The organism is Bradyrhizobium sp. 139, assembly GCF_023074175.1.
Lineage (GTDB): Bacteria > Pseudomonadota > Alphaproteobacteria > Rhizobiales > Xanthobacteraceae > Bradyrhizobium.
The window spans coordinates 169,331-218,584 of the sequence record NZ_JADPKS010000069.1 but is presented as its reverse complement, the minus strand read 5'-3'; the positions used below and the strand labels follow the sequence as shown (position 1 = coordinate 218,584).

Sequence of the window (49,254 nt, the reverse complement as noted above, 5' to 3'; positions counted from 1 at the left end):
GCTTGCCTTCCAACCAAGCCGCGCGACGCGCGCCACAAATAGCGCCGTAGCTAGCGCGGCTTGGCTGGAAGGCTGCCCGGGGCCCGTTACCCCATCTACAAGTCCGCCTCGCGCGGGTGATAGCGGAATTCGCGGCTTCGGGCGATGCGCGATTGCGGCGCGCCCCTCATGCAAAAAGCTCCGCCCGAGGCGGAGCTTTCCGTAAGCAGAGTGAACCGCCGCAGAGTGAACCGCCGTCAGTGGCCGAAGAACAGCCACAGCAGAATGATCACCGGGATCGGCACACCCAGCAGCCACAACAACAATCCGCGTCCCATCGCGTCCTCCTCCAATCGCATCGTTGAGGAGTGAACGCAGGCGGCAAGGGCTAGTTCCGGCGGCGAGGGCCTACCAATGGCCGGTGTTGGGCATCGACGACCAGGGCTCCTGCGGCGCCTTCGGCTCGCCTTTCTGGAGCAACTCGATCGAGTGCAGGTCCGGTGAGCGGACGAAGGCCATGTTGCCGTCGCGCGGGGGACGGTTGATGGTGACGCCGGCCTTCATCAGCTTCTCGCAGGTGGCGTAGATGTCGTCGACCTCATAGGCGAGATGGCCGAAGAAGCGGTCCTCGCCGTAGGTCTCCTCGTCCCAATTCCAGGTGAGCTCGACCAGCGGCGCGCCGCGCGTTTGCGGCTGCTTCTTGAGCGCCTCGAGATCGTCCGCCGAGCACAGGAACACCAGCGTAAAACGCGCCTTGTCGTTCTCGATCCGCCGCACCTCCTTTAGCCCCAGCGCATCCTGGTAAAACTTCATCGCAACATCGAGATTACGCACGCGCAGCATGGTGTGGAGATATCGCATGGTTGTTGCTCCCTTGAACGGATGGAGGGTTTTTGGTTTTGGGACGGCGGAAGTAGGAGATAGCAGGAAAAGCGGACAAGGGGCAGGGGGCGGGTGCACGTGAGGACGAGACGGCCGGTGAAGCAAATCAGCCAAGCGCGGACCCGCAGAGCGAGCAGGGTAGCGACGGCGGATGAATTTAGTGCACTGTGGGGTTTTCGGACAGGCACACGGCCAAGCGAAGGAACAACGGCGAGCGGCTCTCGAAGCTTGTAAGGCCGCTGAAGTGGGGAAGGGGAAGTAAGACCGATGGCGCGGTGGCTTAGGCGGCCGCGCTCTTCATGGCTAGACGGGTACGGGTGCTGGCTGAAGTAAGTGAGGTAAGCCCTGGCAAGCCTGAGCTGATGCTCTCTAGGCGGTGCTTTTATGAGCGCGATACCCTCCTGAGCCAGCGCCTCAATGTCGGGGTCTGGGTCAGGAGGAATCATAAAGTTCTCCGGATGCAGAGACTTCATCCAGGAATCGAAAGCCATCATTTCAGGCGTGGAGGTGTCCGTCAGCCGGCGGTCCAGCACAATGCCGAAGCCAACCCCCATCTGTGTGTCGCCTTCCTCAACCTTGGCGTGGGCGGTCGGGTCCTTGTCAGCGTGCTTCAGGAAGTTCGCCGCTTCATTGAAGCGCTTCCACCCCGTAGTCTCAATGAAGGTCGTCAGATTGGTCGTAAACCCGTCGCTTCGGTGAGATGGGTAAATGTCAAACAGCACTCGGAATGCCGCACGGGATAACGTGTGAACCGGCAATAGGTCTTCACCGTCGATATAGAGGCGAATTGCGCAATCGAGCTGGCGCTGGGCTGCTTCAAGCTTGGCTATTGCCATACCGACTTATAGCAGAATACGGCGGCAGTGCCGCGCTGCACCCCGTAAGTGAGACACGGTAATTGCTATGACAGGTGATCCCCTAGGAAGCGTCCATTAGGTCACTGTCGGGCTCGGCATCAATCTTCCCGGCACTCGCATCGGTCTGCGACGGAAGAGGCGAACGGCTTCAAGCTGATCGCGCGCCGCCCGCACCTACGCCGCAATCCGTTGCTCGGCGGGCGCCGTCAGGAGCTTGAGCACTTCTGCATGCTCGAGGTCGGGAACGGCGATGGCGGTGTGGCTGTAGCTCGCGTGGGTCCGTGAGTTTGCGATCTTGTCCAGGATCTGGCTGCCCTTGATGACGTGCAGGCCCGTGCCCTGTTGCGAAGGGAAGATCGCGAGCACAACGTCATAAGCTGCGATGACGGCTCGCAGCGCTTCAGCCTTGTCTTCGGCGATATCGACAAAAACACGAACATCAGCCGCGAGTTCACGCAGCTCATTAAAATCCAGCACTGTGGGGTACTCCAACGCAACGATACTGACGGGAGCTTGGCGGCGTTAGGTTACTGAAGTCTCAACAGCGCATGCCCGAGCCACAGGTTTCACGGTGAGGTGACTCCGCGAGGCCGATAAATGAGCGGGCATTGCCGATCTGCTCGACCGCCCGCCGGTGCGCAAAGAACACCTGTGCGGGGAGGGACTATGCGCGCGTCACGCCATAGCGGGTCACTTGGCGTATCCCTGGGAGCGGAGCCACGCGATCTTGCGGTCTCCGTTGATCCAGTCGTCGGCATCTGCCTTGCTGGTGAAACCCTTGATTTCGCGCTGTTCGCTATCCGGGTAGTCTGCCAGGATTTTCCAGTCGTTATCTGCGATCCGGACGGTTTTGAAGGTCACTTTTACTTTTGCCATGCCCGCATTATGCAGGAGTTGGCCTGCAATGAGAACCCGCCTTGTGATGGTTATCACGTGGCTCGGGCACAGACCTCGAGCCCGGCCTGATCGGCATTGCGCCGCCGGTCCCGGAAAAACGAAAACCCCGCCTGGGGAAAGCGGGGCTCTCTGATGGGGTGAAGCTTGGGGACTTCAATGAGTTAGACGCGCCGGCGGGAGAATGGTTCAAAAGGAAAACGACGCGTGCTGCGACATCTTTCAAGGTTGGGTGGAACCCGCGCAGAACCGCTGCTTGTGTTTTGGGCCTCGATGGGTTCTAAGCCCCGTGACTTCATGACCGTCGGCCTGAATCAGCATCACATTTGTGTGGTTCAGCCGCGTCCTGAGCAGAATTTGCTCGCCCGCAAAAAGGAATTCAGACATGGCGAAGATGACGAAGACTCAATTGATCGATGCAATTGCCGAGGGCACGCAGTTGTCGAAGAACGACGTGAAGTCGGTCATCGAGCACATGGCGACGGTCGGGTACAAGGAGCTCAACGAGTCCGGCGAGTTCGTCATTCCCGGATTCGTCAAGATGTCGGTCGTGAACAAGCCTGCGACCGAAGCCCGCATGGGCGTCAATCCCTTCACCAAGGAGCCGATGCAGTTTGCGGCGAAGCCGGCCAGCAAGTCGGTGAAGGCCTCGCCGCTGAAGGTGGCCAAGGACTCCGTCTAGGCGGCTTGCGCTGTTGTTGCGGCGACTTGCTGTCGCGAAGCGCCGCAACGACCAGCGTGTAATGGTGCACGGCGAAAAGGAACTCTCCGGCGGTGTCAGGCTTTGCCTTTCGAAAGGGAGGCAGCAGATGGCCAATTTAAGCGAGGAAGAGATTCGAAACCGCGCCTATCAGCTCTGGATGGAAGCCGGCGAGCCCGCGGGGAAGATGGACGCTTTTTGGTATCAGGCCGAAAAGCTGCTTCTCGCCGAGCGAACCGAGCAAGGCGAGGTGCCGCCGGGGATGACGGACAATCTGCCTGTCTGACGACGGACGGCCGCGCTGCCGGCGCCTTAAAGAAAAACCCCGCGTTGGTTGCGGGGTTCTTCAAATCCGGATGGCCGCGTCACTCAGCCGCCGGCACCACTGAATTCGGTCCGACAAACGCGGGGAGAGAACGTTCGTTCCCAGCGCGCCAACCCGCTAGACCGACACGTCCACAATCGCCGGCGTATCGATCTGGCGCTCACGCCAAACGACAAGATCGCATTTGGGATTCAGCCACTGGTATTCGGAGCCGTGCGCCTTCAAATGCTGGAGCGCCGCATCGTGCGCACTGGTCTGGTCGGGCGCTTCGACCATGATCTCCACGGTCTCCTCGACCTGACGCACCACCTCGACGGCGAAGTATTTCTTGTAGTTTTTCCTGGTCACGGTCCCTCTCTCTGGAGACAGTAACGGGAAGGGCGCAAGCGCGTTCCCGTCAGCCGGCCGCCAAAAGAAAAACCCCGCGCTTTTGCGCGGGGCTCTCTTGGCTGGCGGTGGTGGGATTTCAGCGCCTGGCCGCCAGCCGTATCTGCGAACTTAAGGTTGAATATCCAAAAAGCAACAGCCGCGGTGACGGAGCATGTTCGTCAGGCGGCATTGCCGATTGACCGGCGCTGAAATTCGCAGCTTGCATCGGTCCGGGCTGTGCTCGAATGGCTCGAGGCGATAGGCGTGGGAAATCACGCGCGACGGGCTGGACATTTCGTTCTCATTTTGTTCTAGTTAGCCATCACGTTGGAGGTGACCGATGACCATCGAGAAACAGCGCGAAGTGATCAGGCTCTGGAATCAGCTGAGGAAGGTCGAGGGCCCGGCCGCGGAAGAGCTCCGCATCCAGATCCTCGAATGTTTTTCCGAGAAGGGCAGCGACAAGCGAGCAGCGTAAGAGGTGTCGGCGGTCGTCTCGAATTCTTGCCGCCGAAGAGTCTTGCCGTTGAAGAGTCTTGCCGTTGAAGAATCTTGCGGTTGAACAATCTTGCCGTGGAAGACGTGAGCGCGCGCCTTCATCGATCGTTAGGAATCGCTCCGCGCTGATTTTCTCGACTCCGATTCGTTCTTTGCGAACGAAATGGAGTCGGATGCAGAACAAGGCGTGCCTTCTGTGTCGATGCGGGACACGCCTTGTCGCAGCGAGTCGGCGTGATGCGTCGCGGAGTCACGGAGTGATGGGTCGTTCGTGTGATCGTGCGTTCGCTGCGGCCGATCCCACACCACGGGCGATCCACACCATTTGTTTAGAGTCGCTCCGCACTGATTCCGTCGATTCCGATTCGTTCTCTGAGAACGAAATGCAGGCGAAGCTGGAACAAAAGCGTACCAGCGGCTCCTCCGGAACCGGTCTTGCGCACCTGCTAACGAAAGTTTGCGCGAAAGCGGATAACCCTATTCGGTTAGGTTAAAAGCCCAATCGCGTTGCGCTTGCCGCTGCTTGGGATAGGTGTCTGGCAAAGACCGACAAGAAGCGCTTTGCCAAGACGCAACTTTGCCAACCCAACTTTCAACCCAGCTTCAAGACAGCTTTCGTGACACCTATTTCAGAACCCTCGTTTTATCAGGGCGACCGGCACACCTACCGGCGTGTCGCGATCGTCGGCACGCTGTTCTGTCTCGCTTTCGTGCTGATCAGCTTCTCGCTGCGGCCGCAGCTCGAGGACACGCGCATCGCGGTCAAAGCCGACAGGCTGGTGCGCACGGCAGGCCAGGCGCCGCGCGCCAATTAGCGCTCGTCGTTGCGGATGGGATCGTCGGCCGAATTGTCGCCGCAGGCGCCGCCGCGGGTCGCGAGCGCGACGAAGCCCGCATAGCCGGACAGGTTGAGCAAAACTTCGAGCCACGCGGGCATGTCGGGCCTCTTCTGCGTGAAGATGACCTCAACGTGTGCGCGAAACGATCGTTCCCCGCTCGCACAAACAAACTCGCTCAGACTGGGGAGGAGGGGTCGAGCCGCCGGCCGAGGGTCGCAACGGATTCGCTCGACGGCGAATCCTTGAGAAACTCGGCGATGGCCCGCGCCAGTTCGCCGTCGCTCATCGGCGTCGGCGGCGGGTGCAGCGTACCGACACCGAAATTGCGGACGATCTCGTCGTAATGTTGGTCGCGGGATTTGGGAACGAGCCTGCGGATACGGGCCAGCAAAGCGGATATCGGCAATGTTTCCTCCTCGGCATCCGCCCCATTGGCAGCCATTGATGTCTGCTGCCATTTGCTTTCCGTGAAACCAAAAACCCCGCCAGCATCGCGGAGGATACTGACGGGGCTTCGTGCTGTCGCCTCGACCGGATGGCGGAGGCTTCCGCACTTGAAAGTACAATCTTCGGAGCGCGCTTGCGTTCCCTGCTTGCTGACATTTTTTCTGCAACTCGGGTTCCGCGGCTGCGCGCAACCATCGCAATCAGTCCGCGTTGTCTCGGCGAGGTGCGAAGGAGGAAAACATGAAGAAGACACTGGCCGTTCTGGCCGCGGTCGCAGCCGTCGGCGCGACGGCGGTCGCAGCCCCTGCGCCGGCCGAGGCGCGCGGTCGCGGCATTGGCCCGGGTCTCGCATTCGGCTTGGCCGCCGGCGCGATCACCGCGGGCGCGGTCGCTGCGTCGCATCCGTACGGTTACGGCCCCGGCTACGGCTATTATGACAGCCCCGGTTACTATTACGGTCCCGGCCCGTACGCCTATTACGGTGGCGGCCCGTACTACCGCCGGCATTACTACTACCGTCACTGGTAACGGTCGAACAAGCAAAAAGCCCGGAGCGATGCTCCGGGCTTTCTTATGCGTGGCGATCGGAGACGTCTTACGGCCAGAGCGAGGGCCGCTCCGCCTTGCGCGCGTTGTCGAGCGTTGACACGAAATACTCTTCGCGCTCGCGCTGGAATTTTTCCTGCGTGGCACGGAATGCGGCGACACGGGCGGCGATCTCTTCGCGTTCGCGGATTTTGCGTTCGTCTTCGGTCATATCAATCCCCTTACACCTGAGTATATGTGCACACCTCAACTCAAGCAGCGCCGCCGCATCACGCCTTGAGTCGCATTCAACACCTGCATTGGCGCTTCTGATTGGGGCGTCAATGGGGAGGAGGCATTGCAGGATTGTGATAAGCGAGGGTCGGAAAAATTGCTGAGCGCGGCTTGCTACAAGTTCTCTTGAAGTTCTCTTGGCGGTGGATAAAAGCGTCAACAAACTTGTCGCTTGCGCATCTTGCAGCAAGCGCAAAGCCGAATCGGGAGGCCGCGATTGATTGCATCGGATCTTCGCAGCGGCGTTGAACGGCTCGGCGACATGATCGCCGAGGCGAAGAGGATCGTGCCGTTCACCGGGGCCGGCATCTCGACCGAATGCGGCATCCCCGACTTCCGCTCGCCGCGTGGAATTTGGACGCGCAACCGACCGATCCCGTTCGACGAATTCGTCGCCAGCCAGGAGGCTCGCGACGAATCCTGGCGCCGCCGCTTTGCGATGGAGGAGGTCTTTGCCGCGGCCAAGCCCGGCCGCGGGCATCGCGCGCTCGCCTCGCTCTACCGCGCCGGCAAGATTCCTGCCGTCATCACCCAGAACATCGACAATCTGCACCAGGCTTCGGGCTTCGCCGCCGGACACGTGATCGAACTTCACGGCAACACCACTTATGCGCGCTGCGTCGGATGCGGGCAGGCTTATCAGCTCGACTGGGTGAAGTGTCGCTTCGACGAGGATGGCGCCGCGCCCAACTGTACCGCGTGCGACGAGCCGGTGAAGACCGCGACGATCTCGTTCGGCCAAATGATGCCCGAGGACGAAATGCAGCGCGCGACCGCGCTGTCGCAAGCCTGCGACCTCTTCATCGCCATCGGTTCCTCGCTCGTGGTGTGGCCGGCGGCGGGCTTTCCGATGATGGCCAAGAACGCCGGTGCACGTCTGGTGATCATCAATCGCGAGCCGACCGATCAGGACGATATTGCCGACCTCGTCATCCGCCATGACATCGGCGAGACTCTCGGGCCCTTTGTCGCAAATTGAGGCATCAGTTTGATTCGCGGCCATGCAAGCTGTTCATAGGTTCCGGCGAATCTCTTTTTTATCTATGCGTCGCAACCGGGAGTGTTATCTTTTGAGTCGAAAGATTCGCGTCGCGTCATTTGAGAAGATTCTCTAAAGACGCGTGATTCGACGCCGCCAATCAGGCGGGTTGCATAGCATGTGTGGGGTCCGGGGTTATGGGGTCGTCGGACGGATTTGAGTCCAAGAAGATCGGAGTTCCCGCGGTGGGCGAACACGGCGGCGGCGGTCGCGACAGCGCGCTCAGCCCGTTCGCCGAACCTGGTGAGGGCAGCGCGAACCTCGTCGAGGTTCACGGCGTCATCAAATGGTTCGACGCCTCAAAGGGCTACGGCTTCATCGTTCCCGACAATGGCTGGCCCGACGTGCTCCTGCACGTCACCGTGCTTAGGCGCGACGGCTTCCAGACGGCCTATGAGGGCGCCCGCATCGTCGTCGAGTGCATCCAGCGCGCCAAGGGCTACCAGGCCTTCCGCGTGGTCTCGATGGACGAGTCGACCGCGATCCATCCGGCGCAGATGCTGCCGCCGCGCACCCACGTCACGGTCACCGCGACCAGCGGGCTGGAGCGGGCCCAGGTCAAATGGTTCAACCGCCTGCGCGGCTTCGGCTTCCTGACCTGCGGCGAGGGCACGCCCGACATCTTCGTGCACATGGAGACGCTGCGCCGCTTCGGCATGACCGAGCTGCGGCCCGGCCAATATGTCCTGGTCCGCTTCGGACCCGGCTCCAAGGGCATGATGGCGGCCGAGATCCATCCCGAGACGGGATCGCCCGGATTGCAGTCGCACTAGCGGCCGCCGATCGCAATTCCCGCAATCGTGACAAGAGGCGCGCAGGCCGGCCGGCGCGGCTCTGGCTTTTGTCACAGTCGCCGCGTAAGGACTGGTCCAGTCCCACGCCCTGAGTACCGTCCCATGAAGTTCGATCGAAAGGCTGTCTGGTCCATGGCGAGGGGCTGGCTGGCCGCCATCCTCGTCGTCGGTTGTGCCGCCGCGAGCGCGCCCGCCGGTGCCGCCAGCTTCCAGCCGCTCGAGATCGTCACCAGAAGCGGCGTGCAGGTGTTCTCGGTGGAAATGGCGACGACCGAGGAGGAGAAGCAGAGCGGGCTGATGTACCGCAAGGAACTTGCTGACGGAAAAGGCATGCTGTTCGACTTCAAACCCGAGCAGGAAGTGTCGATGTGGATGAAGAACACCTACGTCTCGCTCGACATGATCTTCATCCGCGCCGACGGCCGCATCCTGCGCATCGCCGAAAACACCGAGCCGCGGTCGACCAAAATCATCTCGTCCCAGGGGCCCGCGCGGGCCGTCCTGGAGGTGGTGGCGGGAACGGCGCAGAAATACGGCATCCGCCCCGGCGACCGCGTCGGCCATCCGCTGTTCGGCACCAAATAGGGCCATCGGGCGTGGCGTTGCCAGCTTTGCCGACGCCCGGAGGGAGCTTGCTGGCGCTTTGGGAAGCGTGTATCGACGGGGCTCGCCGGACATTCGGGGTATAGCGCAGCCTGGTAGCGCGGCAGTTTTGGGTACTGCAGGTCGTTGGTTCGAATCCAGCTGCCCCGACCATATTCCTAAAATCAATGTCTTGTACGAATGCAACCAACTAAAAATGGTGCAACTCGTAACAGTTGGTCGGCGCAGCTATTGGATGCCGAAACAAAATTGCACAGCACACAGCACAGAGAGACTTCCTCGCTCCGCCTGACCAGCGGGCCAACCTCTGTTGTGTACCTTTTGTCCTTCGCGACCCGCTTCAAATCTCTTCTCGGCATCGAGACCAAAGCCGCGACCAGCCTAGCTGACGGCAGCGGCTTCTATTTCGATTTGTTCGCCGCGAGCCCGACGCTGGCCGGCGTGACTGTCACGCCTCATACCGCCATGACGTGCGCTCCACTCGCGTGCGCGGTGCGATCGATCTCCGAGGCGGCCGGCTCGCTGCCCCTTCACATTTACAAAAAGCTCCCTGACGGCGGCAAAGAGAAGGCCCCCGATCATCCGCTCTACGCCCTTTTGCACGACGCGCCGAACGGCTGGACCCCGGCCGCGCTATCCCGCAACTAGCTCACGGCCGACGCACTGTTGCAGCCCTGGGGCGCCTTCGCGCAAATCGTTCGCGTTGACGGCGGCAAGGCGGCCGAACTGATGCGGCTCGATCCCAAGACCGCACCCGTTTCCGTAGACGACCGCGACCTCGAACCGACCTACAAGGTGAATGGTCGGGAGTTCGCCGGCATAGACCTGATCCATCTCCCGACGCCGGCTTACGACCAGCGCGGCGAGAGCCGTCGGCGCCAAGCCGAACGTGTGGTCGAGATGCAGGCCTTCAGCTCTGCTTGCCTTGCATGCAGGCTATCACGAACGACCGCATGTTATTGCCACCCTTGGCGTTCTCCATCCCGGAGCCGAACCCGCGTTCCTTGGCGAGCTGCCTGCACTTTTCGAGCTTCGCTTGGTTCGGTGCCGCTTTCGGCGCAGTGCTTTGCTGTGCTTCCGCAGCCGTGATCCCAAGCACTAGAGCGGCAGCGATCGATAATCTAAACATCACAGCCTCCAATGAACGTAAGAAATAAGCACAAATAAATCACCACCGGCGGCGAATGTCGAATCGTTCGAGCCCGCTTATTCTCTGCGCACGCCACTTCCGCGCGATTGTTCAAGGCATTGCGCCGGCCGGTCCGGCGCAGAATTCGCAAAATTGCGTCGAACCTTTGGCTGTCGCCACAGACATATGGGTGTTGGGGGATTTCAGCGCCCAATGCCTAAACGGACGCCGCCAAGCGATGATATTCCGCTTGCGCGGCGTTGCGCTTTTTCGGGATCAGTTCGTCGCGTACCAGCCGAGCGGAAACGGCAGGAACGGCCAGACCAGGTTATTGTCGTTGGCGGCCTTCGGCAGCTCCTGCGCCGGCGTCTTCGCGAGCAGCGCCGGCGGCGTCGATCGGAACGCCAGGCGCAGACATGCACATTGCAAATTCATTGTGGTTGCCTCAGCAAGCCTATGCTTTTCAAAATTCCAATTCTTTTAAAATTCGTGCCAGCTCAAAAATCACCGCGCGTCCTCAAAACGACGTGCTCATTCTCAAATCGCGCATCCAGTGTAGGAAACTCGGCGCCGGCTTTCAACCGCTCTTGCCGCACGCTCACAAGAAGTAAGGTTGATCGGTTAGGTTAAGGGCGAGCGGTTGTTGCGGCCGCTTTGGCGGCTGTTATCAGATCGGTCCGGCTCGCGATGGGCTGCCTGCAATCGGTGCTCACGCAGGATCACAGTTCGTCGCGGCGCTCATATCCGGTGAGTTCTGCGTCATGTCTTTCGATCTCAACGCCCGAACCGTCCATTCGCAATCAAGCTGGACCGAGATCTGGCACCTCTGGACCGTGATCGTGCCGCGCCGCTCGATCAACGGGCAGTTCGTCTATGGCAGGGTCTGGCGCCGCCACGACGGCCGCGACTGGATCTACAAGAAGTTCACCGAGTACGACAGCGAAGCGGCCTGAGCCGGCTCCTCTGCCGCCGGGATCAGGCGGCCTTTGCAGGCGAGGAGGCCGCGGGCTTGGCCGGCGGCGGCTTCAGCGGCTTGTCCTGCTTCTTCGACCACGAGATGTAATAGGCCACCGTCGTCATGATCGCGATGCCGGCGACGCTGACGAAGATCTGCGCCAGCAGCGAGCCGGAGCTCATCGACAGCTCGAAATGGCCGACGAAGGACAGGAACACGCCGACGCAGAACACGGCGAGCGATTGCTGGCCGCACACGATCACCGGATCGAATATCTTCCACTCCAGCCCCGGCCAGTCCTTGGGCACGAAGCGGATCACCATGATCACGATCACGACGAAATGGATGAAGCGATAGGGCGCAAGGTTGGTCTTGTCGTTTGGATTGAAGGCCGAGAACAGCCACTCCGGGAACAGCGCGGCGAGTCCCGGGAAGCGGCCGGCCATGGTCATGATCAGCGCGAACAGGAGATAGGCGAGGCACAGGTAGAGCGTGATACGCGAATTGATCAGCGTCATCGAGCGCCGCGCGCCGCCCATGGCGCACCAGGCGCCGAACACGAACAGCACCTGCCAGCAATACGGGTTGAAGTACCACTGTCCGGCCGGATAGGCGTTCAGGTTCAAGCCGAAGTGGCGCGCGGTCAGCCACAGCACGATGGACAACGCCATCGTCAGGTCGGGCTTGCGCAGCATGAACCAGAGCACCGGCGGAAACAGCCCCATTAACACGATGTAGAGCGGCAGCACGTCGAGATTGAGCGGCTTGAAGCGCAGGAACAGGCCCTGCCGCAGCGTCTCGGTGGCGTTGTCGACGAGGCCGGCGACGTTGAACTCGTTGATCATCTCGGAATCGCCGAAGCGCAGCGCGAGATAGCTGATCGAGGCGATGTAGATCACGAACAGGATGATGTGGGCGACGTAGAGCTGCCAGACCCGCTTGGTCAGCCTTGTGGCGCCGACGAGGAAGCCGCGCTCCAGCATCATCCGCGCATAGACGAAGGAAGCGGTGTAGCCAGAGATGAACACGAACAGGTCAGCGGCGTCGGAAAAGCCGTAATTGCGCGTCGTGATCCAGTTCACCACGTTGTCGGGGATATGGTCGAGGAAGATCGCCCAGTTTGCGATGCCGCGAAACAGGTCGAGCCTGAGGTCACGGCCCTTTTCGGGGAGCGTGGCGTTGATGTTCAGGAAGGCCATGCGACGGGAGCTTTCGGAGGGCACAGATGCGCTGATGTCGGCGAGGCAGTGCCGCCGGGCGGGATCCCGGCGCGGAAGGCGGGTATGCAATTGTCACGGTGCAGCATAATGACTATACCCGTCGGCAGGTGCCCGGGGGCGCGGAATCACCGATCAGTTCCCGAACGGTGTCTCTATACTATGCCCGCGGTTTCCACCAACTGCCACCGTGACGCATCGAAATCGAACGAAAAGACCAAGAGGCCCGGACCAGCCATGACCGCACGCATTTTCAAGCCCGCCAAGAACGCGATGCAATCCGGCCGGTCCAAGACGAAGGAATGGCAGCTCGATTACGAGCCGGAGCAGCCGCGCGCCGTCGAGCCGCTGATGGGCTGGACCTCGTCCGGTGACATGAAGCAGCAGATCACGCTGCACTTCCACAGCAAGGAAGAGGCGGTCGCCTATTGCGAGCGCAAGGGCATCGCCTACCAGGTGATCGAGCCCAACGAGTCGGTACGCCGGCCGGCCGCCTATGCCGACAATTTCTCGTTCCGCCGCGGCGAGCCCTGGACGCATTGAGGCTCGATCAGGTTTACGTTCGCCACGCCCGGGCTTGTCCCGGGCCTCCACGTTGTTGGGACCACGTGAAAGAACGTGGATGGCGGGGACAAGCCTGGACAAGCCCGGCTATGACGCAGGACTCGCCCACCGTTGAAGTCCTTGGCAGCGATTCCGCGGCGTGCTTCGCTGGCGCGAGGCAAGACGGATCAGGGCGGGGTGGGGTATGGCCGGGCGTGACCAGCTCGACGGCGTCGACTTAAAGATTTTATCGGAGCTGCAACGGGACGGACGGGTTCGCAACAACGAGCTGGCGCTGCGCGTCGGCGTCTCAGCGCCCAATTGCCTGAGGCGGCTGAAATCACTGTTCAGCCGCGGCGTGATCCGGGCGGTCCGCGCGGTGATCGACGAGCGGCTGCTCGGCTATGAGGTGGTGTCGTTCGTCTCGATCCAGCTCGGCAGCCAGGCGCAGCCGGTGCTGGAGGCCTTCGAGAGTTCGATCGCCGCGATCCCGCCCATCCAGCAGTGCTGGCGGATTTCGGGCGACACCGACTATTTCCTGAAATGCGTGGCGCCGAGCGTTGAGAGCATGCGCCAGCAGCTCCTGCACTTTGCCGCGATGCCAAACGTGAAGAACGTCCGCAGCTTCCCCGTGCTCGGCGTCGCGAAGGACGTGCCGCTGCCGTTGCAGGAGCTTGTAGCCGCGTCGGCGGGATAGAGCAGGGCAATCGCAGACGAAAAAGAACGTAGCAGACGGTTTTGTCGCGGCCATCCTTCGAGACGCCCGCTTTGGGCGGGCTCCTTCGGACGAGGGCTCGGTTCGCGGCGAAATTCTAGACCTCCTGGTGAGGAGCACTGCCTTAGGGCGTCTCGAACCATGAAGGCCAGCATGCTCACAGCCGCTCCGAAGCATTATCTGCGATAGCCGAGCGGCGTTGCCCGACGGCGATTTCAGAAAAGGCGAATCGTGGATCCACTTTTTTACTTAGTAACTCACCTAACTGTGACATGTGATTTGGGAAGTCCTGCAATGCGCTAAGCCGTGATTGCCGGTTCCGAGGCCCGGCCTACATGCGAGGTGTGAACCTCTGCCTGCGTGGCAGGCCGAGGACTCCTTTTGTGGGACCCTGAAGCAGGAAAAGACAACATGACAACGATTTCGAAGACGTTCGTCGCATCCGCTGCGACGCTGTTTGCATCTGCGTTTCTCATGATGACCGCACCGGCTGCGAACGCAGACGACTTCTGCATCACCAATGGCGCCCAGGCAGCTCATGGCTGCGGCTATCCGACCATGGAGGCCTGCCGTGCCGCATCCGGCGGCATCGGCGGCTCGTGCTCGCAGAGCAGCGGTGCGAAGACCTCGAATGATGCGCTCGCCTATCAGCCGAAGCAGACGAGGTCGCGCACCAAGCTTCGCTCGGGCGGGCAGACCAACTCGAACTAACACCTGAAATCGAGATCGGTTTCGAGATATTGCGGCCCCCGGGGGTGAGCTCGGGGGCCGCAACAGCATGACGGCCCGTGGTTCTGCGCGCCGATGCGTGGCGAACGAAGGCCTCGTGGCGCATCCTTCGAGACGTCTGCTTTAAGGCCCGCGCCTCAGCGATACCGGCCGCGAAACTCGCGCGGGGAAGCGCCGGTCCAGGTGCGGAAGGCGCGGGAGAAGCTCTTTTCGTTGCGGAAGCCGGCGATCTCCGCGATCCGCTTGATCGGCGCATGGCCGCGCATCAGCTCCTGCTTGGCGAGCTCGAACTTTGCCTCTTCCTTGAGATCGCGCAGCGAGGTCGCTTCCTCGCGCAGGCGGCGATGCATGGTGCGGGTGGAAAGCGCGAGCTCGCTTGCGATGTCCTCCGCGCCGAGGATACGTCCGCGCGCTTCGCGAAGCACGCGGCGGACGCGCTCGACCAGCAGCCGGTCGCGCCGATAAGGCAGCACCGTCAGCCGCAACGCGCCCTTGAGCATGTTGTCGAGGTCGGCCGGATTGCGGGTGAGCGGCAGCGAGAGATAGTGCTTGTCGAAGACGATGCCGGCCCGACCGGCACCGAAGCTGACGGTTTTGCAGAAGATGGTCGGATAGACCGAGACATGGTGGGGCTCGGGAAAGGGAAATTCCGCCGCGCGGAGCGAGATCGCGGAATCGATCGCCCAGCATGAGAAGCCGAGCACATAGCGGAGCAGGGTGACCAGGCAGAACTCGCGAACCGCGCCAAGGTCGCGCTGCTCGCGAAGGGAGATGACCGCGGTCTCGCCGCTGACGGCCAGTTCGAACAGCACGTCCTCGGTCAGCAGGCGGTGATGCCGGCACCAACGCTTGACCGCGACCTCGAGATTGGGCGCAGTGATCGAGGCGCGGCACAGCATGCCGTAGGTGCCGAAGGGCAGCCGGCGCGAGAACCAGCCGAGTGCCTCGTCGTCGAGCTCGCGCATGGCATGGCCCGCCAGCGCCTCGAATTGGCCGGCCGTCACCCGCCCATCCGGAGAATTGACAAGGTCTGGCGCTACCTGACCCCGGCTCAGCGCCTCGGTCGGATCGCGGCCGTAGCGTTCGTAAGCGGCAACGACGCCGCGGACGAAGGCGGCAGGGGTCACGGCGCGGCGCGGGGTCGCGGCGGCGGCTTGAAAAGGCATGGGAAAATCCTCGCCAAGTTTGGCGGAAAATGCAACCTTTTCGACCGCAGAAGGGCCCTGATGCCGTTAGGTTCGGTCCCCAAAATACGGAGGAATCGCCTTGAACATCCCGAGCATCGATTTCGATCTGGGCGAAGACATCAGCATGCTGCGCGACACGCTGCGCGCCTTTGTGGAGGCGGAGATCAGCCCGCGCGCCGCCGAGATCGAGAAGGCCAATCTGTTCCCGGCCGATCTCTGGAAGCGCTTTGGCGACCTCGGCCTGCTCGGCATGACCGCGCCGGAGCAATATGGCGGCTCCAACATGGGCTATCTCGCCCATGTTGTCGCCATGGAGGAGATCTCGCGCGGCTCGGCGGCCGTGGGGCTGTCCTATGGCGCCCATTCCAATCTCTGCGTCAACCAGATCCGCCGCAACGGCAACGACGCGCAACGCGCGCGCTATCTGCCAAAACTGATCTCCGGCGCCTATGTCGGCGCGCTGGCGATGTCCGAGCCCAGCGCCGGCTCCGACGTCGTCTCGATGAAGCTGCGCGCCGACAAGCGCGGCGACCACTATGTCCTCAACGGCTCGAAGATGTGGATCACCAATGGCGGCGATGCCGACGTGCTGGTCGTCTATGCCAAGACCGATCCGGCGGCGGGACCGCGCGGCATGACCGCATTCCTCATCGAGAAAGGCTTCAAGGGGTTTACCCACGGCCAGCATCTCGACAAGCTCGGCATGCGCGGCTCCAACACCTATCCCTTGTTCTTCGATGAGTGCGAAGTGCCGGAGGAGAATGTGCTCGGCGGCGTCGGTGAGGGCGTCAAGGTGCTGATGTCCGGCCTTGACTATGAGCGCGCAGTGCTCTCGGGTGGCCCGCTCGGGATCATGGCGGCCTGCATGGACGCCGTCGTGCCCTACATGCATGAGCGCAAACAGTTCGGCCAGCCGATCGGCGATTTCCAGCTCATGCAGGGCAAGCTCGCCGACATGTATTCGACCTGGCAGGCCACGCGCGCCTATGTCTATGCCGTCGGGCGGGCCTGCGACCGCACCGATCATGCGCGCACGCTGCGCAAGGATTCGGCCGCCGCGATCCTTTATTCCGCGGAGAAGGCGACGTGGATGGCCGGCGAGGCAATCCAGGCACTCGGCGGCGTTGGCTACACCAGCGAGTTTCCGGTCGGACGTCTCTGGCGCGACGCAAAGCTCTACGAGATCGGCGCGGGTACTTCGGAAGTGCGCCGCATGCTGATTGGCCGCGAGCTGATGGCGGAGACGGCGTAAGCCCCCACAATTGGAATTGCCGCGAAATGGGTCCAACCTGTCCGCGGCCCCTCAGCAATCACCAGAAACGCGGGACCACATGCCGCTCCATTCCAGCATCGATACGTCTTCATCGGACTTTGCGGGCAATTCCGAAGCCATGCGCGGGCTTGTCGCTGATCTGCGCGAAAAGCTGAGCCAGGTCGCCGGCGGCGGCGGCGAGGTCTCGCGCAACCGCCACACCATGCGCGGCAAGATGCTGGCACGCCAGCGCGTCGATCTGCTGGTTGATCCCGGAACCTCGTTCCTGGAGCTGTCGCCGCTTGCAGCTTACGGCCTGTATGGCGGTGACGTGCATTCGGCGAGCGTCGTCACCGGTGTCGGGCGCATCTCGGGCCGCGAATGCGTGGTCGTCGCCAATGATGCCACCATCAAGGGGGGTACCTATTACCCCATGACGGTGAAGAAGCATCTGCGCGCGCAGGACGTGGCGCGGCAGAACAACCTTCCTTGCATCTACATGGTCGATTCCGGCGGCGCCTTCCTGCCGCTCCAGGATGAGATCTTTCCGGACGAGCGCCATTTCGGCCGCATCTTCTACAACCAGGCCCAGATGTCGGCGGCCAGCATTCCGCAGATCGCGATCGTGATGGGCTCCTGCACCGCCGGCGGCGCCTATGTCCCGGCGATGTCGGACGAGAGCATCATCGTGCGCAATCAAGGCACCATCTTTCTCGGCGGCCCGCCGCTGGTGAAGGCCGCGACCGGCGAAGTCGTGAGCGCGGAGGAACTCGGCGGCGCCGACGTGCATTCGCGGCAGTCCGGCGTGACCGACCACTACGCCCAGAACGACGCCCACGCGATCGGCATTGCCCGGCGCATCGTCGGCACGCTGAAGCCACAGGCGCGGCCGAACCTCAACATGCATGCGCCGCGTGATCCGCTGTTTGCGGCGGAGGAGATCTACGGCGTGGTGCCGGTCGACGGCAGAAAGCCGTTCGACGTGCGCGACATCATCGCCCGCGTCGTCGACGGCTCCGAGTTCGATGAATTCAAGAAACTCTACGGCACGACGCTGGTGTGCGGCTTCGCCCACATCTGGGGCTATCCGGTCGGCATCATCGCCAACAACGGCATCCTGTTCAGCGAGAGCTCGCTCAAGGGCGCGCATTTCATCGAGCTGTGCTGCCAGCGCGGCATTCCCCTGGTGTTCCTGCAGAACATCACGGGCTTCATGGTCGGCAAGAAATACGAGGCGGGCGGCATCGCACGTGACGGCGCCAAGCTGGTGACGGCGGTCGCGACCGCCTCGGTGCCGAAATTCACGGTGGTGATCGGCGGCTCCTATGGCGCCGGCAATTACGGCATGTGCGGCCGCGCCTACTCACCGCGCTTCCTCTGGATGTGGCCGAACGCGCGTATCTCGGTGATGGGCGGCGAGCAGGCCTCGATGGTGCTGAGCCAGGTCCGGCGCGACAATGTCGAGGCCAAGGGCGATAGCTGGTCGAAGGAAGACGAAGAGACATTCCGCAGCCCGATCCGCGCGCAATATGAGAGCCAGGGGCATCCCTATTATGCGACCGCGCGTCTTTGGGACGACGGCGTGATCGACCCGGCCGACACCCGGCTCGTGCTCGGGCTTGGCCTTTCGGCGGCGTCCAATTCGCCGATCGAGCCGACGAAATTCGGCCTGTTCAGGATGTGATGCGATGGACCGCTCAAAACTCTACCGGCGTTTTCGCACCCTCCTGATAGCCAACCGCGGCGAGATCGCCTGCCGCGTGATCCGCACCGCCCGCGCCATGGGCCTGCGCACGGTCGCGGTCTATTCCGAGGCCGACCTCGACGCGATGCATGTCGCGCTCGCGGATGAAGCCGTGCTGCTCGGGCCCGCACGAGCGCGCGACAGCTATCTCAATGTCGAGCGGCTGCTCGAAGCCGCGCGAAAGACCGGCGCGGAAGCGGTGCATCCCGGCTACGGCTTCCTGTCGGAGAATGCCGAGTTTGCGCAGGCCTGCCTCGATGCGGGTCTGGTCTTCGTCGGCCCGACCGCCGGGATGATGACGGCGATGGGCTCGAAATCCGGCTCCAAGGCGCTGATGGAGAAGGCCGGCGTGCCGCTGGTGCCCGGCTATCACGGCGAGGCCCAGGACGAGGCGACGCTGGCGAGAGCGGCCGACAAGGTCGGCTTTCCCGTGCTGGTGAAGGCTTCTGCCGGCGGCGGTGGCCGCGGCATGCGCGTCGTCCGATCTGCGGACGAACTTGGGCCCGCGATCGTCAGCGCCAAGCGGGAGGCAAAAGCCGCGTTCGGCGACGATCGCATGCTGATCGAAAAATATGTCGACAATCCCCGCCATATCGAGGTGCAGGTGATCGGCGACAGCCATGGCAATCTCTTGTCGCTGTTCGAGCGCGAATGCACGCTGCAGCGCCGCCACCAGAAGGTGATCGAGGAAGCGCCGTCGCCGACGCTCAACGCCGCGCAGCGCGAGACGGTCTGTGCCGCCGCCCGCAAGGCGGCCGGTGCCGTGAATTATGTCGGTGCCGGCACGATCGAGTTCGTATCCGACGGCAAGGACGTGTTCTTCATTGAGATGAACACCCGTCTGCAAGTCGAGCATCCCGTGACCGAGCTGATCACCGGCATCGACCTCGTCGAGTGGCAGCTGCGCGTCGCTTTCGGCGAGGCGCTGCCGCTCAAGCAGGACGAGATCCGGCTCAACGGCCACGCCATCGAGGCGCGGGTCTACGCCGAAAACCCGACCAAGAATTTCATGCCATCGGTCGGAAAGATCTCGACCTGGCGATTGCCGACGGAAAGCGGAGGCCTGCGGATCGATTCCGGTTATCGCGAAGGCGATAGCGTCTCGCCCTATTACGATGCGATGCTCGCCAAGATGATCGCATGGGCGCCGACGCGGGATGTCGCGATCGAGCGGCTGAACCGTGGCCTGGAAGACTCCGACGTCCGCGGGATCGTCACCAATATCCCGTTCCTGTCGGCGCTGATGACGCATCCGAAGGTACGGGCGAACGCGATCGACACCGGCTTCATCGAGCGCGAGCTGGCGGCCCTGACGCCGGCCGCATCAGCGCCCGGCGAGCTCGAGCTGTGCGCCGCGGTGGCCGCGATCGTCAATGATGAGCGACAGGCTGCGCAAACGGACGTGAAGTCGCCCTGGCAGACCTTTGGCTGGATGCCGGTCGGCCGCCGCCAGCGTGGTTTTGCCTTCCGCGTTGGACACGGCTCCGAGCAGACGATCACGCTGAACTACGGCAGCGGGCCGTCGACGCTGGTCATCGGCGAGCGCGAGCTGGCTTTCGCGATTGCTCCGCGTGACGGCGGCTTCGATCTGACGCTCGACGGCGTCAAATCGGCCGTTGTGGCTGTGATCGACGGTCATGAGCTGTATTTGCGCACGCGCAACGGGCGCTTCGACCTGCACTGGGTCGATCCGTTCGGCGGCGAGACCGAGGAGCAGCTCGGCGCGGACAAGATCGCAGCACCGCTGCCGGGCACGGTTGTCGCCGTGCTGGCCGAGGAGGGCGCCAAGCTCGAAAAGGGCGCGCCGATCCTCACTCTAGAAGTGATGAAGATGGAGCAGACGCTGCGCGCGCCCTATGCCGGCGTGCTGAAATCCATCAAATGCAAGGTCGGCGACATCGTCCAGGAAGGCGTCGAGCTGGCCGTGGTCGAACTGTCAGGCGAGTGAGAGCGGCATGAGCGAGCAGGTTCGCATCATCGAAATGGGGCCGCGCGACGGCCTCCAGAACGAGAAGACGCCCGTCAGTGTCGAGGCCCGCATTGCCTTCATTGAGGCGCTGGTTGCGGCCGGTCTGACCACGGTCGAGGTCGGCGCCTTCGTCTCGCCCAAGGCGATCCCGCAGATGGCAAGCTCCGATGCCGTGCTGCGCGGCGTAAGCCATGTGAAGGGCGCCGAATTTCACGTGCTGGTGCCGAACGAGAAGGGCTATGATGCCGCGCGCGCTGCCGGTGCGAATGTGGTGTCCGTGTTCGCCGCGGCCTCCGAAGGCTTTTCGCGGGCCAACATCAACTGCACGGTCGCCGAATCCATCGAGCGGTTCAAGCCGGTGCTGGCGCGTGCCAAGGCAGATGGCGTAAGGGTGCGCGGCTATATCTCCTGCGTGCTGGGCTGCCCCTTCGACGGCGAGATCAAGCCGAAGGCGGTGGCGGATCTCGCCAGCACGCTGTGGGATCTTGGCTGCTACGAGATCTCGCTCGGCGACACCATCGGGGTCGGCACACCGACCAAGGCGAAGGAGATGCTGCGCGCTGTCAGCGCCAACATCCCGACCGCCAAGCTCGCGATGCATTTCCACGACACCTATGGACAGGCGCTTGCCAATCTCTATGCCGGCCTGGAGGAGGGCGTCCGCGTCGTCGATGCCGCCGCCGGCGGCCTCGGCGGCTGCCCCTACGCGCCGGGCGCGACGGGCAATGTCGCGACCGAGGATGTCGTCTACATGCTCGAAGGCATGGGCGTCGGGACTGGCGTCGACATGGACAAGCTGCTCGCGGCTACGAACGAGATGAGCGTCGTGCTGGGCAAGCCGCCCGCGAGCCGCGTGGCGTCCGCGCTCAACGCCAAGAAGAAGCGCGCCGTTTCCTAGCTCCTCGTCATTGCGAGCGAAGCGAAGCAATCCAGAATCCTTCCGCGGAAAGAGTCTGGATTGCTTCGCTGCGCTCGCAACGACGGTGGAGAGAGCATCACCTGCTCCCGTCCGGCCCCATCACCAGGTCCGGCAACGCAGTCGAGATCCCCGGCACGAAGCAGAGCAGCAGCACTGCGGCCATCATCAAGAGCACGAAGGGCAGGGTGCCCCAGATCACCTCGCGCAAGGGGATATCAGGCGCGACGTTGCGGATGACGAAGATGTTGAGGCCAACCGGTGGATGGATCAGCCCCATCTCCATCACGATGGTCATGACCACGCCGAACCAGATGATGTCGAAATTGGCGGCGCGGAGCGGCGGCAGGATGATCGGGGCGGTCATCAGAATGATCGAGACCGGCGGCAGGAAGAAGCCGAGCACGACCACCATGACGAGGATCGCGAACAACAAGCCCCAGCGCGGCAGATGCATCGCGACGACGGATTCGGCTGCGGATTGCGAGATGTGCAGATAGCTCATCACGTAGGAATAGAGCAGCGACATGCCGATGATCATCATCAGCATGGTCGATTCCCGGATCGTCGATTTCATGATGGGCGCGAGATCGCTCGGGCGCCACACGCTGTAGATCGCCGCGATCAGCGCCAGTGCCAGAAGGCCGCCGAGGCCGGCGGTCTCCGACGGCGTGGCGTAGCCGCCATAGAGCGCGATCATGACGCCGGTCAGCAGCAGCACGAACGGGATCACGCGCGGCAGCACGCTGAAGCGTTCGGCGAGCGTGTATTCGTCGCGGGCGAGGATCGCAGCCTCAGGCCCGCCGTTCTTGTAGATCGCCTCGGCCGCGGCATATTCCTGACGGAACCGGATCACGGCATAGGCGCCGAACAGCGAGACCAGCAACAGACCGGGGCCGATGCCGGCGAGGAAGAGCCGGCCGAGCGATTTTTCGGCGGCAACCGCAAACAGGATCATGGTGATCGAGGGCGGCAGCAGAATGCCGAGCGTGCCGCCGGCGCCGATGATGCCGGCGGCAAAACCGCCGGAATAGCCGCGCTTGCGCATCTCGGGGATGCCGGCCGATCCGATCGCCGAGCAGGTCGCGGGCGAGGAGCCCGCCATCGCCGCGAACAGCGCGCAGGCGAACACGTTGGCGACGCCGAGGCCGCCGGGCACGCGATGCAGCCAAGCATGCAGCGCCGAATAGAGATCCTGGCCGGCGCGCGATTTGCCGATCGCCGCGCCCTTGAGGATGAAGAGCGGGATCGACAGCAGCGTGATCGAGGCCATCTCCTCGTAGACGTTCTGCGTCACCGTATCCAGCGAAGCGGCGGGCATGTAGATGCCCATGAACACGACCGCGACCGCGCCAAGCGCGAACGCGATCGGCATGCCTGAAAACATGATGATCAGCGTCGCGATTCCGTAGGCGAGCCCGATACCGAAAACGCTCATGGCCGCTTGGCTCCTGCGAAAGGCAGCACAAGCTGCACGATGATCTGGACGCAGAGCAGGCTCATCCCGAACGCCATCAGCGAATAGGGAATGGCAAGCGGCGGCGACCACATCGAGTTGGAGACCTGGCCGTCGACATAGGCTTCATGGGCCAGCGTCCAGGATTTCCAGGTGAAGAAAGCGCAGAACAAAAGCGTCGCGGCATCGACCAGCCAGAGCCTGATCCGGTTCGCGAGCGGCGACAGCAGGCCGACAAAGGCCTCGATGCCGATATGGCCACGGTTCTGCTGCACATAGGCCGCCGTCATGAAGGTGGCGCCGACCAAGAGGAATACGGCGGCCTCGTCCTGCCAGTAATTGGCGGCCTTGAACAGCGCGCGGCTGAGCACGCTGTAGCTCAGGATCGCGCAGGCCGCGATCAGCGCGATCGCTGCGAACACGACGATGATGTTATTGAGGACGGCGAGACCGCGATCGATCGCCGCCGCAAGGCCGGTCCTTGCGGCAGCGTTTGACTGGCCGTCACGATCCGGAAGCGGACCGTGGCTCATGCGGCGACGTCGGAGGCGAGCTTGAGCAGGTTCGCCGAGGTCGCGGTCTTGGCGCCGTAGTCCTTCCACGCGGTGTCGCGGGCGATGTCGCGCCATTTGCCGACGGTGGCCGCATCGAGCGCCGAGACCTTGGCGCCGGCCTTCTCATAGACCTTGGTGACCTCGACGTCGTCATCCTGCGCGCCCTTGCGGCCGAAGGCTTCGAGCTCGGTGCCGACCGCGAGCAGGACGTCCTGCTGGTTCTTCGGCAGCTTGTCGAAGATCGCTTTCGACATCATCAGCGGCTCGAGCATGAACCAGTAGGAGGCGCCTGCGCCCGAGGTCAGCGACTTCGCGACCTCTTCGAGCCGGAACGAGATCAGGCTGGTCGAGGAGGTGATGCCGGCATCACACGCGCCGGTCTGCATCGCCGCATAGATTTCGTTCGAGGGCACCGACAGCACCGAGGCGCCCGCGGTCTGGAGCACCATGTCCATCTCGCGCGAGCCGCCGCGCACCTTCAGGCCCTTGGCATCTTCAGGCGCGACGATCGGCTTGGAACGGCTGGCGACGCCGCCGGCCTGCCACACCCAGGTGAGCAGGATGATGCCCTTGTCGGCGAGAAAGTCCGTCAGCGCCTTGCCGACCGGCTCCTTCTTCCAGCGCATACCCTGGTCGTAGGTGGTCACGAGGCCCGGCATCAAGCCGATATTGGTCTCCGGCAATTCGCCGCCGGCGTAAGGCATCGGATAGAGGCTGATGTCGAGCGCGCCTTTGCGCATCGCGGAGAACTGCGCGTTGGTCTTGATCAGCGAGGAGTTCGGATAGATTTCCGCGGCGATGTCGCCATTGCTGCGCTTGGCGACTTCGGCGGCGAACATGCGGCAGAGCCGATCGCGGAAATCGCCCTTGTCGATGGTGCCGCCCGGGAATTGATGCGAGATCTTCAGCGTGGTCGCGGCATGCGCGGTGCCGGTGCCGAAGCGGAGAATGGCGGGTGCCGCGACGGCGGTCGCGAGCAGGTGGCGGCGCGTGAGCATGGTTTGATCCCCTTGGACAGTTCTTGTTGGGTGTTGATTTGGCGGGTCATGAGACCGGCGCTAGGCCCATCCTAGCCGGTCTTCCGCCCGATGTTCTCTCATCTGATAGTTCGAGATCGAATGCCGGGGCAAGTGCTGGCCTTGCTGCGCTGCACACTTTCGATCCAGGCGAGACTACGCCAAACGAAGGAGGCAGCCAGCGCGCAGAAATTTATCTGCGACCGCGTAACAACGCCGCGTGGCGATCCGTCGAGATTGAATAGCGGCGTCCATCGCTGCCAAACAGATATCGAAGGGAATACAAATCATGACCATTCGCACCCGCATCGTGCTCGGCGTCTCGGCTGCCGCTCTGTCGCTTGGCCTCACGCTTTCGCCGGCCGCCTTTGCCCAGGACAAGATGGGCAAGGATGACGGCATGATGAAGAAGGACACGATGTCCAAGGACGGCATGAAGAAGGATACCATGTCCAAGGACGACAGCATGAAGAAGGATACGATGTCGAAGGAGAAGGACGGGATGAAGAAGGACAACGGGATGATGAAGAAGAACTGATCTTCTGCCGTCCTCGCAGCGTTTGCGAGAGGCAGATGCGCGCGCCAAAAGTCCGGGGGCGGTCACGTGGACCGCCCCGGAGTAATGTTTCAGTCCAAATTCAATTGACCGTGACTTGCGAACGTTACTTGCGCTTGGCCTTGCGGGCGGCGTAGCGGGCGTCTCGCTTGGCCTTTTGCTCGGCCTCGGCTTCAGCCGCTTTCGCGACGGCTTCTTCGGCTTCGCGGGCGATCCGCGCGGCCTCGAGCGCCGCAGCCTCTTCTTCAAGACGCTTCTGGTCGGCCTTTTCCGCCTCGCGCGCAGCCTTTGCCTCGGCTCGCTTGGCGGCGAGGGCCTCGCGTTCCGCACGCTTGGCCACAACCGCGGGATCATCCGGCCCGGGCTGGGATTTGAATTTGTTTAAAAGGTTTTTACGTGCTTCCTGCGCCGCCTTTTGTCGGTCGGAGAAGCCTGGTTCCCTAAATCCACTCATCGAACGAACCTTGTCATCCTCGCTTTCGGTCCTACATCACTGGCTGTTGGTACGTCGGCTGGGCATAGCGGGCGCCACGCGACGCAGAAGCGTGTACATCGGCGCGCGTCGCGAAGCCACCTATAATCGCAGCCGATCAGGTAGACGAAAAATCGCCACCCCCGACGATCTCTCGTAGCCCGGAAAAACTGCCGAATTGTGATGTCCCTCATAAGGGAGCACGCGGAGCGGCGCCTAGCGTCCGCCCGATACGAGACGGAGCACGGGCATGACGATCTCAAGACTGAGCCTGAAGGCGCTGGCAATCGCCGTCGCGGCGGTAGCCGTGACCGGCGCCGCGCTGCTGCTCGCCCGTCCGCAGCCGATCGAAAGTGCCGTCCTCGGCGCGGATTGGGAATGCACCCAGACTGCGTTCGTGCTCACGACCTGCGCACCGCGGGCAACCCCCGCGGTCGAAACCTCGCGCAAGGATGCGATCCGGCCGACCCGAGGCTGAATGTGACGGATTGGACGGGATGTGACGCGACGTCGCATCGGTGATAAAGCCGGCTCACCCCTGTGGTCAGCCAGCCATGTCCGAGCCCGAGCAGAAATCCGAGTCCAACCCCGAATCGGGCGAAAAGCCCAAATCTCCTGCAAAGCCTCAATCCGGTGACAACCGTCGTGGCGCGATTGCCGGATTGATCATCGCGATCGTGATCCTCTGCGTCGGCTGGTGGCTCGCCCGCGATCTCACCTCGGCCAGCAAGATGCAGGATTGCCTGATGTCGGGACGGACCAACTGCAACGTGATCGAGCCGCCGCGCTAGAACGGCTCCGGCCGCGACCCGTCGGGCCGAAAATTGCCGTGATCTTAATCGTTTGTAACGGGACTTAGCCGACCAAAGCAGGTCAGTTATGTCACCGGCATCAGTCAGGCGCGAGGCGAATCGTCTATCGCGCAGGCATCACGGCAATCGAGAGAGCAGGGGGTCAAGCACGCATGAGTGCGTCCAGCCGCATGAAGATCATCATTCCCTTGGTTTCGGCCATGTCATTGCTCGCGCTCTCGGCGCAGGCGCAGGACTCTGGGCCGCCAAGGCACGACGGCCATCCGCCGGCAGGGACAGGCGCCGGCGCGCCGCCCCAGAACAATCAGAACATGCGCAAGGGGCCCCCGCCGCAGCAGGCCGCCCGGCCCGCGCCGCAGCCCGGCGGCCAGCCTCACGCCGGCGGCCCGGGTCATGCCGGTCCTGGCCCGCACGGGGCCGGCGGTCCGCCGCCTGGACGCAATTACGCCAGGGGTCCCGCACCGGCGCGCGACTGGGGCGGGCACGCCTATCGCGGCAATGTTGCCTGGGATGGCGGGCGCTGGCGCCATGAGGTCCACAACGGCCGCTCCGGCTGGTGGTGGGACGTTGGCGGCGTCTGGTACTATTATCCGCAGCGGATGGACGGTCCGCCGGTCTACGTCTCCGAGGATTATATCGACGACATGCCGCTGGCCTATGCCCCGGCGCCGCCTCCCGTCGCCTACGAACCGCCGCCGCCTCCGCCGCCGGCTGATCCCGGCGCAAGCGCGCTTGGCGGCGCCATCGTCGGCGGCGTGCTGGGCGGACTGATCTCGGGCAACGCCTCGGGCGCGGCCGCAGGCGCGGTGATCGGCGGCGCCACCGGCGCAATCGCCGGCGCTACGGCTGCCTCGCGCCCCGGCTACTATCTGGCCCAGGGCAACTGCTACTACCGCTATCCGAGCGGCCAGTATGTGCAGGCCGATCCTCGCGCGTGTTACTGAGGCTCCAGGTTAGATCCCAAACAAAGAGGCGGACGCAGGCCCGCCTCTTTTTGTTTGGGCAAAGCATTGTTTGTTGAAGATCTGGTGGTCGCTTCGCGCGTCATACCAGCCAGTTGAAGAACGCGATCGCGGCCCAGACCAGGCCTGCGATCCAGGCCAGCATCACGATGCCGATGGTGGCAAGAAACGTGGTGCCGACCAGGTCGGACCTTGCGCGCTGCGTCGGGACGTGAGCCTCGGCTGCTGCTTCTTGTGTCATGACAGGCCACCCATGCCTCTCGCGGCCGTGCGAGCGGTTGAGGCTCTGTTTAGCCGAGATGCCGGGCGCAGGCTGTGACGCAGTTCACAGATGCGTCTGAGTGGGTCCGGTCGACGAGAAGAACCACACCGCAATCATACGGGCGGAATTGCCATCCGCCTGTCCAATTCGGTCGGCTAGGATCGGCCCATGTGTCCCAGGTACGACCCACAGCACGAAGCCGAGGCCGCGATGAGGCGGGCCGCGGCGTCCTCCGACGGCGACGACCGGCAGAGACTGATCCAACTGGCTCTGGCCTGGCATCAACTCGCCCGCGACCGCCACGACGAGCAGACGGACTAATCGCATCCATTCGGGGCCGCGCAACCAGAGCGGCACTCTCATGGCGGGGCTCGCGTTGCCGGCTCTGCGCGACAAGGCGTTGTCTTGCTGCGCTGCGTTGACGGCCATCGCGTGCTCGCTCGGAAAAACAACATAGCGTTGAAAGCGCATGAGAAAACCCCGTGCTCGGGGGACAAGCACGGGGTTCTTCAAGCCGACCGGGGCTGGCAAGTCGGCACCACTCAGTTCGCAGGTTCAACACGCTGGTCGCGCGTTTGTTCCAATCCAGAAGCGCCAAACCCTTCGTGGCTCCAAATTGCGGCGCAGGGCACGCGCGCTATGACGGCTTCTTCCGTTTTTTCTTGAGGATTTTTGCCTGGGCCCGAAACGCAGAGGCCAGCGCCTTCATCTGGCCCGCGACAAACTCGTCGGCGGCCTCCTGGGCAGCCTTCTCCGCCACACGCGCCTGTTGCTTGAGTGACTTTACTGGCTTCATGGGCCCTCACATCGGTCTCAGCTATCTGCTCCTGCGGTCCTGTTTGGCTGGAGCCTTCTTGTCCTTCATCTCGGATTGGCCGGCGCGGCCCACGTTCATGCCGGTGGTATCCATCGAGCCCTTTGCCGTGGCCCCGTTCGTGTTCTCTGGTCTCTCCATGCCCGTTTGTGGGGCAGGACCTGTATTTTGGGCGAGAGCGGAGCCGCACATGACGGCGAATGCGGCGAGTGCGATGATCTGCTTCATGGCCGTCTCCCTTTTGCCAGACTACCTGTGCGCCGAAGAGTTGTTCCGCCCCGCATGAATTTTGACCAAATCGCGCATCTATTCTGGCCGGGTTCGCAACCAGGAACTTCCGATCTTTGCCGACGTTGGGCGGCTGCTGTCGAACACAGCGATCGATGCTTACCGGTTTCGGCTCATGCTCGTGAAACCAAACGCACGATCAATCCCGATCGCCGAAACGAGGCGTTAAGAAACGCTCGGTGTCGCTTTTCGCGATTACGATTCGTGCTTTTGGAACGAAGCGGAGTCGGACCATGAACAAACAAGAAGCCCCCGAAGGGGCCTGGTTGGTGGGGGAGCCGATCCTGGGAGCCAATGCACTCGCCAAGCGTTGAACGGCAGTCGCAATTGCCAAGATCCGCATGGAGACTATTCAGGCCTATCTGGAACGAAAGCACAGGGAAATCGGGCTGCTGAATGATTGCCTGAGAAGCCCGTTGCATTTGGCTCGTCCGCAATCGGTCGATGAGGTCGTCAAATCCAAATTCCGGATCGCCGCGGCGTTGCGCGCGGAACATGCGCTGCATGATTGGAAAGCGACGGAGACGGCCTGGTCGCATGCGGCGTGTCCCACCAGCGGTCCGTTCGCGTTCAGCTACGACTATCAGCGCGCTGATCTAAGGGTGCGCGGTCCTTCGTTCTATGAACATGAAACCGGCAGCACGAGCGAGACGATCTATACCGCCGCCGGCATGGCCGCGGTCTCGGCGCTGCTGCTCGCCTCTGCCCGGATCATCGACAATGCCGACATCCTGGTGCTGCCGGGCTCCTACGGCGAGACGCTGGAGCTGATCGAGCGCTTTTCCCCTCATTTGCGCCCTGTCACCTCCAGGCTGCCGCTGGGCGAAGCGTTAGCTCCGGCAACCTCGGCGCAGATTCTTCTGCTGGATTCGTGCACCTCTGCAGGGACGTTCGAAGCGGCTTTGCGCTGCAACGGTTCGGCGCTCGACCTGTTGATCTTCGACACGACATGTTTCGCCGGCAGATCGGGCCGCATCCGACGGGTTCTGCGCTGGGCAAAGCGATGCGGAATTCCCGTCGTCATGGTGCGAAGCCATAACAAGCTGGATTCGCTCGGCGCGGAATACGGCCGGCTCGGCTCTGCGGTTTTCGTTCGCTGGAGCGGGCAGGGCACTGAGGCAAGCTGTTCGATGGTCGAACGCCTGGCGGCAGAAACCCGTAACGCGGTGCGGCTCCTGGGCGGCGCGGCGCTGCCGGCGCACTTCCCGCCCTATGTCGGTTCTGCCGCTTATTGGGCATTAACAAAAAGGCGTGTTGCAGCCATCCTGCGCAACGGGCGCCTCGCAGCCCGGCTTTTCGCGCGCGAACTCCCCGCACTCTCGGACGAGCTCCACTTCACCCACGGCCTCTATGTCACGCTTCGCGGCAGGCATGCCTTCGACGAAGCGACCGCGCGGCAGGCCGCCGAAAACATGAGCAGCGACCTGAGCCGCGACGGCTTTCCCATTCGGCACGCCGGCAGCTTCGGCTTCGACTTCGCCGCGACCGAGTGGTTTTACAACGCGACCACGGATCAGTACAGCGTCCGGGTTGCGGTTCCTGATCTGCCGACTGAACTGTGGAATGATCTTGCCGCGGCCATTGCCCGGTGGTGGGCGAGGCGTCAGCGGGAGCATGAACGGTGCGCGCGGGTGCAAAGCCATTGATGGCGAGATCGCGCACATGAGAAGATTGCCCAACGGAAATTGAGCCCGTCCAACCGGCAGGGATACTGAGCTTGCTATGTGCAAGCTCGATATCTCGCCGGATGGGTGGAGTTCTTGCACAGTGGCGTCGGGAGCCTTGGAACGACGCCCGAGGCCTAGTCAGCCTCCGGGCGTGTTGCTCGCATGCACTAGCCAGGGTTGCGGATGATTCCGTACATCTACGGTATTGATCGGCTATTCATCCATCTCTGGAGTAAATGCTATGAAAACCAAAATTGTTGCTGGGGCAATTTTCCTGGCCTCGACGAGCCTGAGCTTCGCCGCCGACATGGCCACGAAGGCCCCCATTCTGGCGCCCGTTCCGGTCTGGAGTTGGACCGGTTTCTATCTCGGCGGTCATGTGGGAGCGGGCTGGGGTACCACGGAATCCACTTTGACCGGCCTCACTGGCGCCGGCGGCGGTATCATCCCCGGCGGCTTCCCGATCGACCAGAACAGCCGGAGCGGGTTTCTGGGGGGCGGGCAGGCCGGCTACAACTGGCAGACCGGCTGGGCTGTTCTGGGCGTCCAGGGCGACATCGCCGGAATGGACGTAAAGGGCACGACCCCATGCGTATTCATCGCCAGCTGCACCGGGAAGAGCGATTGGCTTGCAACGGTTACGGGTCGCCTTGGCGGCGTGGTGGCGGACCGCACTCTCGTCTATGTGAAGGGGGGCGCCGCGTGGCTGCATACGGACCATACGTTCAGCGCAGCTGCCGGACTCGGACCGGCCGCATTTTCGGTCAGCTCGAACAGCACGTCGTTCGGTTGGCTGATCGGCCTCGGTGCTGAATACGCGTTCGACCACAACTGGAGCGCGTTCATCGAGTACGATTACATGGACTTCGACAAGAAGAGCATCGCGTTTGATTTCTCCCCGCTGGCGGGCGTACCTGCTGTTGCGAATGTCGACATCAAGAACAAGCTGTCGATCGCGAAGGTCGGTCTGAACTACAAGTTCGGCGGCCCGGCGGTCGCGAGGTACTAAGAAGCCAAACCCAGGTCAGAAAGCCCCGCTCTTGCGGGGCTTTCTTCTTTGGAGCGTCCGCTCCATCCTGCGCCCGGAACGGACCACGAAGGCACCTGTTCGGCACGCTGCAGCCGACACCGCTCCAGTCTAGTTTAGCTGCTCGCCCCGGTTCGCCGTGACTGGCGATCCCGGCAGGAATCGAACCTGCAACCCTCAGAGTAGAAATCTGATGCTCTATCCAGTTGAGCTACGGGACCGTTTGGTGCCGGCCTCGGCTGCCGCGCGCCGGTCTTCTATCACGCCAAATATGAAAAATCCGCACGTCCGCCAAGCCTGAACCGAACCGTTTTGCCCCCGGAAGCGACAAAGCGGAGCGGCGGAGTATGTTTGGCAGGCTCTCGCGGCGCGGCGGCCGGCCGTGTCGCTCCCGGGACATGCTCTGACGGTACAGCTTTTCCTGCCGCATTCTCCTGCGGCGGTCCTCGGGCAGCTCAGGGCTTGCCTTGCCATAGCGAATGCGACGAATTGCACCTCTGGTTCCATCGCCTTGAGTCCGTCACTTTCCGCGCACTTCATCGCCCCCGCGGGCGTTCGTCCGCGATTTCCGGGAGTCCATCATGATCGGTCTAGTTCGCGCCGTCACACTCTGCGCCATGCTGGCGTTTGGCCTTGCGACGGCGCAGGCCGCCGACAAGGCGTTCAAGCGCGACGACCTTGCCGATTCCGCGATCAAGCTGGAGGCCCAGATCAAGAGCGAGGCGGGGCCGGTCGCCAAGACCAGCGCGAGCTTGCGCACCGACGCCGACGCCGCCTTTCGGCGCAATGATTTTCGCACCGGACTGTCGGTGCTCGGCCAGATCGCGGCCACCTCGCCGGAGGATACCGGCAACTGGCTGCGGCTCGCCAAAGCCATCTTCCAGATCTCGCCGAAGAGCTCGAGCGAGCAGACGTTCCTTTTGGAGCGTGCCTCGACCGCCGCCTACATCGCCTACCAGCGCGCCGGTAATCCCGGCGAGGAGGCAGATGCGCTCGCCGTGCTCGGCAAGTCGCTGGGCGAACGCAAGCTGTGGCGGCCGGCGCTGGATGCGCTGCGGCTGTCGCTCGACATGCGCGAAGTCGCCGACGTCCGCGGCCAATACGAGAAAATGCGCGACGAGCACGGCTTTCGGCTACTCGACTACACGGTGGACTCGGATTCCGCGAGCCCGCGCGCCTGCTTCCAGTTCTCGGAAGAACTGGCCAAGCGCACCGATTTCGCGCCGTTCCTGGCACTCGCGGGCCAGGACAAGCCGGCGCTGTCGGTCGAAGGCAAGCAGCTCTGCGTTGACGGGCTGAAGCATGGGGAGCGTTACAACATCAATTTGCGCGCCGGCCTGCCGTCCACCGTGAAGGAGGGCCTGCCGAAATCGGCCGAGTTCAATGTCTATGTGCGCGACCGGAAACCGTTCGTGCGCTTCACCAGCCGTGCCTATGTGCTGCCCAAGACCGGCCAGCGCGGCATTCCCGTGGTCAGCGTCAACACGCCCGCGGTCAACGTCAACGTATTCAGGATCGGCGACCGCAATCTGATCAATACGGTCGTCGACAGCGATTTCCAGAAGACGCTGTCGCGCTACCAGCTCAGCGATCTCGGCGGCGAGCGCGGGGTCAAAGTCTGGTCCGGCGAGCTCGCGACCGCGATGACGCTGAACCAGGATGTCACCACCGCATTCCCGGTCGATCAGGCGCTGGGCGAGCTCCAGCCTGGCGTCTACGTGATGACGGCCGCCGCCAAGGGGCCGGGCTCGGATGACGAGTACCAGCTCGCCACCCAATGGTTCATCGTCTCCGACCTCGGTGTAACAGCCTATTCCGGCAATGACGGCATCCACGTCTTCGTCAATTCGCTGGCTTCCACCGACCCGGTCGGCAAAGCCGAGGTGCGGCTGGTTGCCCGCAACAACGAGATCCTGGCGACCCGCAAGACCGATGACAGCGGCCATGTGCTGTTCGAGGCGGGCCTTGCGCGCGGCGAGGGCGGTCTGTCGCCGGCGATGCTCACGGTCACCGGCGAGAAGGCCGACTATGCCTTCCTCAGCCTGAAGACCTCGGCTTTCGACCTGTCCGACCGCGGCGTTTCGGGCCGGGCGGTGCCATCAGGCGCGGACGCCTTCGTCTATGCCGAGCGCGGCGTCTACCGCTCCAGCGAGACCGTCTATCTCACCGCGCTGCTCCGCGACGGGCAGGGCAACGCCGTTGCCGGCGGGCCGCTGACGCTGGTGATCGAGCGTCCCGACGGCGTCGAATTCCGCCGCGCCGTGTTGCCTGACCAGGGCGCCGGCGGCCGTATGCTGTCCGTGCCGCTCAATTCGGCCGTCCCGACCGGAACCTGGCGCGTGCGCGCCTTCACCGATCCGAAGGGCTCTTCGGTCGGCGAGACCACGTTCATGGTCGAGGATTACGTCCCTGACAGGATCGAATTCGACTTGTCTGCCAAGGACAAGCTGATCAAAGCTAATGCGCCGGTGGAGCTTAAGGCGGACGGCCATTTCCTTTATGGCGCGCCGGCTTCGGGCCTGGTGCTCGAAGGCGACATGCTGGTTGCGCCCGCGTCCGAGCGGCCGGGCTTTGCCGGCTACCAGTTCGGCGTCGCCGACGAGGAGACCACCTCGAACGAGCGCACGCCGCTGGAGAACTTGCCCGAGGCCGACGCCAATGGCGTTGCGACCTTCCCGGTCACGCTCGACAAGCAGCCAGCCTCGACGCGGCCGCAGGAGGCGCAGATCTTCGTCCGCATGGTCGAGACCGGCGGCCGCGCCGTCGAGCGCAAGATCGTGCTGCCGGTCGCGCCTGCTGCCGCCATGATCGGCATCAAGCCGCTATTCGGGGACAAGAACGTCGCCGAGGGCGACAAGGCCGAGTTCGATGTCGTGTTCGTCTCGCCCGAGGGCCAGACACTTCGCCGCGACGGCCTGCGCTACGAACTCCTGAAGATGGAGTCGCGCTACCAGTGGTACCGCCAGAGCAATTACTGGGAGTACGAGCCGGTCAAATCGACCTCGCGCGTCGCCGACGGTGATGTGACTGTTACGGGCGACAAGCCGTCGCGGATTTCGCTCACCCCGCAGCCCGGCCGCTACCGGCTGGATGTGAAGTCGAACGATGCCGACGGTCCGGTGACCTCGGTGCAGTTCGACGTCGGCTGGTATTCCGACGGCAGCGCCGACACGCCGGACCTGCTTGAGACCTCGATCGACAAGCCGCAATACGCCTCCGGCGACACCATGACCGTGTCGGTCAATGTCCGCAGCGCCGGCAAGCTCACCGTCAACGTGCTCGGCGACCGCCTGCTGACGACGCAGACCATCGACGTCAAGGAAGGTACCGCGCAGGTGAGGCTGCCGGTCGGCAAGGACTGGGGCACCGGCGCCTACATCGTGGCGACGCTGCGCCGGCCGCTCGATGCGGCTGCGCAACGCATGCCCGGCCGGGCGATCGGCCTGAAATGGTTCGGCATCGACAAGCAGACCCGCACGCTGCAGGTCAAGCTGACGCCGCCGGCCCTGATCCGGCCGAATGCGATGTTGAAGATCCCGGTCAAGCTCGACGGGCTCAATCCGGGCGAGGACGCCAAGGTCGTGATATCAGCGGTCGACGTCGGCATCCTCAACCTGACCAACTACAAGCCGCCGGCGCCAGACGACTATTATCTCGGCCAGCGCCGCCTGAGCGCAGAGATCCGCGATCTCTATGGGCAGCTCATCGACGGCATGTCGGGCACCCGCGGTCAGATCAAGTCCGGCGGCGATGCCGGTGCTGGCGAATTGCAGGGCTCGCCGCCCGCGCAAAAGCCGCTCGCGCTCTATTCGGGCATCGTCACGGTCGCCGCCGACGGCACCGCCGAAGTGAGCTTCGATATCCCCGAATTCGCCGGCACCGCGCGCGTGATGGCAGTGGCGTGGACCGCGACCAAGCTCGGCCGCGCCAACACGGATGTCGTGATCCGCGATCCCGTGGTGCTGACCACCACCTTGCCGCGCTTCCTGCTCAATGGCGACCACGGCACGGTCAATCTCGAGATCGACAATGTCGAGGGCCAGGCCGGCGACTACGTCATCAACGTGAAAACGGGCGGGCCGGTCAAGATGACCGGCAATCCCGCGACCACGGTCAAGCTCGCCGCCAAGCAGCGCAATTCGTTCTCGCTCGCGCTCGACGCGACCGCGGCGGGCCAGGCGACGCTCGACGTCGACATCAAGGGACCGAACGGCCTTGCGCTGTCGCGCCACTATGCGCTCGACGTCAAGGCGGCGACGCAGGTGCTGGCACGGCGTTCGATCCGGACGTTGGCGAAGGGCGAGAGCCTGACGCTGACCTCGGACATGTTCTCCGACCTTGTGCCGGGCACCGGCAGCGTCTCGGTCTCGGCGAGCCTCTCGACCGCGCTCGACGCCGCGACCATCCTCAAGGCGCTCGATCGCTATCCCTATGGCTGCTCGGAACAGATCACGAGCCGCGCGCTGCCGCTGCTCTATGTCAATGACCTCGCGGCCGGCGCGCATCTGGCCATGGACACCGAGGTCGACCAGCGCATCCGCGATGCGATCGAGCGGCTGCTGGCACGCCAAGGCTCCAACGGCTCGTTCGGCCTGTGGTCGGCCGGCGGGGACGATGCCTGGCTCGACGCCTATGTGACGGACTTCCTCACCCGCGCCCGCGAAAAGGGCTTTGTGGTGCCGGACGTGCTGTTCAAAAACGCGCTCGACCGTATCCGCAATTCGGTCGTGAACGGCAACGAGCCGGAGAAGGACGGCGGCCGCGATCTTGCTTACGGTCTCTACGTGCTCGCCCGTAACGGTGCAGCGCCGATCGGCGATCTCCGCTATCTCGCCGACACCAAATTGAGCAACCTCGCAACGCCGATTGCGAAGTCGCAGCTTGCCGCGGCGCTCGCGCTGGTCGGCGACCGCAACCGCGCTGAACGCGTCTACGGTGCCGCGCTCGACAGCCTCGCGCCGAAGCCGGTACTGGAGTTCGGCCGCACCGATTACGGCTCGCAGCTCCGCGATGCCGCCGCGCTGGTCTCGCTCGCCAGCGAAGGCAACGCGCCGAAGGCGACGCTGACGCAGGCGGTGTTGCGAGTCGAGACCGCGCGCGGTCTGACGCCCTACACCTCCACGCAGGAGAATGCGTGGCTGGTCCTGGCGGCGCGCGCGCTCGCCAGGGAGAACCTGTCCATGGAAGTCGACGGCCAGCCGGTCAAGACCGCGCTCTACCGCAGCTACAAGGCTGTGACGCTGGAGGGCAAGCCGCTGAAGATCACCAACACCGGCGACGCGCCGGTGCAGGCCGTGGTCTCGGTGTCGGGCTCGCCGGTCACGCCGGAGCCGGCTGCATCGCATGGCTTCAGCATCGAGCGGACCTACTTCACGCTCGATGGCAAGCCAGCCGACATCAGCAAGGTCAAGCAGAACCAGCGTTTCGCCGTGGTGCTGAAGATCACCGAGGCCAAGCCCGAGTACGGCCACATCATGGTGTCCGACTATCTGCCCGCGGGCCTGGAGATCGACAATCCAAAACTGGTGTCGTCGGGCGACAGCGGCACGCTGGACTGGATCGAGAACGGCGAGGAGCCTGAAGATGCCGAGTTCCGCGATGACCGGTTCACGGCGGCGGTCGATCGCGCCTCGGACTCTCAGTCGGTCTTCACCGTCGCCTATGTCGTACGCGCAGTCTCGCCGGGCAAATACGTGCTGCCGCAGGCCTATGTCGAGGACATGTACAATCCCTCGCGGTATGGTCGCACGGGGACAGGGAACGTCGAGGTGTGGGCGGTGAAGTGAGCGATAATTGGATGAACGAAGCTGAGCCTCATACTCAGTCGTCGTGCCCGGGCGTGTCCCGGGCATCCACGGCCTTTGGTGCGGCTGGCAAGGACGTGGATGGCCGGGTCAAGCCCGGCCAGGACGGAGCAAGGGGCGGGGGCCATCGTGTTCTCTCTGCCGCCGCGCTCACCTTCATCCTTGGCATCGGCGCCTTCGTCGCCTGGGTCTACGCTCTCGGCCCGCTGCCGCTCGACGAGGCGCGCCAGGTCTCCACCACCATCGTGGATCGCAACGGCAAGCTGCTGCGCGCCTATGCGATGGCCGATGGCCTCTGGCGGTTGCCGGTCGATGCCAAGGCCAACGTCGATCCGACCTATCTCAAACTGCTGCTCGCCTATGAGGACCAGCGCTTCTACGCGCATAACGGTCTCGACCCGCTCGCGCTGGGGCGCGCTGCGTTGCAGCTTGGGACGCGCGGCCACATCGTCTCGGGCGGCTCGACCATCAGCATGCAGCTTGCGCGCTTGATGGAGCCGCGGCGGCAGCGCTCGCTCTATGCAAAGCTGCGCCAGATCGTACGCGCGATCGAGATCGAACGCAGCCTCAGCAAGGACGAGATCCTCAATCTGTACCTCGCGCTGGCGCCTTATGGCGGCAACCTCGAAGGCATCCGCTCAGCCTCGATCGCGTATCTCGGCAAGGAGCCGAAGCGGCTGTCGCTGGCCGAGGCTGCGCTGCTGGTGGCGCTGCCGCAATCGCCGGAAACGCGCCGGCTCGATCGTTATCCCGAAGCGGCGCGCAAGGCGCGCGACCGCGTGCTCGACCGCATGGTCGAGGAGCATCAGGTCAGCCTCGAAGATGCGAAGCAGGCGAAAGCCGTTCCCGTACCGAAATTGCGCAAGCCAATGCCGATCCTGGCGCCGCATGCCTCCGACACCGCGCTTTCGACGGTCAAGGACACGCTGGTCATCAAGCTGACGCTCGATGCCAATCTCCAGAAGGTGCTGGAGCCGCTGGCGCGCGACCGCGCCACTGCGCTCGGACCAAATATCTCGGTCGGCATCATCGTGGTCGACAATGAGAGCGGCGACGTGCTCGCCCGCGTCGGCTCAGCCGATTATTTCGACGAGAGGCGGGCCGGGCAGGTCGACATGACTCGCGCCGTCCGCTCGCCGGGCTCGACGCTGAAACCCTTCATCTACGGGCTGGCTTTCGAGGACGGCTTCGTCCACCCCGACAGTTTGATCGAGGACCGCCCTGTCCGCTTCGGCTCCTATGCGCCGGAAAATTTCGACATGACGTTCCAGGGCACTGTGCCGGTGAAGAAGGCGCTGCAGATGTCGCTGAACGTGCCGGCGATCGTGCTGCTCGACCGCGTCGGCGCGAGCCGGCTGGCATCGCGGCTGCGGCAGGCCGGCGGCAATCTGGTTTTGCCCAAGGACGAAGCGCCGGGGCTCGCCATGGGCCTCGGCGGCGTCGGTGTGACGCTCCAGGAGCTCACCCAGCTCTATACGGGTTTCGCCCGGCTCGGCACCACCAGGCCGTTGCGCGACCTCATGACTGATAGGGACGACCGCGAACCGCTGCGGCTGCTGGACCAGGTCGCGGCCTGGCAGGTCGGCAACGTGCTTCTGGGCACGCCGCCGCCCGAAAATGCCGCCCACAACCGCATCGCCTTCAAGACCGGCACCTCCTACGGCTATCGCGACGCCTGGTCGGTCGGCTTCGACGGGCGCATGACGATCGGGGTCTGGGTCGGCCGGCCCGACGGCGCGCCGGTTCCCGGGCTGATCGGTCGCGTCGCCGCCGCGCCGATCCTGTTCGACTCCTTCGCTCGCACGGGCAAGACGCTTGCCCCGTTGCCGAAGCCACCCAAGGGAACCCTGGTCGCCAGCAACGCCAAATTGCCGTTGCCACTGAGACGGTTCCGCCCGGCGGGGGAGCTTGTGCGGACCGGCGGTGAGCAGGCGCTGCATATCCAGTTTCCGCTGAACGGCTCGCGGATTGACGTCGATCGTTCCAGCGGCGAGGGGAGCGCCGCCATGCCGGTGAAGGTTGCCGGCGGCGTTCTGCCCATGACCGTCATGGTTAATGGAACGTCGCTCGGCGAGATCGACGGACGCCGCCAGCGCCTGATTGATCCGCCCGGTCCCGGCTTTGCCCGGCTGACCGTCATCGATGCCACTGGCGCCGCGGACACAGTTGTCATTCGAATTCAATGACCTTGCCTCAAGCGGTTGTCGCGATGGCGGTTTCAGCGTAAGCGGAACCAATGGCCGAGACCTACCCAACTCCCCGTTTCGGAGCGCCGCGCGAGCCGAAAGCGCCCGTGAATCCGGGCAGCCGGCTCGTGCTCATGCTCGACTATGTCACGGCCAGCCATGCCCGTGCGGTTGCCTTCCTGCTGCTGTGCGCGCTGCTGCTGTTCCTGCCGGGCTTCTTCACCATCCCGCCGGTTGACCGCGACGAGGCGCGCTTTGCTCAGGCCACCAAGCAGATGGTCGAGAGCGGCGACTTTATCGACATCCGCTTCCAGGAGGACGTCCGCTACAAGAAGCCGGTCGGCATCTACTGGTTGCAGTCGGCCGCCGTCGAAACCGCCACGGCGCTTGGGCTGCCGCGGGCCGAATTGCGCATCTGGGTCTACCGGTTGCCGTCGCTGATCGGTGCGACCGGCGCCGTGCTCATGACCTATTGGGCCGCGCTCGGCTTCGTCACGCGGCGCGCCGCCGTGCTGGCGGCCCTCTTGATGTCCGCTTCAGTGCTGCTCGGCGTCGAAGCGCGGCTCGCCAAGACCGATGCAATGCTGCTGTTCTGCGTGGTCGCCGCGATGGGCGCGATGGCGCGGGCCTATCTGTCCTGGCAGCGCGCGGAGGACGAGACGCATCCGCCGTGGAGTTGGCCCGCGATCTTCTGGACCGCGCTCGCGGTCGGCATCCTGATCAAGGGCCCCCTGATCCTGATGTTCGCCGGACTGACCATCGTCGCGCTCGCGATCCAGGACCGCGATGCCTCGTGGCTGTGGAAGCTGCGTCCGCTCTGGGGCCTGATGTGGGTGCTGGTGCTGGTGCTGCCCTGGTTCGTCGCGATCTTCTGGCGCGCCGGCGATGCCTTCTTCGCCGATTCCGTCGGCGGCGACATGCTGAGCAAGTTAGCGGCCCAGGAATCCCATGGCGCGCCGCCCGGACTGTATCTGGCTCTGTTCTGGATCACGTTCTGGCCGGGCGCGCCGCTGGCGGCGATGGCGGCGCCTGCGGTGTGGCGGGCGCGGCGCGAGCCCGGGGCGCAGTTCCTGCTGGCCTGGCTGGTCCCGTCCTGGATCGTGTTCGAGGCGGTGCTGACCAAGCTGCCGCATTACGTGCTGCCGCTGTACCCGGCGATCGCGATCCTGACCGTCGGCGCGCTGGAGCGGCGCGTGCTGTCGCGATCCTGGCTGATGCGCGGCTCGGCCTGGTGGTTCGCGATCCCCGTGGCCGCCTCGATCATCGCCGTCGTCGGCGCGGTGATGCTGACGCGGCAGCCGGCCTTTGTCGCCTGGCCGTTCATCGCAGCCGCGCTGATCTTCGGCCTGTTCGCCTGGTGGCTCTACGACAACAACCGCGCCGAGCGTTCGGTGCTCAACGCGCTGGTCGCGGCCCTGATGCTGGCGGTCGTGGTCTACGGCATCGTGCTGCCGTCGCTGACCCCGCTGTTTCCGAGCATCGAGGTTGCGCGCGCGCTTCGCAACGTCACCTGCGTCGGGCCGAAGGCGGCTGCTGCCGGCTATCACGAGCCGAGCCTCGTCTTCCTCACGGGCACCCAGACGCTGCTCACCGACGGCTCGGGCGCGGCCGATTTCCTGCGGCAAGGGAGCTGCCGTTTTGCGCTGATCGAGCAGCGCTCGGAACGCAGCTTCGTGCAGCGCGCCGAGGCGACCGGGCTGCGTTACAAGATCGGCGCGCGCATCGACGGCTACAATTTCTCGCAAGGGCGTGCGATCTCGATCTCGATCTTCCGCTCCGAAGGCACCGAGTAGGATGTCGGCGCCAACCGGCATCGCGCCGCGCGCGAGCTATCCTGCGCAATTGCTCGCAGTGTCGGGCCGTGCCCTGGCGCAGCTTGTCCGCACGCCCTCGCATTCGCGCCGCGCCGAAGCCGCGCGAAAACTGGCGCGGCATTCGCTGTGGCTCAGTATGGCGGGCGCGGCGTTGGTCATCGCGCTGATGGTCGCGTTCGATCAGACCGAGATCCAGTTGATGCCGGCGCGAGGCACGCCAAGCCTGTGGTCGATCCGCATCCTCACGGATTTCGGCAAGGACGAGTATGTGCTCTCGGTGCTGGCCGTGGCGCTTGTGGCGGTGGCCCTCGTTGCGGCTGGCATGCATGGCACCCGCCGCACGCTCCTGCTTGGTCTCGGCACCCGGCTGCAATTCCTGTTTCTGTCCGTTGCCGTGCCCGTGCTCGTCGCCGAGATCCTGAAATATCTCATCGGCCGCGGACGTCCGTTCGTCGGCGGCAAGGCCAATCCGTTCAACTTCATACCGTTCGAGGGAACGGGGGCTTATGCCAGCCTGCCGTCGGGACACGCGGTGACGGCGTTCGCATTGGCTTTTGCGGTCTCGGCACTGTGGCCGCGGCTGCGCGTGTTCATATTCACTTACGCAATCGTGATCCTGCTGACGCGGCTGGTGCTGCTCGCGCATCACCCGAGCGATGTCGTTGCCGGTGCCCTGGTCGGCATGGTCGGCGCCATGGCGGTGCGGTACTGGTTCGCGGCCCGAAGGCTGAGCTTCGCCATCCGTGCCGATGGCACCATTGTGGCCCTTCCGGACGCGGTCCCGGGCCGCCTCAAAAGGGTTGCGCGCGGGGCATCCGCCCCATAAAAGCGGCTGCCTGCCGGGCCGCCGGTTCCCGCGGCTGGCCAATTCCAACCACGAGCTTTCGATTTGTCGTCGTCCCAGCGTTCGGTTTCCATCGTCGTTCCCGTGCGCAACGAAGCCGACAACATCGCGCCGCTGATCGCCGAAATCGATGCGGCGCTCGACGGCCGCTGGGCCTATGAGATCATCTACGTCAATGACGGCTCGACGGATGCGACCGGCGAACGGCTCGCTTCCATCATGCAGCAGCGGAACAATCTGCGGCAGCTTCGCCACGCCAAATCGGCCGGCCAGTCGGCGGCGGTGCGCAGCGGCGTGCGCGCGGCGCGCGGCGCGATCGTGGCGACGCTCGACGGCGACGGCCAGAACAATCCGGCGTTCCTGCCGGACCTGATCGCGGCGGTTGAGAAGAGCCCGCGCGTCGGGCTCGCTGCCGGTCAGCGGGTCGGACGCAAGGACACCGGCTTCAAGAAGTTTCAGTCGCGCATCGCCAACGGGGTGCGCGGGTCGATCCTGAACGACGGCACGCGTGACACCGGCTGCGGCCTCAAGGCGTTCCGGCGAGATGTGTTCCTGATGCTGCCCTATTTCGACGGTCTGCATCGCTTCCTGCCGGCGCTGGTGCGCCGGGAGGGTTACGAGATCGCCTATGTCGACGTGATCGACCGGCCGCGCCATTCCGGCGTGTCAAACTATGGTTTCTTCGACCGGCTGTGGATCGGCATCCTGGATCTGGCCGGCGTGTGGTGGCTGATCCGCCGCAAGAAGCCGACACCAGATGTGACTGAGGTGAAGGCATGATCATTCAATACGGTCAGGCGGCGAGCAACTATTTCTACGACGTGTTCGTCGCCAAGTTCGATTTCTGGCTCGCGTTCGGGCTGATCGCGCAATTGTTCTTCACCGCGCGATTCCTGGTGCAATGGATCGCGAGCGAACGCGCCGGCAACAGCGTGGTGCCGATGGCGTTCTGGTTCTGCTCGATGGGCGGCGGTCTGATGACCCTGATTTACGGCGTCGTGAAGCGTGAGCCTGTCATCATCATGGGACAGTTGTTCGCCACCATCATTTATCTTCGCAACATCATGCTGATCTGGAAGAACCACGGCACCGCATCGAAGACGCTGGATCGCTGAGACGGCCGTTCTGAGTTAGGGGCGGCGGTCGGCCCGGCACCTCTCCCCGGCGGAGAGAGGTTGGATTGCGGAGCAATCCGGGTGAGGGGCCGCGGCGTTCGGTGAGACCGTAACCCCTCACCCGGATCGCATCTTCGATGCGATCCGACCTATCCCTTCGGGAGAGGTGAACCCTAGGCTCACATCGATTTAGCCAACGCCTACTGAAGTCTAGCGCGGCAACGCCGAGGTCGCGCCGGAGGCGGGCAGGGTGACCGCATCCGCCTCGGGCCTGCGATAGGGCTCGCCGGCCGCATCCAGCACGGGATAGGCGACCGAGCAGATGTGCGAATGGATGCGGCGCAGATCGCGCAGCACGTCCAGATGCAGCGAGGTGGTTTCGATGGTCTCCGGGCGGCCCTCGCGCAGGCGATCGAGATGGCGCTCGACCGCGGCAAGCTCGGTGTTCCTCAACGTGGTCTTCTCCACAAGCAGCTTGCGCGCTTCGTTGGCATCGCCGGACATGAACACGCCGAAGGCGATCCGCAGCGATTCCATCGTGCGCTTGTGAAAGGCGGCAAGCTCCTCGGCGCCCTCGGCCGAGAACTGGAAGCGGCGCTTGATCTTCTTGGTGGCAAGCTCGCTCAAATTCTTGTCGATGATGTCGCCGATATGCTCGAGGTTGATGGCGAAGGAGATGATCTCCATCGCGCGTCGGCCCTCGCTCTCGTCCAGGCTGCCGCGCGTCAGCTTGGTGACGTAGAGCTTGATGGCCTCGTCGAGGCTATCGACGACATTGTCCATCTTCGAGACCTGGTCGACGAGCGTGCGGTCGCCCGTCATCATCGCCGCCATCACCTTGCGCAGCATGACTTCGACGAGATCGCCCATGCGCAGCGCCTCACGGGCGGCGTCGGCGAGCGCCAGTGACGGCGTCTCAAGCGCGGTCTCGTCGAGATAGCGCGGCCGGGCCGGATCGGTTTCCTGCACGCGATCCGGCAAAAGGCGCGTCAACAGGCGCGACATGGTATCGAGCAGGCCGATGAAGATCACGGCCGTGCCGATGTTGAAGGCGATGTGGAAGGCCGCCGTCATCCTGGCGAGATCGGGCTGCCAGGCGTGCATGTGCTCGGCGATCACGCTCAGGAACGGCAGGACCAGCGCAATCCCGATCACGCGGTTGACGAGATTGCCGAGCGGCAGGCGGTAGCTCGCGGGATCGTCGCGCTTGGCGCCTTCGAACACGGGATTAATGGCGCTGCCGAGATTGGCGCCGAGCACGAGGGCCAGCGCCGCGTAAGGCGTAATGAACTGCGAATAGGCCAGCGACATGATCAGCAGCACGCTGGCGACGCTCGAATGTACCGCCCAGGTCACGAGCGCTGCGATCATGATGCACAGAACTGGATCGCCGGTGACGGCCGACATCACGACGCGGACGCCGGGTGCGTTCTCCGCCGGCGCCAGCGTGTCGAGCAGGATGTGCAGCGAGAGCAGCATCAGGCCGAGGCCGATGAAGACACGGCCGATATCCTTGATGCGCGAGCGCGGCCCCGATCGGAAGGCGACGAGACCGAGCACGAACAGCACCGGCGCGACGGCTGCGATGTTGAACGACAGCACCTGAACGATCAACGTGGTGCCGACATTGGCCCCTAACATGATGGCGAGCGCAGCGGCGAGGCTGACGAGGCCTTCTGCCGCAAATGAGCTGGTGATCAGCGCGGTTGCTGTGCTGCTCTGGAGCAGCGCAGTAAGCCCGAGGCCGGCGGCGAACGCGTTGAACCGGTTACCGAGCGCCTTGCCGAGCAGCCGCCGCAGGTCCGGGCCGAAGGCGCGCAAAATCCCGCTGTGGACCATGTGCAGGCCCCACAACAACAGCGCAACGCCGCCCATCAGATCGAGCAGAACCAACGTTCCCATGCTCCGTGTCCGGATTAGACTCGATTGGTGAAGCTAGCGCCAAATGTCAGCGGATCAAACCCCTTGTTGGCGCATCGGCGTTAACGTTTGCGTCGGCTGCACGTTCCTCGGGGGCGCGATTGCCGCGTCCCGGGGCGTAATGCCTTGTGAGCAGGCTCACATTGCCGCCTTGAGGGCAGCAAAGCCGCGATCCAGATCGGCCTTGAGATCGTCGACGCTTTCGAGCCCGATGTGAAGACGCAGCGTCGGGCCGCCCGGCGCCCACTTCGTCGCGGTGCGATAGCTGTCGCAGTCGAAGGGAATCACGAGACTCTCGAAGCCGCCCCAGGAAAAGCCCATGCCGAACAGCTTGAGCGCGTCGAGCATGGTGTCGACCGCCTTCTGCGGCGCCGGCTTCAATACGATGCTGAACAGGCCCGACGCGCCGGTGAAGTCGCGCTTCCAGATCGCATGGCCCGGATCGGTTTCGAGCGCCGGATGCAGCACGCGCGCGACCTCGGGCCTGGCGGCGAGCCAGCGCGCCATGTCGAGCCCCGAGCGATGATGCTGCGCCAATCGCACCGACAGCGTGCGCAGGCCGCGCAGCGCGAGGAAGACATCGTCAGGGCCGGCGCAGACGCCGAGCAGGCGGATGCCTTCGGCGATCTGCGGCCAGGCCTTGGCGTTGGCCGAGATCGTGCCGAACATGATGTCGGAATGGCCGCCAATATATTTGGTGGCGGCCTGCATGCTGATGTCGACGCCCTGCTCGAGCGAGCGATGATAGAGCGGCGTCGCCCAGGTGTTGTCGTCGATGACGAGCGCGCCGCGGGCATGCGCGACGTCGGCGATGGCGCGGATGTCCGGCATCTCGAACGACTGCGAGCCCGGTGCCTCCACCAGCACCGCGCGGGTGTTGGCCTTGAAGAGCTTGTCGATGCCGGCGCCGATCAGCGGATCGAAATAGGTGGTCTCGATGCCGTAGCGCGCGAGCATGCCGTTGCAGAAATTGCGCGAAGGCCGGTAGACGTTGTCGCATACCAGCAGATGATCGCCGGTCTTCAGCACCGAGAGCAGGGTGGTGGAGATCGCCGACAGGCCCGACGGCACGATGCCGACGCCGGCGCATTGCGGCCCCTCCAGCGCCATCAGCGTCTCCTGGAACGCCCTGGTGGTGGGGCTGCCGTGCCGGCCGTATTGGAACTCACCGCGATGGGCGTGCAGGTCCTCGGCGGTCGGATAGAGCACCGTCGAGCCGTGAAACACCGGCGGATTGACGAACCCCTTCTGCGCCTTGGTGTCGCGGCCGGAGGTCACCAGCCGAGTCTCGGCGTGCTGTTGGGAGGGGTGCGAGGAATCCATGCGTCTGCTTTCAAAACCGGGTTTCCACCGGGCGCGCCGCGCCCGCGGGCTGGCCGAAAGGCCGCTGCCGTTAATAACAGAACACAGAAGACTCCCGTCAACCCCTTGACCCGGCTCGCCAGTCGTTCTGAGATGCGCGGGTGCTATTCAGTCGCCGCATGTTGAGGGGCTGCCGCGACCTTCGATCCATCGTCTGACCGGACCTTGCGCCACGGCCATAATGGCAGGGGCCTGCGGCGGGGATTAAGGTATGGCCTCCCGGGATGGGCGAGTGTTCGGCGAGGGTTTCCAGCATGACTCTTGCAAGGCTAGTCTTGATACGGCTAGCCCCGGCAGAGACGATCCCAAACACAACATTCCTGACCTTGAGACGACTTTGAAAGGCCTTCAGCCCATGAAACGCGTAACCTTGGCTCTCACTCTCGCTCTCGCCGCCGGCCTCTCCGCCCAAGCCGCCGATGCGCAAACGCTCAAGACCATCAAGGACCGGGGCATGCTGTCCTGCGGCGTCAGCCAGGGCCTGCCCGGCTTCTCCTCGCCCGACGACAAGGGCAACTGGACCGGGCTCGACGTCGACCTCTGCCGCGCCATCGCCGGCGCGATCTTCAACGATGCGACCAAGGTCAAGTACGTGCCGCTGTCCGCCAAGGACCGTTTCACGGCGCTGCAATCCGGCGAAATCGATGTGCTGTCGCGCAACACCACCTGGACGATCTCGCGCGACACCTCGCTCGGCGCCAACTTCACCGGCGTGACCTATTATGACGGGCAGGGCTTCATGGTGAAGAAGTCGCTCAAGGTGAATTCGGCGCTCGAGCTCAACAGCGCCTCGGTGTGCGTCCAGACCGGCACCACCACCGAGCAGAATCTGGCCGACTACTTCAAGGCCAACAACATGAAGTACGAGGTGATCGCGTTCGGCACCAATGACGAAACGGTCAAGGCCTATGAAGCCGGGCGCTGCGACGTCTTCACCACCGACCAGTCGGGCCTGTACGCCAACCGCCTGAAGCTTGCCAATCCCAATGACCACATGGTGCTCCCCGAAATCATCTCGAAGGAGCCGCTCGGACCGATGGTGCGCCACGGCGACGACCAGTGGTTCGACATCGTGAAATGGACGCTGTTTGCGCTCATTACCGCCGAAGAGCTCGGCGTGACTTCGAAGAACGTCGATGAAAAAGCGAAAATGGAAAATCCGGAGATGAAGCGCGTGCTCGGCAGCGACGGTAATTTCGGCGAACAACTCGGCCTGACCAAGGACTGGGTGATCCGGATCGTGAAGGCCGTCGGCAATTATGGCGAGGTGTTCGATCGCAACGTCGGGGCGGGCTCGCCGCTCGCCATCAACCGCGGTCTCAACAATCTCTGGAATAAGGGCGGTCTTCAGTACGCGCCGCCGATCCGCTGATCCCGCCTGATCCGCGGCCATGAGCACCGAGGCCCGAAAACCGCCGGCCCAGATCGCGCTGAAGATCAGGCGCATTCTGGGCGGCAAGGCAGGCTGGAACGGCGTCGCCGTCCAGTTTGCCTTCGCGGCGATCCTGGGCTGGATTGGCTATGAGATCGTCTCCAACGCCCGGGCCAACCTCGAAAACCAGCACATTGCCGCCGGCTTCGGTTTCCTCCGGAACAATGCCGGCTTCGACGTCAACCAGACCCTGATCTCCTACACGGGTTCGGACACGTTCCTGCGCGTGTTTGTGGTCGGGCTTTTGAACACGCTCGTGGTCTCGGCGGTGGGCATCGTCTTCGCCACCGTGATCGGCTTCATCGTCGCGCTGTGCCGGCTGTCGCCCAACTGGCTGTTGGCGCGCATCGGCGAGCTCTATGTCGAGATCATCCGCAACCTGCCGCTGCTGTTCCAGATCCTGTTCTGGTACCTGGCGGTGCTCGCGGCCCTGCCAAATCCGCGGCAGAGCATTTCGCTCTTCGGCTTGTCTTTCGTCAGCAATCGCGGGCTGGTCGTTCCGCGCCCGATCGGCGAGAGCGGCTTCGAGGCGTTCCTGGCGGTGCTGGCGTTCGGCATCGTTGCGTCGCTGGCGCTCCGTATCTATGCGCGGCGCGCCCTGTTTGAGCGGGGGCAGATGATCCGCATCTGGCCCTATGTGCTGGGCCTGCTGTTCGGGCTCCCGCTCATCACGATGCTGGTGTTCGGTCCGCCCTTCAGTTTCGAGCTGCCGCAGCTCAAGGGTTTCAATTTCGCCGGCGGCTCGCGGATCATTCCGGAGTTCGTGGCATTGACGCTGGCGCTGTCGACCTATACCGCCGCCTTCATCGCCGAGATCGTGCGCGCCGGTATCCTCTCCGTCCACAGCGGACAGATGGAGGCGGGATCCTCGCTGGGCCTGAGCCGCGCCACCACGCTCCGTCTGATCGTCGTGCCGCAGGCGATGCGCGTGATCGTTCCGCCGCTGACCAACCAGTACCTTAATCTCACCAAGAATTCGTCGCTGGCAGTCGCCATCGGTTATCCTGACCTCGTTTCCGTGTTCGCCGGCACCTCGCTGAGCCAGACCGGACAGGCGATCGAGATCATTGCCTTGACGATGGGCGTCTACCTCCTGATCTCGCTCCTCACGAGCGCCGTCATGAGCGTCTACGGTTGGCGCGTCAGCCGGAGCCTTGGCGCATGAGCGACATCATCTCGTCCGCCTACGTCCGTCAGGACCTGCTCACCGAGCGTCCGGCGCCGGTGAAGACAACGGGCTTCATTGGCCTCGTGCGCACGCGCCTGTTCAATTCGCCGACCAACATCCTGCTGACGATCGTGGGCGCCTTGCTGCTCTGGTTCACCATCGTTCCCTCCGTCAAGTTCCTGATGGTCGATGCGGTCTGGACCGGCCAGGATCGCGCGGCGTGCCTGACCGAGAACGCCGGCTTTACGGTCGGCGCCTGCTGGCCCTACATCCAGGCCAAGCTGCCGCAACTGATCTATGGCTTCTATCCCGAGGCCGAGCG

Annotated in this window: 54 protein-coding genes and 2 tRNA genes (1 of these 56 running past the window's edge); 33 read left to right on the top strand and 23 right to left on the bottom strand. The window is 63.9% G+C overall.

The window, feature by feature from the left end; all coding sequences use genetic code 11:
• Window positions 1-387: 387 nt before the first annotated feature.
• From IVA80_RS16650 to IVA80_RS16635, 4 genes are all read right to left on the bottom strand, one after another.
• A complete protein-coding gene (locus tag IVA80_RS16650) occupies window positions 388-840 on the bottom strand; it encodes a VOC family protein (RefSeq protein ID WP_247432074.1) in 453 nt (150 codons plus the stop codon).
• Window positions 789-1,697 (bottom strand): hypothetical protein, encoded by a 909-nt coding sequence (locus IVA80_RS16645; protein WP_247432069.1) that lies wholly within the window; start codon window positions 1,695-1,697, stop codon window positions 789-791. The genes IVA80_RS16650 and IVA80_RS16645 overlap by 52 nt, the downstream gene beginning before the upstream one ends.
• Window positions 1,698-1,892: 195 nt before the next feature.
• Complete coding sequence (locus tag IVA80_RS16640; protein ID WP_247432064.1) at window positions 1,893-2,195, bottom strand: hypothetical protein; 303 nt, start codon at window positions 2,193-2,195, stop codon at window positions 1,893-1,895.
• A gap of 213 nt (window positions 2,196-2,408) precedes the next feature.
• Window positions 2,409-2,594, bottom strand: a complete 186-nt coding sequence (locus IVA80_RS16635; RefSeq protein ID WP_247432061.1) for a hypothetical protein — start codon at window positions 2,592-2,594, stop codon at window positions 2,409-2,411.
• A 403-nt stretch (window positions 2,595-2,997) separates the two neighbouring features.
• On the opposite strand from IVA80_RS16635, the gene IVA80_RS16630 reads away from it, so the two are divergent.
• Window positions 2,998-3,294, top strand: coding sequence for an HU family DNA-binding protein (locus tag IVA80_RS16630; RefSeq protein ID WP_247432058.1), 297 nt, complete (start codon window positions 2,998-3,000; stop codon window positions 3,292-3,294).
• 127 nt (window positions 3,295-3,421) lie between these two features.
• On the top strand, window positions 3,422-3,598 hold the full coding sequence (locus IVA80_RS16625; protein WP_247432105.1) for a DUF2934 domain-containing protein: 177 nt from the start codon (window positions 3,422-3,424) through the stop codon (window positions 3,596-3,598).
• 156 nt (window positions 3,599-3,754) lie between these two features.
• On the opposite strand, the gene IVA80_RS16620 is transcribed toward IVA80_RS16625, so the two are convergent.
• Complete coding sequence (locus IVA80_RS16620) at window positions 3,755-3,985, bottom strand: hypothetical protein (RefSeq protein ID WP_247432055.1); 231 nt, start codon at window positions 3,983-3,985, stop codon at window positions 3,755-3,757.
• A gap of 361 nt (window positions 3,986-4,346) precedes the next feature.
• On the opposite strand from IVA80_RS16620, the gene IVA80_RS16615 reads away from it, so the two are divergent.
• Together IVA80_RS16615 and IVA80_RS16610 are read left to right on the top strand one after the other, a co-directional pair.
• Complete coding sequence (locus tag IVA80_RS16615; RefSeq protein ID WP_247432053.1) at window positions 4,347-4,484, top strand: hypothetical protein; 138 nt, start codon at window positions 4,347-4,349, stop codon at window positions 4,482-4,484.
• 637 nt (window positions 4,485-5,121) lie between these two features.
• On the top strand, window positions 5,122-5,319 hold the full coding sequence (locus IVA80_RS16610; RefSeq protein WP_247432050.1) for a hypothetical protein: 198 nt from the start codon (window positions 5,122-5,124) through the stop codon (window positions 5,317-5,319).
• Here the strand turns inward: IVA80_RS16610 and IVA80_RS38360 are convergent.
• Together IVA80_RS38360 and IVA80_RS16605 are read right to left on the bottom strand one after the other, a co-directional pair.
• Entirely contained in the window at window positions 5,316-5,441 is a 126-nt protein-coding gene (locus IVA80_RS38360; RefSeq protein ID WP_256467425.1) for a hypothetical protein, read from the bottom strand. The two genes, IVA80_RS16610 and IVA80_RS38360, sit on opposite strands and share 4 nt — an antisense overlap.
• Window positions 5,442-5,518: 77 nt before the next feature.
• Window positions 5,519-5,785: a hypothetical protein gene (locus IVA80_RS16605; protein WP_247432047.1), complete on the bottom strand. Its 267-nt coding sequence runs from the start codon at window positions 5,783-5,785 to the stop codon at window positions 5,519-5,521.
• A gap of 245 nt (window positions 5,786-6,030) precedes the next feature.
• Between IVA80_RS16605 and IVA80_RS16600 the strand changes: the two genes are divergently transcribed.
• Window positions 6,031-6,318 carry a hypothetical protein gene (locus IVA80_RS16600; RefSeq protein ID WP_247432044.1) on the top strand — a complete coding sequence of 96 codons (288 nt, stop codon included), beginning with the start codon at window positions 6,031-6,033 and terminating at the stop codon, window positions 6,316-6,318.
• A 67-nt stretch (window positions 6,319-6,385) separates the two neighbouring features.
• Here the strand turns inward: IVA80_RS16600 and IVA80_RS16595 are convergent, their stop codons facing one another.
• On the bottom strand, window positions 6,386-6,547 hold the full coding sequence (locus tag IVA80_RS16595) for a hypothetical protein (RefSeq protein WP_247432041.1): 162 nt from the start codon (window positions 6,545-6,547) through the stop codon (window positions 6,386-6,388).
• A 279-nt stretch (window positions 6,548-6,826) separates the two neighbouring features.
• Between IVA80_RS16595 and IVA80_RS16590 the strand changes: the two genes are divergently transcribed.
• The 5 genes from IVA80_RS16590 to IVA80_RS16570 all read left to right on the top strand — a co-directional run bounded on the left by IVA80_RS16590 (window position 6,827) and on the right by IVA80_RS16570 (window position 9,693).
• Window positions 6,827-7,588, top strand: a complete 762-nt coding sequence (locus IVA80_RS16590; RefSeq protein WP_247432038.1) for an NAD-dependent protein deacetylase — start codon at window positions 6,827-6,829, stop codon at window positions 7,586-7,588.
• Between the two features lie 197 nt (window positions 7,589-7,785).
• The gene (locus tag IVA80_RS16585; RefSeq protein ID WP_247432035.1) at window positions 7,786-8,421 is read left to right on the top strand and encodes a cold-shock protein; all 636 of its coding nucleotides are present in this window, start codon (window positions 7,786-7,788) and stop codon (window positions 8,419-8,421) included.
• A gap of 123 nt (window positions 8,422-8,544) precedes the next feature.
• On the top strand, window positions 8,545-9,027 hold the full coding sequence (locus tag IVA80_RS16580; RefSeq protein WP_247432032.1) for a DUF192 domain-containing protein: 483 nt from the start codon (window positions 8,545-8,547) through the stop codon (window positions 9,025-9,027).
• 94 nt (window positions 9,028-9,121) lie between these two features.
• Window positions 9,122-9,198: transfer RNA gene (locus IVA80_RS16575), tRNA-Pro, on the top strand.
• Window positions 9,199-9,366: 168 nt separating this feature from the next.
• Entirely contained in the window at window positions 9,367-9,693 is a 327-nt protein-coding gene (locus tag IVA80_RS16570) for a phage portal protein (RefSeq protein ID WP_247432030.1), read from the top strand.
• Here the strand turns inward: IVA80_RS16570 and IVA80_RS16565 are convergent.
• Both IVA80_RS16565 and IVA80_RS16560 read right to left on the bottom strand, forming a co-directional pair.
• Window positions 9,679-9,879 carry a hypothetical protein gene (locus IVA80_RS16565; protein ID WP_247432027.1) on the bottom strand — a complete coding sequence of 67 codons (201 nt, stop codon included), beginning with the start codon at window positions 9,877-9,879 and terminating at the stop codon, window positions 9,679-9,681. The two genes, IVA80_RS16570 and IVA80_RS16565, sit on opposite strands and share 15 nt — an antisense overlap.
• A gap of 571 nt (window positions 9,880-10,450) precedes the next feature.
• On the bottom strand, window positions 10,451-10,609 hold the full coding sequence (locus tag IVA80_RS16560; RefSeq protein ID WP_247432024.1) for a hypothetical protein: 159 nt from the start codon (window positions 10,607-10,609) through the stop codon (window positions 10,451-10,453).
• A 326-nt stretch (window positions 10,610-10,935) separates the two neighbouring features.
• Between IVA80_RS16560 and IVA80_RS16555 the strand changes: the two genes are divergently transcribed.
• Entirely contained in the window at window positions 10,936-11,127 is a 192-nt protein-coding gene (locus IVA80_RS16555; protein WP_247432021.1) for a hypothetical protein, read from the top strand.
• 22 nt (window positions 11,128-11,149) lie between these two features.
• Here the strand turns inward: IVA80_RS16555 and IVA80_RS16550 are convergent, their stop codons facing one another.
• Entirely contained in the window at window positions 11,150-12,328 is a 1,179-nt protein-coding gene (locus IVA80_RS16550; RefSeq protein WP_247432018.1) for an OpgC domain-containing protein, read from the bottom strand.
• Between the two features lie 255 nt (window positions 12,329-12,583).
• Here IVA80_RS16550 and IVA80_RS16545 point away from each other — a divergent pair, with 255 nt between their 5' ends.
• The 3 genes from IVA80_RS16545 to IVA80_RS16535 all read left to right on the top strand — a co-directional run bounded on the left by IVA80_RS16545 (window position 12,584) and on the right by IVA80_RS16535 (window position 14,315).
• A complete protein-coding gene (locus tag IVA80_RS16545; protein ID WP_247432015.1) occupies window positions 12,584-12,889 on the top strand; it encodes an ETC complex I subunit in 306 nt (101 codons plus the stop codon).
• A gap of 205 nt (window positions 12,890-13,094) precedes the next feature.
• Window positions 13,095-13,586, top strand: a complete 492-nt coding sequence (locus tag IVA80_RS16540; RefSeq protein WP_247432012.1) for an Lrp/AsnC family transcriptional regulator — start codon at window positions 13,095-13,097, stop codon at window positions 13,584-13,586.
• 429 nt (window positions 13,587-14,015) lie between these two features.
• Complete coding sequence (locus tag IVA80_RS16535; protein ID WP_247432009.1) at window positions 14,016-14,315, top strand: DUF3551 domain-containing protein; 300 nt, start codon at window positions 14,016-14,018, stop codon at window positions 14,313-14,315.
• 155 nt (window positions 14,316-14,470) lie between these two features.
• On the opposite strand, the gene IVA80_RS16530 is transcribed toward IVA80_RS16535, so the two are convergent.
• The gene (locus tag IVA80_RS16530; protein ID WP_247432005.1) at window positions 14,471-15,499 is read right to left on the bottom strand and encodes an AraC family transcriptional regulator; all 1,029 of its coding nucleotides are present in this window, start codon (window positions 15,497-15,499) and stop codon (window positions 14,471-14,473) included.
• A gap of 100 nt (window positions 15,500-15,599) precedes the next feature.
• Here IVA80_RS16530 and IVA80_RS16525 point away from each other — a divergent pair, with 100 nt between their 5' ends.
• The 4 genes from IVA80_RS16525 (at window position 15,600) to IVA80_RS16510 (ending at window position 21,383) form a co-directional block, all read left to right on the top strand.
• A complete protein-coding gene (locus IVA80_RS16525) occupies window positions 15,600-16,772 on the top strand; it encodes an isovaleryl-CoA dehydrogenase (RefSeq protein WP_247432002.1) in 1,173 nt (390 codons plus the stop codon).
• 79 nt (window positions 16,773-16,851) lie between these two features.
• A complete protein-coding gene (locus IVA80_RS16520) occupies window positions 16,852-18,456 on the top strand; it encodes a carboxyl transferase domain-containing protein (protein ID WP_247431999.1) in 1,605 nt (534 codons plus the stop codon).
• A 4-nt stretch (window positions 18,457-18,460) separates the two neighbouring features.
• Window positions 18,461-20,464, top strand: coding sequence for an acetyl/propionyl/methylcrotonyl-CoA carboxylase subunit alpha (locus IVA80_RS16515; protein WP_247431996.1), 2,004 nt, complete (start codon window positions 18,461-18,463; stop codon window positions 20,462-20,464).
• 7 nt (window positions 20,465-20,471) lie between these two features.
• A complete protein-coding gene (locus IVA80_RS16510) occupies window positions 20,472-21,383 on the top strand; it encodes a hydroxymethylglutaryl-CoA lyase (RefSeq protein WP_247431993.1) in 912 nt (303 codons plus the stop codon).
• A 97-nt stretch (window positions 21,384-21,480) separates the two neighbouring features.
• On the opposite strand, the gene IVA80_RS16505 is transcribed toward IVA80_RS16510, so the two are convergent.
• Genes IVA80_RS16505 through dctP form a run of 3 tightly spaced genes read right to left on the bottom strand, consistent with a single transcriptional unit; the run spans window position 21,481 to window position 24,409 of the window.
• On the bottom strand, window positions 21,481-22,839 hold the full coding sequence (locus tag IVA80_RS16505; protein ID WP_247431990.1) for a TRAP transporter large permease: 1,359 nt from the start codon (window positions 22,837-22,839) through the stop codon (window positions 21,481-21,483).
• On the bottom strand, window positions 22,836-23,390 hold the full coding sequence (locus tag IVA80_RS16500) for a TRAP transporter small permease (RefSeq protein WP_247431985.1): 555 nt from the start codon (window positions 23,388-23,390) through the stop codon (window positions 22,836-22,838). Before IVA80_RS16500 ends, IVA80_RS16505 begins: the two co-directional genes overlap by 4 nt.
• Complete coding sequence (gene dctP / locus IVA80_RS16495) at window positions 23,387-24,409, bottom strand: TRAP transporter substrate-binding protein DctP (protein WP_247431982.1); 1,023 nt, start codon at window positions 24,407-24,409, stop codon at window positions 23,387-23,389. Before dctP ends, IVA80_RS16500 begins: the two co-directional genes overlap by 4 nt.
• Before the next feature lie 307 nt (window positions 24,410-24,716).
• Here dctP and IVA80_RS16490 point away from each other — a divergent pair, with 307 nt between their 5' ends.
• The gene (locus IVA80_RS16490; RefSeq protein WP_247431979.1) at window positions 24,717-24,965 is read left to right on the top strand and encodes a pentapeptide MXKDX repeat protein; all 249 of its coding nucleotides are present in this window, start codon (window positions 24,717-24,719) and stop codon (window positions 24,963-24,965) included.
• 124 nt (window positions 24,966-25,089) lie between these two features.
• Here IVA80_RS16490 and IVA80_RS16485 read toward each other — a convergent pair whose 3' ends face one another.
• Window positions 25,090-25,437 carry a DUF6481 family protein gene (locus IVA80_RS16485; RefSeq protein WP_247431976.1) on the bottom strand — a complete coding sequence of 116 codons (348 nt, stop codon included), beginning with the start codon at window positions 25,435-25,437 and terminating at the stop codon, window positions 25,090-25,092.
• 268 nt (window positions 25,438-25,705) lie between these two features.
• On the opposite strand from IVA80_RS16485, the gene IVA80_RS16480 reads away from it, so the two are divergent.
• The 3 genes from IVA80_RS16480 (at window position 25,706) to IVA80_RS16470 (ending at window position 27,211) form a co-directional block, all read left to right on the top strand.
• Complete coding sequence (locus IVA80_RS16480; RefSeq protein ID WP_247431973.1) at window positions 25,706-25,933, top strand: hypothetical protein; 228 nt, start codon at window positions 25,706-25,708, stop codon at window positions 25,931-25,933.
• Between the two features lie 76 nt (window positions 25,934-26,009).
• Window positions 26,010-26,246: a DUF2273 domain-containing protein gene (locus IVA80_RS16475; RefSeq protein ID WP_247431970.1), complete on the top strand. Its 237-nt coding sequence runs from the start codon at window positions 26,010-26,012 to the stop codon at window positions 26,244-26,246.
• A 173-nt stretch (window positions 26,247-26,419) separates the two neighbouring features.
• Window positions 26,420-27,211: a hypothetical protein gene (locus IVA80_RS16470; RefSeq protein ID WP_247431968.1), complete on the top strand. Its 792-nt coding sequence runs from the start codon at window positions 26,420-26,422 to the stop codon at window positions 27,209-27,211.
• Window positions 27,212-27,311: 100 nt separating this feature from the next.
• Here IVA80_RS16470 and IVA80_RS16465 read toward each other — a convergent pair whose 3' ends face one another.
• From IVA80_RS16465 to IVA80_RS16450, 4 genes are all read right to left on the bottom strand, one after another.
• The gene (locus tag IVA80_RS16465) at window positions 27,312-27,470 is read right to left on the bottom strand and encodes a hypothetical protein (RefSeq protein WP_247431965.1); all 159 of its coding nucleotides are present in this window, start codon (window positions 27,468-27,470) and stop codon (window positions 27,312-27,314) included.
• A gap of 84 nt (window positions 27,471-27,554) precedes the next feature.
• Entirely contained in the window at window positions 27,555-27,962 is a 408-nt protein-coding gene (locus IVA80_RS16460; RefSeq protein ID WP_247431962.1) for a hypothetical protein, read from the bottom strand.
• Window positions 27,963-28,128: 166 nt separating this feature from the next.
• The gene (locus tag IVA80_RS16455; protein ID WP_247431960.1) at window positions 28,129-28,287 is read right to left on the bottom strand and encodes a hypothetical protein; all 159 of its coding nucleotides are present in this window, start codon (window positions 28,285-28,287) and stop codon (window positions 28,129-28,131) included.
• A gap of 21 nt (window positions 28,288-28,308) precedes the next feature.
• On the bottom strand, window positions 28,309-28,533 hold the full coding sequence (locus tag IVA80_RS16450) for a hypothetical protein (RefSeq protein ID WP_247431957.1): 225 nt from the start codon (window positions 28,531-28,533) through the stop codon (window positions 28,309-28,311).
• A gap of 401 nt (window positions 28,534-28,934) precedes the next feature.
• Here IVA80_RS16450 and IVA80_RS16445 point away from each other — a divergent pair, with 401 nt between their 5' ends.
• Together IVA80_RS16445 and IVA80_RS16440 are read left to right on the top strand one after the other, a co-directional pair.
• Window positions 28,935-30,239 carry a hypothetical protein gene (locus IVA80_RS16445; RefSeq protein WP_247431954.1) on the top strand — a complete coding sequence of 435 codons (1,305 nt, stop codon included), beginning with the start codon at window positions 28,935-28,937 and terminating at the stop codon, window positions 30,237-30,239.
• A gap of 262 nt (window positions 30,240-30,501) precedes the next feature.
• A complete protein-coding gene (locus IVA80_RS16440; RefSeq protein ID WP_247431951.1) occupies window positions 30,502-31,269 on the top strand; it encodes an outer membrane protein in 768 nt (255 codons plus the stop codon).
• Between the two features lie 162 nt (window positions 31,270-31,431).
• Here IVA80_RS16440 and IVA80_RS16435 read toward each other — a convergent pair.
• Window positions 31,432-31,508 (bottom strand) — tRNA-Arg (locus tag IVA80_RS16435).
• Window positions 31,509-31,868: 360 nt separating this feature from the next.
• On the opposite strand from IVA80_RS16435, the gene IVA80_RS16430 reads away from it, so the two are divergent.
• The 6 genes from IVA80_RS16430 to IVA80_RS16405 all read left to right on the top strand — a co-directional run bounded on the left by IVA80_RS16430 (window position 31,869) and on the right by IVA80_RS16405 (window position 43,050).
• On the top strand, window positions 31,869-37,073 hold the full coding sequence (locus IVA80_RS16430) for an alpha-2-macroglobulin (RefSeq protein ID WP_247431948.1): 5,205 nt from the start codon (window positions 31,869-31,871) through the stop codon (window positions 37,071-37,073).
• An 11-nt stretch (window positions 37,074-37,084) separates the two neighbouring features.
• Window positions 37,085-39,277 (top strand): penicillin-binding protein 1C, encoded by a 2,193-nt coding sequence (gene pbpC / locus IVA80_RS16425; RefSeq protein ID WP_247431945.1) that lies wholly within the window; start codon window positions 37,085-37,087, stop codon window positions 39,275-39,277.
• A 50-nt stretch (window positions 39,278-39,327) separates the two neighbouring features.
• Window positions 39,328-41,070 carry a glycosyltransferase family 39 protein gene (locus tag IVA80_RS16420; protein WP_247431942.1) on the top strand — a complete coding sequence of 581 codons (1,743 nt, stop codon included), beginning with the start codon at window positions 39,328-39,330 and terminating at the stop codon, window positions 41,068-41,070.
• Window position 41,071: 1 nt separating this feature from the next.
• On the top strand, window positions 41,072-41,917 hold the full coding sequence (locus tag IVA80_RS16415; protein ID WP_247431938.1) for a phosphatase PAP2 family protein: 846 nt from the start codon (window positions 41,072-41,074) through the stop codon (window positions 41,915-41,917).
• A 63-nt stretch (window positions 41,918-41,980) separates the two neighbouring features.
• On the top strand, window positions 41,981-42,715 hold the full coding sequence (locus IVA80_RS16410; protein ID WP_247431935.1) for a glycosyltransferase family 2 protein: 735 nt from the start codon (window positions 41,981-41,983) through the stop codon (window positions 42,713-42,715).
• Entirely contained in the window at window positions 42,712-43,050 is a 339-nt protein-coding gene (locus IVA80_RS16405) for a lipid-A-disaccharide synthase N-terminal domain-containing protein (RefSeq protein WP_247431932.1), read from the top strand. The genes IVA80_RS16410 and IVA80_RS16405 overlap by 4 nt, the downstream gene beginning before the upstream one ends.
• A 210-nt stretch (window positions 43,051-43,260) precedes the next feature.
• Here IVA80_RS16405 and IVA80_RS16400 read toward each other — a convergent pair whose 3' ends face one another.
• Together IVA80_RS16400 and metC are read right to left on the bottom strand one after the other, a co-directional pair.
• Window positions 43,261-44,952 carry a Na/Pi cotransporter family protein gene (locus tag IVA80_RS16400; RefSeq protein ID WP_247431929.1) on the bottom strand — a complete coding sequence of 564 codons (1,692 nt, stop codon included), beginning with the start codon at window positions 44,950-44,952 and terminating at the stop codon, window positions 43,261-43,263.
• Window positions 44,953-45,108: 156 nt separating this feature from the next.
• The gene (gene metC, locus IVA80_RS16395) at window positions 45,109-46,293 is read right to left on the bottom strand and encodes a cystathionine beta-lyase (protein ID WP_247431926.1); all 1,185 of its coding nucleotides are present in this window, start codon (window positions 46,291-46,293) and stop codon (window positions 45,109-45,111) included.
• Window positions 46,294-46,687: 394 nt separating this feature from the next.
• Here metC and IVA80_RS16390 point away from each other — a divergent pair, with 394 nt between their 5' ends.
• The 3 genes in view from IVA80_RS16390 to IVA80_RS16380 are tightly spaced (at most 19 nt apart) and all read left to right on the top strand, a layout consistent with a single transcriptional unit that may run on beyond the window.
• Entirely contained in the window at window positions 46,688-47,704 is a 1,017-nt protein-coding gene (locus IVA80_RS16390) for an amino acid ABC transporter substrate-binding protein (protein ID WP_247431923.1), read from the top strand.
• Window positions 47,705-47,723: 19 nt separating this feature from the next.
• Window positions 47,724-48,929 (top strand): ABC transporter permease subunit, encoded by a 1,206-nt coding sequence (locus tag IVA80_RS16385; RefSeq protein ID WP_247431920.1) that lies wholly within the window; start codon window positions 47,724-47,726, stop codon window positions 48,927-48,929.
• Window positions 48,926-49,254: the 5' portion of an amino acid ABC transporter permease gene (locus IVA80_RS16380; RefSeq protein WP_247431917.1), read on the top strand. It continues 1,192 nt past the right edge of the window; 329 of the gene's 1,521 nt are visible here — the first part of the coding sequence; it begins with the start codon at window positions 48,926-48,928; its stop codon lies beyond the right edge, outside the window. Before IVA80_RS16385 ends, IVA80_RS16380 begins: the two co-directional genes overlap by 4 nt.

Coding starts and splice junctions, on each gene's coding strand:
- IVA80_RS16650 (WP_247432074.1), bottom strand. CDS start 840: ATGCGATATCTCCACACCATGCTGCGCGTGCGTAATCTCGATGTTGCG.
- IVA80_RS16645 (WP_247432069.1), bottom strand. CDS start 1,697: ATGGCAATAGCCAAGCTTGAAGCAGCCCAGCGCCAGCTCGATTGCGCA.
- IVA80_RS16635 (WP_247432061.1), bottom strand. CDS start 2,594: ATGGCAAAAGTAAAAGTGACCTTCAAAACCGTCCGGATCGCAGATAAC.
- IVA80_RS16630 (WP_247432058.1), top strand. CDS start 2,998: ATGGCGAAGATGACGAAGACTCAATTGATCGATGCAATTGCCGAGGGC.
- IVA80_RS16625 (WP_247432105.1), top strand. CDS start 3,422: ATGGCCAATTTAAGCGAGGAAGAGATTCGAAACCGCGCCTATCAGCTC.
- IVA80_RS16615 (WP_247432053.1), top strand. CDS start 4,347: ATGACCATCGAGAAACAGCGCGAAGTGATCAGGCTCTGGAATCAGCTG.
- IVA80_RS38360 (WP_256467425.1), bottom strand. CDS start 5,441: ATGCCCGCGTGGCTCGAAGTTTTGCTCAACCTGTCCGGCTATGCGGGC.
- IVA80_RS16605 (WP_247432047.1), bottom strand. CDS start 5,785: ATGGCTGCCAATGGGGCGGATGCCGAGGAGGAAACATTGCCGATATCC.
- IVA80_RS16600 (WP_247432044.1), top strand. CDS start 6,031: ATGAAGAAGACACTGGCCGTTCTGGCCGCGGTCGCAGCCGTCGGCGCG.
- IVA80_RS16595 (WP_247432041.1), bottom strand. CDS start 6,547: ATGACCGAAGACGAACGCAAAATCCGCGAACGCGAAGAGATCGCCGCC.
- IVA80_RS16585 (WP_247432035.1), top strand. CDS start 7,786: ATGGGGTCGTCGGACGGATTTGAGTCCAAGAAGATCGGAGTTCCCGCG.
- IVA80_RS16580 (WP_247432032.1), top strand. CDS start 8,545: ATGAAGTTCGATCGAAAGGCTGTCTGGTCCATGGCGAGGGGCTGGCTG.
- IVA80_RS16565 (WP_247432027.1), bottom strand. CDS start 9,879: ATGGATCAGGTCTATGCCGGCGAACTCCCGACCATTCACCTTGTAGGT.
- IVA80_RS16560 (WP_247432024.1), bottom strand. CDS start 10,609: ATGAATTTGCAATGTGCATGTCTGCGCCTGGCGTTCCGATCGACGCCG.
- IVA80_RS16555 (WP_247432021.1), top strand. CDS start 10,936: ATGTCTTTCGATCTCAACGCCCGAACCGTCCATTCGCAATCAAGCTGG.
- IVA80_RS16550 (WP_247432018.1), bottom strand. CDS start 12,328: ATGGCCTTCCTGAACATCAACGCCACGCTCCCCGAAAAGGGCCGTGAC.
- IVA80_RS16545 (WP_247432015.1), top strand. CDS start 12,584: ATGACCGCACGCATTTTCAAGCCCGCCAAGAACGCGATGCAATCCGGC.
- IVA80_RS16540 (WP_247432012.1), top strand. CDS start 13,095: ATGGCCGGGCGTGACCAGCTCGACGGCGTCGACTTAAAGATTTTATCG.
- IVA80_RS16535 (WP_247432009.1), top strand. CDS start 14,016: ATGACAACGATTTCGAAGACGTTCGTCGCATCCGCTGCGACGCTGTTT.
- IVA80_RS16530 (WP_247432005.1), bottom strand. CDS start 15,499: ATGCCTTTTCAAGCCGCCGCCGCGACCCCGCGCCGCGCCGTGACCCCT.
- IVA80_RS16520 (WP_247431999.1), top strand. CDS start 16,852: ATGCCGCTCCATTCCAGCATCGATACGTCTTCATCGGACTTTGCGGGC.
- IVA80_RS16515 (WP_247431996.1), top strand. CDS start 18,461: ATGGACCGCTCAAAACTCTACCGGCGTTTTCGCACCCTCCTGATAGCC.
- IVA80_RS16510 (WP_247431993.1), top strand. CDS start 20,472: ATGAGCGAGCAGGTTCGCATCATCGAAATGGGGCCGCGCGACGGCCTC.
- IVA80_RS16505 (WP_247431990.1), bottom strand. CDS start 22,839: ATGAGCGTTTTCGGTATCGGGCTCGCCTACGGAATCGCGACGCTGATC.
- IVA80_RS16500 (WP_247431985.1), bottom strand. CDS start 23,390: ATGAGCCACGGTCCGCTTCCGGATCGTGACGGCCAGTCAAACGCTGCC.
- dctP (WP_247431982.1), bottom strand. CDS start 24,409: ATGCTCACGCGCCGCCACCTGCTCGCGACCGCCGTCGCGGCACCCGCC.
- IVA80_RS16490 (WP_247431979.1), top strand. CDS start 24,717: ATGACCATTCGCACCCGCATCGTGCTCGGCGTCTCGGCTGCCGCTCTG.
- IVA80_RS16485 (WP_247431976.1), bottom strand. CDS start 25,437: ATGAGTGGATTTAGGGAACCAGGCTTCTCCGACCGACAAAAGGCGGCG.
- IVA80_RS16480 (WP_247431973.1), top strand. CDS start 25,706: ATGACGATCTCAAGACTGAGCCTGAAGGCGCTGGCAATCGCCGTCGCG.
- IVA80_RS16475 (WP_247431970.1), top strand. CDS start 26,010: ATGTCCGAGCCCGAGCAGAAATCCGAGTCCAACCCCGAATCGGGCGAA.
- IVA80_RS16470 (WP_247431968.1), top strand. CDS start 26,420: ATGAGTGCGTCCAGCCGCATGAAGATCATCATTCCCTTGGTTTCGGCC.
- IVA80_RS16465 (WP_247431965.1), bottom strand. CDS start 27,470: ATGACACAAGAAGCAGCAGCCGAGGCTCACGTCCCGACGCAGCGCGCA.
- IVA80_RS16460 (WP_247431962.1), bottom strand. CDS start 27,962: ATGCGCTTTCAACGCTATGTTGTTTTTCCGAGCGAGCACGCGATGGCC.
- IVA80_RS16455 (WP_247431960.1), bottom strand. CDS start 28,287: ATGAAGCCAGTAAAGTCACTCAAGCAACAGGCGCGTGTGGCGGAGAAG.
- IVA80_RS16450 (WP_247431957.1), bottom strand. CDS start 28,533: ATGAAGCAGATCATCGCACTCGCCGCATTCGCCGTCATGTGCGGCTCC.
- IVA80_RS16445 (WP_247431954.1), top strand. CDS start 28,935: ATGGAGACTATTCAGGCCTATCTGGAACGAAAGCACAGGGAAATCGGG.
- IVA80_RS16440 (WP_247431951.1), top strand. CDS start 30,502: ATGAAAACCAAAATTGTTGCTGGGGCAATTTTCCTGGCCTCGACGAGC.
- IVA80_RS16430 (WP_247431948.1), top strand. CDS start 31,869: ATGATCGGTCTAGTTCGCGCCGTCACACTCTGCGCCATGCTGGCGTTT.
- pbpC (WP_247431945.1), top strand. CDS start 37,085: ATGAACGAAGCTGAGCCTCATACTCAGTCGTCGTGCCCGGGCGTGTCC.
- IVA80_RS16420 (WP_247431942.1), top strand. CDS start 39,328: ATGGCCGAGACCTACCCAACTCCCCGTTTCGGAGCGCCGCGCGAGCCG.
- IVA80_RS16415 (WP_247431938.1), top strand. CDS start 41,072: ATGTCGGCGCCAACCGGCATCGCGCCGCGCGCGAGCTATCCTGCGCAA.
- IVA80_RS16405 (WP_247431932.1), top strand. CDS start 42,712: ATGATCATTCAATACGGTCAGGCGGCGAGCAACTATTTCTACGACGTG.
- IVA80_RS16400 (WP_247431929.1), bottom strand. CDS start 44,952: ATGGGAACGTTGGTTCTGCTCGATCTGATGGGCGGCGTTGCGCTGTTG.
- metC (WP_247431926.1), bottom strand. CDS start 46,293: ATGGATTCCTCGCACCCCTCCCAACAGCACGCCGAGACTCGGCTGGTG.
- IVA80_RS16390 (WP_247431923.1), top strand. CDS start 46,688: ATGAAACGCGTAACCTTGGCTCTCACTCTCGCTCTCGCCGCCGGCCTC.
- IVA80_RS16385 (WP_247431920.1), top strand. CDS start 47,724: ATGAGCACCGAGGCCCGAAAACCGCCGGCCCAGATCGCGCTGAAGATC.